The following is a 57,107-nucleotide window of genomic DNA, read 5'->3' on the forward strand; positions in this document are numbered from 1 at the left end:
GATCTCGCCGTACCGTCTCGACAAGATCGCGGACGCGGCCAAGAAGTACGCCGACTCCCGACGCGCGGCCGACGACGCCGCCGCGGCGGCTGACGAGCGCGGGGTGTACGTAGGCCGCGGTGACCAGCACGGGAACAAAACCATCTACATCAAAGCCCCCGCCGCCGCCGTCAACCGCCACGACACGGCCATCGCCGACATCGCCGAAGCCCTCAAAACCCTGGGCGACACCCGCCCGCTCCAGCACCGCCGAGCCGAAGCCGTAGGCATCCTCCCCGACCCCCGCTTCACCCAAGAACTCCTAACCCAAGCAGCCCAAACCCCCACCCACCCCACTCCCACCGACCCCGATCCCACCGACCCCGATCCCACCGAGCCCGCTCCCACCGACCCCGCTCTCACCGAGCCCGCTCCCACCGACCCCGCTCCCACCGACCCCGCTCCCACCGTGCCTGCTCAGGCCGTGCCTGCTCAGGCCGTGCCTGCTCAGGCCGGCCCGGCTCCGGCTCGCCCGGCTCCGGCTCGCCCGGCTCCGGCCGGGCCTGCTCCCGTCCGGCCCGCTTCGACCGGGTCTGCTGCCGTCGGGGCTGTTCTCGGGGGGCCTGTTTGCGGGCCGGGGTTGGAGGGCGGCTCTGCGAGCGCTTCCGGCACGGCTGACCTGCTGGGGCAATGGGAGCAGTGGGAGCAGTGGGAGCAGTGGGAGCAGTGGGAGCAGTGGGAGCCGCCGCATGATGCGTGGTTGGAGGCTGCGGGACCCGAGGACCCCGCCCCGGTCTCGGACCCGTTCGACGCCGACAGGCAACTAGCAGGCGCGGATCCAGACGGCCATTCCAGCGAGGGTTCGTCGATGGACCCTGCCGCGCTCCGAGCCCTCCACGCCCGGCTCGCGCAGATCAAGTACGACGCCTACACGAGCCCGAGTGGCCCCACCGTGCGCCCCGGCAAGACCGAGATCGTCGTACACCTCACCGACCACACCCTCGCCACCCACACCGGCGTACTACGCGCCGAACGCATCGGCCCCCTCCTCGCGACCCAACTCGCCGAACTCGTCGGCCACGGACCGTACGTCGTGAAACCGGTCATCGACCTCAACGACGCCGTCAGCGTCAACGCCTACGAAATCCCCACCCGGATCCGCGAACGCGTCAAGCTCATCCACCCGGTCGAACTCTTCCCGTACGGAACCCGGGAAACGACCAACACGATCGACCTGGACCACATCGAGCCCTACGACCCACTCGGCCCACCCGGACAAACCAGCACCACCAACCTCGCACCGCTCGGCCGCTTCGGCCACCGGGTAAAGACCCACGCCCGCGGCTGGACCGTCCGCCGCATCGACCACAGGACCCTCGAATGGACCACACCGCACGGCTTCAGCTTCCACGTCGACCCCACCGGTACGTGGCGGTGCCCACCCTCCCTTGATGTCAAGCCAGGTACGGGCGGCCGGCGGCGTCCCACTTGAGTACGCCGGTGTAGGCCTGGCGGGTGTTGGAGTCCTTGACGCCGTTGTGGTTGGCGTCGACGTACGCATGGAAGGCGATCCGGGTGGTGCTGCCGACGTTGATGACGGTGGCGCCGCCGGGGCCGCAGAGTTTGGTGGAGGCGGTGGTCATCAGGGTCTTCACGCGGGTGAAGCGGCCGCCCCAGAACGTGCTCGCGGACCAGACGTCGGTGTTGTACGAGCAGTTGATGTAGTCGCCGCGGGAGGTGAACAGCCAGACCTTGCCGCCGTGGGCGATCACCGACGGGCCCTCGATCTTGGACGAGCTGACGATCTTCGCGATGCTGCTGCCGACGACCCGGGTACCGGTCTGGGTGTCCATCTCGACGGCGCGGATCTGGAAGCCGGAGGCGTTCTTGTAGTCGCTCTTGTAGATCAGGTAGCGCTTGCCGTCCTTGGCGCGGTACGCCGCCGGGTCGATCGCCTCGTACCCGCGGGAGACCCACGGGGAGCAGACGACCGGCTTGGAGCCCGGGGTGTAGGTGCCGGCGGGGTTGCGGGAGGTGGCGACGCCGATGCAGTGCACGTGGCGGGAGGCCGACTCGCCGGTGAAGTACATGACGTAGAGCGCGCCGTGGCTGTCGGAGCTCTGGAACACCTCGGGCGCCCAGAGCAGCGGCTTGGCGTGGTCGACCCAGGCGGGGGTCGCGGTCATCGACTTGTGGATCGCGGACCAGCCGGTCGAGGTGGTCCAGCGGGTGCCGTAGCCGGCGCCGGTGCGGAAGAGGTAGTACTTCGAGCCGAAGTGCGCGAAGCCTGGGTCGGCGAAGTCCTCGGTGCCGACGCGGCGCACGCTGCTCGCGGCGGTCACCGCAGCATCTGCCGGTGGATGGACCGCGACGAGACCAGCAGCAGCCAGAACTGTCGAGAGAACAACACTGAGACGACGCACAGCAAACCTCCAGAAGATTGGGCGACGAGGCGCTGCAATCTAACTCCGAAGGCGGGCCACCTGAGGCTCCACCACCTCCACCTCACCGTCGGTCACGAACACCCCAACCCGGCCGGAGGACTCGGAGCGGAAGCTGAGGGACACCCGGTCGTCGACTACTGCCTGCGCGGTGGGGCCGTCGAGGAGGACCTGGAGGGTGTGGCGGCCGGGCGGGAGGGGGCAGGGGCGTTCGAGGTCTACGGCGTACGGGACGTCGCCGTGGATCTGCCATTGGGCGGGGCCGGTGCGGCCGCGTGGCCAGTGGTCGAGGACGAGACGGTTGTGGTGGGGTTCGAGGCGGAGGACGGTGGCCTGCTCGCCGTCGTCGGATGCGTGCAGCAGGAGGCCGAAGGAGTAGGTGTTGGGCGCAACGTCGACCGTCAGCGTGATCAGGCAGTGCGGTGGTACGACGTCGCCGATCCAGGCGGCGTACTGGTCGGTGGCTCCGCGGCCGGGGTCCGAGGACGCGCCGTCCAGCGGTGACAGCTTCACGTTTTCTGGTTCGCCGTACGCCGCGACGACCTCGGCCGGGAGTCCGAAGGCGAGCGTGCCGCCGGGCTCCTGGTGGGCTTCGAGTACGGCGAGGTCGCCGGCCCACTGCCACGCATCCCCTTGTTTCGTGGGGATCCAGCCGACGAAGAACCGGCGCCCTTCGAATTCGACCGTCTTCGCGGCGTAGAAGGCTCGCCCGTCGACCGTGTCCCGGGACGGCGCGAGCCACGGGCCGTCGGAGCCGCGGGCGATCCGGTACCGGGTCTGGAACGCGTCGCTGAACTCGGAGTACACGAGGTACCACCAGTCGCCCCACTGGAAGATGTCCGGGCACTCCTGGGTGATGTACCGGTGCGGCTCCCACAGCGGCGGCGCCAGCTCCCAGCGCTCGAGGTCCGTCGACGTCAGCCGCGCGACCACGCCCGCCCGGCGATCCGGTACGTCGGCGTACCGGGCGGCGAGGACCATCTGCCAGGGCTGGTCGGGGGCGGTGCGGTACACGAAGGGGTCCCGCCAGTCCTGCGGGACGAAACCGTTGGGTGCACCAAAGGTGTCGGCGGGCAGCTTGGTCCACTTCGTCGGATCGCCGTCGCTGACCGCGTGACACACGACCTGGTACGAGCCGTCCGCCGAGCCGCGGCGCGGGTTGTGCCCGGTGTAGAACAGGTGCAACCGCGAACCCTCCGCGACGACGCTGCCTGTGTAGCAGTCGAAGTCCACGGCATCGCGATCACCGGCCGGCAGCACGACACCGTGGTCCGTGTAATGCACGAAGTCGGTGGTCGACACCAACGCCCAGGGCATCCCACTCGCTCCCGCGGTCGCGTCCTCCGGCCGCTCGTCCAGCAGATAGAACAACCACACCCGCCCAGCATGAGCGAACGGAATCACATCCCCGACGAACCCAGCCGCCGGTCGCCAGTGCATCACTTCGAGTTCCTCCTCCGACGCCCGCCGGGTGGGGTGGAGGTGGGGCGGGCGGGTGATGGGGTGCCGACGGAGTCGCGTTCGATGAGGGTGCAGGGGACTATTTCGCGGGAGGGGGCGTCTTCGGGGGCGGTGAGGACCAGTTGGCCGGCTCGGCGGCCGAGCATGAGGTGTGGGAGGGCGGCGGTGGTGAGGCCGGGGCGGACCTGGTCGGCGACGTCGGGCTGGTCGTCGAAGCCGACGATGCTGACGTCGTCCGGGCAGTTCAGGCCCAGGGAGTGCAGGGCGAGCAGGGCACCGATCGCCATTCGGTCGTTGCCGCAGACCAGTGCGGTCGACCGGTGCTCGGTGACCACCTCGGTCGCGAGGTCGTACCCGTTCCCGATCTGGTAGTTGCCGTACCGGTGCACCAGGTCCGCCGGCCGCAGACCCGCCTCCCGGGCAGCGTCGTCGAACCCGCGCCGACGCTCCTGACACGCGAAGTCGTCCCGCATGCCACCGAGGAACGCGACGTCCCGGTGCCCGCGCTCGAACACGGACGCCGCCGCCGCGCGCCCGCCGGCGTACTCGTCCGCCAGCAGCACCGTGTCGGCGTGCCCCTCCTCCGGCCAGCAGTTCACGAAGATCGTCCGGATCCCGTCGAGCCGCGGGCTGCGGTGCAGCGGCTTCGGCGAGAGCGACGCGTACACGATCGCGGCGACGCCCTGGGCGACCAGGCTGGCCACCGCGTCGTCGCCCTGCCCCGGGTCGCCGGTGGTGTCGACGACCATGCATACGTATCCAGCCGGCTGGACGACCTGCTGCAACCCGAGCACGATCAGACCGGCGTACGGCTGGGAGACGATCCCGCTGGTCACGACGCCGATGGTGAAGGACCGGTTCGACCGGAGCAGCTGGGCGGCGCGGTTCGGCACGAAGTCGAGCTCGGCGGCGGCCTGGAGCACCCGCCGCCGGGTCTCCTCCGCGACCGCGACGTCCCGGCGGTCGTTCAGGACGAACGAAACCGTCGGCTGCGAGACCCCCGCGCGCCGCGCGACATCGGTCATCGTCACGCGCTTAGGCCCACCGGCTGCCTTCTTGGCCATCGGTTCCCCCTTAACGATCCGCGGCCTCGTCGCCGCCGCTAACTAACTATCACAGATCGGCCCAATACGTATTGACCCCACTCTAAGCCGCTGCTACGGTCCCGAGTCAATACGTATTGGGCGCAAGGAGGAAACCCATGACAGGCATTCAGCCGCCCGCGGGAACGCTCGGCCGCCGGACTCTCCTGAAGGCCGGTGCCGGCGGACTCAGCCTGGCGGCGCTGGCCGACCTGGCCGCCTGCGGCAACGGCAGCGGGGGCTCGTCGAAGTCGCTGAAGATGCTGTACTTCGGCGAGCAGGCGGCCGCCACCCAGCTGCAGAACCGGCTGCAGCCGCAGATCGCCAAGCTCGACTCAACGATCAAGTTCGAGATCTCCGCGATCAACGGCACCGACTGGAACGACTTCCTGGCCAAGGTGCTGACCCAGATCGCGGCCGGCACCCCGCCGGACATCATCAGCGTCGCGACCGAGGGCCTGCAGCTGATGGCGTCCAAGGAGCTCGCGATCCCGCTCGACGACTACGTCACCAAGGACCTGTCGGCGCTGAAGGAGTACTTCGCCGACATCCACCCGGCGCTGATCGAGTCGATGATGTACCAGGGCCACCTGTGGGAGCTCCCGGACAGCTTCAACGCCGGGAACATGTTCTACAGCACCGAGCTCTTCCAGCGCGCCGGCGTGGTCCCGCCGAGCGAGACCTGGACGCTCGACGACTTCGAGTCCGCGGCCACCAAGATCGCCAAGTTCAAGGGCATCAACGCGTTCGGCTGGGTGGTCCGGCTGTGGGGCAGCTGGACGTCGTTCATGTACGCGAACAACGCCAACCTGCTCGAGGAGGGCAAGTACGACGGCGGCGACTGGCTGTGGAGCAAGGCGTACGCCGGTGACGCTGCCGCCGCCGGGCGGAAGGGCGGCTGGAAGTGGGGCGCGCCGACGGCGAACTCGGACGCCACCGTCGAGGCGCTGGACTACATGATCCAGCTGACCAAGAAGGGCCTCTCGCCGTCGCCCGACGTCGGCGGTGGCGGCACCCTGCAGGGCCTGTTCGCGTCGAACCGGATCGGGATGTCGATCGGCGGCGGGTTCTGGGCCGGCGGCCTGGCCAACGCCGGGATGAAGAACGGCAGCTTCGACGTCACGATGTTCCCGAAGTGGAAGAGCCAGCGGCACCTGTTCGGCGCCGGCGGGTACGCGATCTTCAAGTCGTCGAAGAAGAAGGACCTGGCCTGGGAGGTCCTGAAGCTGCTGGTGAAGCCGGACACCTTCGACCTGGTCTTCCCGGGCAACGTGACCACACCCGGCCGCAAGTCCCTGGTGACGGCCGCGCGCTACGCGAAGACCGGGCCGAAGCACTGGTCGGTGTTCTACGACACGCTGACCAAGCACCCGGACACCGCGCCGATCCCGGCCCCGCCGTACTACAACGCGCTCGCGACCGCGCTGAACCAGCGGACCACCCAGGCGATCTCGTCGGGTAACGCGAAGGCGGCGCTGGACGGGCTGCAGGCGGATCTCGAGAAGGCAGCGGGGGCGAGCTGATGACCGCCGTCACCGCCGACGTACCGAAGGCGGTCGTGAAACGGCGAAGCCATCCGGCCGCACAGGGCGAGGCCCGGTTCGGCTTCGCGATGATCGGGTTGTCGGTACTGTTCGTCGCGGTCTTCACCGCGATCCCGATCCTCGCGTCGCTCGGTCTGTCGTTCTTCTCCTGGGACGTGATCTCGACCCCGGAGTACGTCGGCCTGAAGAACTACCAGCAGCTGTTCCAGGACGGTCCGGTGCTGAAGTCGTTCGGCGTCACGCTCGGGATGGCGCTCGCGATCGTCGTACTGCAGCTCACCATCGGGCTGGCGCTCGCGGTCCTGGTCAACCAGCGCAAGCTCGTCTGGGTACGGACGTTGTTCCGCACCGTGTTCTACCTGCCGCTGCTGGCGTCGACCGCGGCCGTGTCGATCTTCATGGGGTACCTGTTCGACTACAAGTTCGGGGTCGTCAACTACTACCTAGGGCTGCTCGGCGTACCGAACGTCCCGTGGCTGACCAGCGGGTTCGCGGCGGCGTCGACGATCGTGCTGATCGCGGTCTGGCAGCAGGTTGGGTTCACGTTCGTGCTGTTCGTCGCCTCATTGATGTCGGTGCCGACCGACGTCCTGGAGGCGGCCCAGATCGACGGCGCCGGGCCGCTGCGGACGTTGTTCCGGATCAAGATTCCGTTGATCAGCCCAACGATCCTGTTCGCCGCGGTGGTGGCCCTGATCAACGCGATGCAGCTGTTCGACCAGCCGTACATCATGACCAAGGGCGGCCCGGGATCGGCGACCACGACGGTGACGATCTCGATGTACCAGAAGGGCTTCCAGAACCTGCAGTTCGGGTACGGCTCGGCGATCGCGATCGTGCTGCTGGCGGCGATCCTGGTGATCACCGGGCTGCAGTTCCTCGCGGCACGAAAGCTGGTGTTCTACCAATGAGCCTCGCACGGATCGGCCGGATCACCGGCATCGCGGTGCTGGTCGTCGCGGCGATGGTTGCCCTCGGCCCGTTGCTGTGGACGGTCACCACCTCGCTCCGGACGCCCGCCGAGGCGTTCAGCAACCCGCCGCAGTGGCTGCCGCTGCACCCGGACTTCTCCAACTACAGCGCGGTCTTCGACCGGATCCCGATCGGCCGGTTCTTCGTGAACAGCGTACTGGTCACCGGGCTGATCGTGGCCGGCCAGACCGTCACCTGCACGCTGTCCGGGTACGCGTTCGCGATGGTCAGCTTCCCGGGGCGCTCGGTGATCTTCGGGATCTTCCTGGCCACGATGATGGTGCCGCTGCAGACGATCATCATCCCGGTGTTCGTGATCATCCGGTACCTCGGACTCTCGGACAGCCCGCTGTCGCTGGTGGTGTCCGCGCTCGGCAGCGCGTTCGGGACGTTCTTGATGCGGCAGTACTTCATGCAGATGCCTCGCGAACTCGGCGAGGCGGCCCGGATCGACGGCGCCGGGCACTTCCAGACGTTCCTGATGATCTACGCCAAGATGGCCGGTCCCGCGATCGCGACCCTCGCGATCCTGAACTTCTCCGGCTTCTGGGCGGAGTTCTACCGGCCGCTGATCTTCCTGCAGTCGCAGGACAACTTCACCCTGCCGCTCGGCCTGGTCGGTCTGCAGGGGAACCTCGGCACCGGGTCGATCTCGGTGGTGCTCGCCGGCGTCGTCCTGGCGATCCTGCCGAGCGTAGTGCTGTTCGTCTTCGCCCAGAGGTACTTCATCGCAGGCATCACGGCAGGAGCATCCCGTTGACCCAGGTCCAGGCCGCCACCCGTACGGCCAGCTACCTCCGCCCCGCGTTCCACGTCCGGCCGCCGCGCGGATACCTGAACGACCCGAACGGCCCGATCGAGGTGGGTGACGACGTCCACTTGTACTTCCAGTCGCGGTCCACGCTGGACATGCACGTCCCGGTCGAGTGGGGGCACGCGACGTCGACCGACTACGTGCGGTGGACGGTGCACCGCCCGGCGATGGCGCCGCAGCCGGGCGGGCCGGACACCGACGGCTGCTGGTCGGGCAACACGATCCTCGACGACGGGCGGATCCGTGCGTACTACTCCGGCCGGATCGACGAACGCCCGTACCAGTCCGTGCTGACCGCGGTCTCGGACGACGGCGGCGCGTCGTTCGGACCGGCGCGCCAGGTCGTCCCGGACCCGGTGGACGGCGCGCTGATGTTCCGCGATCCCTTTGTCTGGAAGGAGAACGGCAGCTGGTGGCTCGCGGTCGGCGCCGGGTACGGCGACCGCGGCGCGAGCATCACGCTCTACCGGTCGAGCGACCTGCAGGACTGGACGTACGTCGGCCCGCTCGCCGAACTGCCCCGTGGCGTCGCGGGCGGCGAGGACACCGGCGCCGCGTGGGAGTGCCCGCAACTGCTGACGCTCGACGGCCGCCGGATCGCGGTGGTCGCGTCCTGGTCGCCGGAGGCCGGTCCCGCGGAGGTGCTGTCGTTCGACGTCGACGGACCGGTGGCGCCGCGGCGGGTCGATCACGGAACGAACTTCTACGCGGCCTCGGCGATGCGCGACAGCCGGTTCGGGCCGCTGCTGTTCGGGTGGCTGACCGAAGGGCGCGACCGCGGCGGGTGGGACGACTGGGCGGGCGTCATCTCGCTGCCGCGGGTCGTCTGGCTCGGCGCCGACGCGTCGATCCGGAGCGCGCCGGTCCCGACGGTCGACTCGCTCCGCACCGGGTCCGGCGTACCGGCCGACGGCTGTACGACGGGCCCGCAGTGCGAGATCGCCGTACCGGAAGGATCGGGGCAGGTGGTGATCCGCTTCGGCGAGCACGAGCGGGTGGTGATCGAACTGGACGCGGACACGCTGACGATCGACCGTACCGAGGCCAGCCGCTCGCCGTACGCCCATCGCGACCGGATGCAGGTGACCGACGCGTTCGACCCGTCGTCCGGGCGTCCCGCGGCCCGGATCTTCCTCGACGGCTCCGTCCTCGAGGTCTTCACCAGCGCCGGCCGCGTGCTCAGCACCCGCGTCTACCCGACCACTCCGCCGACCTGGCACGTCGAAGCACCGCCCAACGCCCACTTCTGGACCCTCGACCGCTGACAGGAGTTCCCATGTTCCGTACGGCGCTGTCCCTTGTCCTGGCGACGAGCCTGGCCACCGGTGCCTATACCGAGCCCTACCGGCCGCAGTTCCACTTCAGCCTTCCGCACAGCTGGATGGGCGATCCGAACGGGTTGGTCTACGAGAACGGCCAGTACCACCTCTACAACTACGGCACCTGGGAAGGCGCCACGAGCAAGGATCTCGTGCACTGGGAGAACGTCCCGGTCACCGGACCGCAGCGCGACACCGGCAGCAACGCGTTCTTCTCCGGCAGCGCGGTCCTCGACACGCACAACACCAGTGGCTTCGGTACGGCGCAGAATCCGCCGATGGTCGCGATGTACACCAGCGTCCAGGAAGGCTCCGGGGTGCAGGCGCAATCCCTTGCCTACAGCACCGATCACGGCCGGAGCTGGACCCGGTACGACGGCAACCCGGTGCTCGATCTCGGATCGAAGGACTTCCGCGATCCGAAGGTGTTCTGGTACCAGGGCAGCTGGCGGATGGTGATCACGCTGTCCGATCAGCACAAGGTCTCGATCTACAGCTCGCCGGATCTCAAGCAGTGGACGCATCTCAGCGACTTCGGCCCGTTCGGGTCGGTGAGCGGGGTGTGGGAGATGCCGGACCTGTTCCCGCTGCGGGTCGACGGGAAGGCCACCAAGTGGGTGCTGTCGGTCAGCGTCGGGTCGACCGGCGTGCAGTACTTCGTCGGGACCTTCGACGGTACGACGTACACGCCGGGCGGGCCTGCGACGTACACGCCGCCGGCCGGCGTACCGCTGGAGAACTTCGAGTCCGGGAGCTACGGGGACTGGACGACGTCGGGCGATGCGTTCGGGGCCGCACCCGCGACCGGGACGTTGCCCGATCAGCAGGCGGTGTCCGGGTACGTCGGGTCGCGGCTCGTGAACAGCTTCAACGGCGGCGACCGGTCGACCGGAACGTTGAGTTCGCCGACGTTCACGATCACCAAGCCGCACCTGAACTTCGCGATCGGCGGCGGATCGCATCCGTACGTCGACGGCGCCGCGCCGTTCGGGACGCTGCCCGCCGGTGAGGTGTTCGCCGACTTCTCCGGGTCGACGTACGGCGACGGGTGGACCGCGACCGGGTCGTTCGTGGGGTCCGGTCCGTCGCCGTCGAGTCTGCCGAATCAGCTCGGTCCGAAGGTGCTCGACACGTTCACGCCGGACGGGGACGCCGGGACCGGGACGATCACGTCGCCGGTCTTCACGATCGATCGCCCGTACATCGATCTGCAGGTGGCGGGTGGGGAGCACCCGTGGGGGCAGGCGAATCCGACCGCGGTCAACCTGCTCGTCGACGGCAAAGTGGTCGCGAGCGCGAGCGGTCCGAACGCGCCGGACCTGACCTGGAACAACTGGGATGTCAGGCAGTACCAGGGCAAGCAGGCGCAGGTGCAGGTCGTGGACGACAACAGCGGGGCTTCGGGCTGGGGCCATCTGATGGTGGGCGACATCCTGTTCGCGGACAGTCCGGCGCAGCCGTGGGATGTGCAGACCGGGGTCAACCTTGTGGTCGACGGGAAGGTCGTACGGTCGGCGACCGGGGGCAACAGCGAGGCTCTGGACTGGACCTCGTGGGATCTGCAGGACCTGATCGGGAAGCAGGCGCACCTCGAGGTCGTCGATCACAACAGCGGCGGGTGGGGGCATGTGCTTGCCGACGACTTCCGGTTGAGTGATTCGCCGGCGCTGAGTACCAACGAGCGTGCGCAGTGGATGGACTACGGGAGCGACTTCTACGCCGAGAACACCTGGAACGGGATCGGTGGGAAGCGCGTGGGGGTCGCGTGGATGAGCAACTGGGCGTACGCGGGGCAGGTCCCGACGACGCCGTGGCAGGGCGCTACGACGTTCCCCCGTGAGCTCACGCTCCGCACCATCAACGGCAAGGTCCAACTGACCCAGCAACCCGTCGGAGCGATCGGCAGCCTCCGGGGACAGGCTGTCCAACTCACGACCTCAACCAACGGGACGAAGGCGCTCGCCGTGAACGGCGACACCCTGGAGATCCAGGCGACCCTCCGCGCCGGCACCGCCTCGCGCTTCGGGTTGAACGTTCGCACCGGCGGTTCGCAGTACACGCAGATCGGGTACGACACCCGGACCAAGAAGCTGTCCGTCGATCGCACGCACTCCGGGAAGGTGGACTTCAGCTCGTCGTTCGCGGACGTGAAGAGCGCGCCGCTGAACCTGGTGAACGGCGAGCTGAAGCTACGGATCCTGGTCGACCGCTCGTCGGTGGAGGTCTTCGCCGATCAGGGCCAGGTGACGCTCACGGACCAGATCTTCCCGGACCCGACCAACCGAGGCGTCACCCTCTTCGCCGAGAACGGCACGACCACCGCCGACGTCAAAGCCTGGCCCCTCAAGTCCAGCTGGAACTAGCCGGGAGGTCTACGACAGCCGCTCCCCGGGCGGTCGGTCCGATGTGGTTGAAGACCACCGACCGACCGTCCGGGGTGACGGACGGATGCGGGTGGTACGGGTGGTTCTCGTGGGTGGTGGTGGCGAGAACGGTGCGTTCTCCGGTGTGGGTGTCGATGGCAACGATCGAGCTCTGGTGGTCGGCGTTCTGCCAGCCGCGGCCGGGAGCGTCGGCGGGGCCGCTGGTGTCGACGACTGCCCAGCGGCCGTCGCGGCTGATGCCGCAATGCCAGTCGCGGTCGCCCGCGCTGACCAACCGGGTCGCCCCGTCGGGTAGGACCTCCCACAGACCGCGCGGGCCCACCGGGCTCTCGCCGTACGCGACCACCAGCGCGCCGGGCCGATGGAACATCCACCGTTCATGCCCAACCGCCACCGGCCGGCCAGGCTCGTCGGACATCGCGAACTGGTCGGCGACAGCGACGCCCTTCGGCGCATGCACCGGGTGGTACGCCCAGACCCGATCGGGGACGGTCGACGCGGAACCCTCGTGCGAGAAGGCGATCCACTGCTCGTCGGCAGGGCAGTAGTGGGCGTGGTTCGCCCACCACTCGAACCGCGCGAGCGACTCCGCCGTACCGGCCGCCAAGTCGATCTCGACCAGCGTCCGCTCCTCCCCCGCGGTCAGCACGGTGACGGCACGCCGCCCGTCCGCGGACACCCCCACCAACCCGTCCATCGTCGCCCCGTCCGGCGGGGTGTACGCGACCCGCGCGACGCCCGCGCCCCGCAGCTCCTTCACCACCAACCGGTTCTGCCACGGCACGATCAGCGTCTCCGACTCCACCGCGATGTCGATCCACGGCGGCGTACCGGCATCCTCGAGCTCCAGCAACACGACAGGGTCCGCCCCGTCGAGCCCCACCCCGACCACCTCGAACCCGCGGCCGCTCTCCCGCACCAACGCGACCCCACCGTGCCAATACCCGTTGTAATGCGGGTACGTCGCATACGCCCCTTCGACAAGGATGTTCATCCGACGACCTGCGCAGTCCTGAAGAGGCCCGGGTTCTTGGGCGCGCTGCCGACCCCGGCGCCCCACTCCAACCAGCCCTTGCGGGCGTCGCCGTTGACGCCGGAGTCGTCGTCGTTGGCGAGGAACGACAGCCCGAAGACCCCGGCCGGCGGTCCGCTGAAGCCGAGCGACGTCCACGGGATGATCATGTGGTACGTCGTCACTCCGGCGCCCCGCGTGATGTCCGCCGTCGCGCCCGGCGTCGGGCCGACCTGCTCCCCTGTCGGCGCCGTGAATGTGTAGACGGCCGGGCCGCTGTCGAGCAGGGCCGCGCCGATCTCCACCCGCTGACCACCGAGCACCGTCGGTAACCGGTCGTACGTGTCGAGCTGGATCGAGTCAGTCTGCCAGAGCAGGTCGTTGCTCCGGGCACCGTGATGGACGTCGTCTGTGATCCGGGCGTCGACCACCAGCGCGTCCGCGGTGTGCGTGAACCGTACGGTGCCGCCGAGGTCGGCCGGACCGGTCCGGGTCCCGCCGCGGATCGGGACGAACTTGCTCTGCGTGTCGAGGTTGATCGGCGCGAGCGTCTGCGCCGCGTTCGGCTCGATCGGTGAGTACGACACCGTGCCGCTGAGCGTCTTCGCGTCCACGATCACACGGTAGGCGACGTTGTCGTAGAGGCTCACCGAGCTGACCGGCAGCGTCACGGCCGCGCTGCCGTACGCCGGGATCTCCGGCGCCGCGGCCGATCCACCGGCGGCGCCCACGGCGTACCGGATCGCTGTCGGGGTGACGGGCCGGGAGCGGTTGTTGGTGAGAGTGACCTTCAGTCCGTACGAGTCGCCGATCACCGGCTCGGCGCTGAGCAGGAGCGGTTCGACGACGTTTGTCGTGGCGCGCAGGTCCGCGACCAGCTGCCGGTCTTTGGTGCTCACGGCAACGGCCACAGGCCGGTCACCGAGGACGGTCGTGGCCGGGAGCTGCAGCGTCACCGAGGTCTTCCGGCCGGGTGCGGTCACCAGTTCCGCACCTCCGACCATAAGTTTGGCGGGGAGGCCGGCCCCGGGCTTGGTCCGGTCCGCTGTGACCGTCACCGGTACGTCGTCACCCGCGACCGTCTTCGCACCGACCGAGACGCTCAGCGGCGACTGCGCCACCGCGACGTGCTGCACCGTACCGGTCACGAAGACCGGGCCGGCGTCGAGCGTCACCGTCACCTTGCCGTCGTGCGGCGTGATCGTCCGCGCCGCCCCGAACTCGTCGGTCAGTCGCAGCGGACGGTCTGCCGTCAGCTGCACCTGCTCGGAACCGGTCGACCACAGCACCCGGGTCGTCTCGCCGCCACCGACGTACGGATAGCTGTAGGCGGTCGTCGAGCCGAGGTCCTCGCGGGTCTGCTGCTGCTTTCCGGAGACCATCCGGATCAGCGTCGCGTTCGAGACCGCGCCGGGCTTCGGGGCCACCCCGAGTACGCCGTCGTTCGGGCGGCGGAACAGCCCGAAGCGGTGTTCGCGTTCGCCCGGGTCGTCGCCGTCGTCCATCGCGTCGTACCACAGGTACTTGGTCACGCCCGCGGCCTTCGCCAGCACCTGGGCACGGATCAGGTCGTCGGCCTGTTGTGGTTCGGTCGAGCCGGCGGTGTGCGTGGGCCAGCCGTTCTCGGTGATCCAGACCGGGAGGTTCCGCCCGCCGTCGAGGCTGTGGATCTGCTGCACGAGCGCGGGAAGTTCCTTGGTCAGCACGGTCTTCTCGGGGATCGTGTTCGGGCCGAGACTCGAGTAGCCGTACATGTTGGCCGCGAACGAGTCGACGTACTTCAGCCCGCCGAGCGCGAAGAACTGGTCGAGCCAGGTCTTGTCGATGCCCGCGGTCACCGGGCCGATCACGTTCGCGATCGGGTTGCCTTCGTGGATCGGCGCGTACACCGCCTTCAGCATGTCCAGGTAGCAGGGCGGCGTGATCCCACAGGCGCCGTTGTTGAACCCGGTCCCGTTGAACTCGTTGTAGATGCCGAAGTCGTTCGTCACCGGCGCGTAGAACTGCGCCGCCGCCTTGGCGTACCGGCCGAACGCGGCCAGTCCCGCCGGCGTACTCGGCGTCCGGCCGCCGTCGTAGAACTTGTTGTTGTAGGCAAGGTTCCCCATCGGCGCGATGCCCAGCGCCTTGGCCTGGCGGGCGCGGGCGTCGAACGGGTACGACGCGAAATTGTACGTCCCCGGCGCGGTCTCGACCGCCGACCAGCTGATGTCCGAACGCGTCTGCGCCCAGCCGACGTCGGCCATCGCCTGCGCCAGTCCGTCCTCGAAGCCGGTGTAGTGCCCGAAGTGCGTGTCGACGCCGAAGAACGGATCCCGGACCGTCGGCGCAGGTGTAACCACACCGAAGGACGTCGACCGAGTCAGCGTCTCACCGCCGACCGCACCCGAGAACGTCAGCGAGTAGTACCCCGGCCCCAGGTCGGTCGCCGCCACCGACGCGTGACCGGTCGCGTCGGGCGTCACCCGCCCGGACCGCAGCGGTACGCCGTTCTCGTCGCCGATCGTGTAGTCCACCGCGGACGCGAGCGTCGCGAACTGCAGGTTGGCGGCACCCTGGCGGAACACGAGATCCGGGTTCGTGACCGCCAACTGCGGAAGGTCCGTGAACGTCACGGCGATCCGGCCGATGCAGACGTCCGGCATCGAGCCCGCGGCGGACTTCACGTCCAGCCGGAAGTCGGCGCCGTTCGACCGGTTCGCGAACTTGATCTTGGACAGCTCGAACGTGTGCGACAGCCACGTCCGCGACCCCGTCAGCGGCTGGTTCGCCGAACCGGTCCACGGGTTGCTGACGCCGTCGTACTGCACATCCAGGTTCGTCGCGCCGGCGTCGTAGTAGTCGACGGTCACCAGCGCACGGTCCGCGCCGGCCGGAATCGCGGTGTCCGCGACGTCGACGTACAGGTAGCGGACGTACGGGTCGTTGGACAGCTGCCAGCACTGCCGGCCGTCCTTCTCCGTGCTGGCGTGCGCCGGGTCCTTGTCGGCGTCCCCCGGCCAGGCCCGGACGACTCCGGTGTACGACGGGGTGCTGCCGAGGACTGCGACCGCGTCGGGGCCGACGGCGGTCGCGGTGAGTGGGTGGAGGGACGCCGCCAGCAGTCCGGCGGCGACGATCGTGCCGGCCGAGCGGCGGCGGAACGGGCGTGGATTCATCGAAACTCCTGACCGATCGTGGGAGCGAGGGTTCCGGAAACCTGAGGACCCGGACGCTAGCCGATCCCGCGATTCTGGGCAAGCGCTTGCCCGCCGTAATTTCCGAGAGGCCTGATTAGCGCGGGGAATCCGCGCTCAAAGCACGCCGAAAAGCTGGGACAGCGCTGTCCCGCCGGTGCGGATATCATGTCCGCGTGCCGAACGAACCGAAGGTGACCACCCGACTGGCCGACGTCGCCCGGGAGGCCGGCGTGTCGCCGTCGACCGCGTCCCGGGTGCTGAACGGCAGCGCCCGGCAGGTCGCCGACGAGTACCGCGAGCGGGTGCTGGCCGCGGCCGAGCGGGTCGGCTACACCACCAACCTCGCCGCCCAGGCGACCGCCCGCGGCCGGTACCCGGCGATCGCGCTGGTGGTCGGCGACATCCGCGACCAGTTCTTCGCCCGGATCGCGTTCGGTGCGATCCGCGAGGCGGCCCGCCGCGGGTACGTGCTGAACCTGCTCTCCACCGAGGGCGACACCGATCGCGAGCGCAGTCTCGTGCACGACCTGCGCCGGCAGCGCCCGGAGGCGCTGATCCTGGTGCGGAAACGGGACACCACGCCGACGGCGGGTTCGAAGCTGCTGCAGGAGCTGATGGAGTTCGAGCGGGAGAGCGGCCGGGTGGTGATCGTCGGCGAGCCGTCCGAGCCGGTGCTCGCGATCCGACCGCCGGACTTCGACGGCGCGAAGGACCTCGCCACCGCGATGCTGGGGCTCGGGTACCGCGACTTCGCGGTGTTCAAGGCCGATCCTCAGGTGCCGTCGACGCAGGACCGGCTGGACGGTTTCCGGGCAGGGCTGTCCGCCGGCGGCGTGGCCTTGCCGGACAGCCGGGTCTACCCCGCCGAGCGGAGCTTTCCCGGCGGTGCCGCGGCGGCGGCGGCCTACCTCGCCGACGGCCGCGACACCGAGCTGATCTTCTGCACCGAGGACGAGGTCGCGCTGGGCGCGATCCAGCACCTCCGCTCCCAGGGGTACGCCGTTCCCGAGCAGCTCGCGTTCGCCGGGTACGGGCGGCGGCGAGTGAACCCGTTCGGCGACGAGGACTGGCTGACCACGGTGCGCTCGCCGTTCGAGGAGATGGGCGCGGCCGCCGTCGACGCCGCCCTCGGCCCCGCGATCACCGGCGTACCCCGCTCGGCCCCCGAAGTCCACCTCGGCGCCAGCACTCCCGGACGCACCGCGTCTGCCTGAGCCGGTCCCCCGGCTGGAAAGCGTGGGAATGCGTCCGGGAAAGTGTCCGGCCGGCGCCGGGTGCGAAACTGCCCGTGCGCTCGATTCTTAGCGCTACAACCCGTTTCCCGGTCTTGACACGGTTGGAGGCCGGACCGTAGCTTTCGGGAAAGCGCGTTCCCAGTGTCGTTTCCCGGGGCGCCCGATCTTCCAGCCACGGAGCACCTCGATGACGATGACCGTTCACCGGGCGGACCAGGGAACTCCGCCGTCCGCGTCCGCCGGTCCCCCGGCGCGGGCGGGCCGGCTGAGCCTGGCCGCCCGGATCCGGCGGGACCGGATGCTGCTGCTGTTCGCCGCGCCCGGAATGCTGCTGCTGGTGGTGTTCCACTACCTGCCGCTGCTCGGGAACGTGATCGCCTTCCAGGACTACCTGCCGTTCCTCGGGTTCCGCGGCAGCGAGTGGGCCGGGCTGCACAACTTCTCGGTGCTGGTCACCGGCGACAGCGATTTCCTGACCGCGCTGCGGAACACGCTGGTGCTGTCGCTGATCCAGACGGTGTTCGTGTTCCCGATCCCGATCCTGCTCGCCCTGGCGCTGAACAGCCTGCTCTCGGAGCGGGTGAAGAAGCTCGTCCAGTCGATCCTGTACCTGCCGCACTTCCTGTCCTGGGTGATCGTGGTCTCGCTGTTCCAGCAGATCCTCGGCGGCAGCGGGATGGTCAACCAGTTCCTCCGCCAGCAGGGCTGGGGCGCGCTGAACGTGATCGGCAATCCGGACGGGTTCTTCACGCTGCTGACCAGCCAGGTGGTCTGGAAGGACAGCGGCTGGGCGACGATCCTGTTCCTCGCCGCGCTGTCCCGGATCGACGTCGAGCAGTACGAGGCAGCGGCCGTCGACGGCGCGTCGCGGTGGCGGCAACTCTGGCACGTCACGCTGCCGGGTCTGCGCGGAATCATCGTGCTGCTGCTGATCCTGAAGCTCGGCGACTCGCTCACAGTCGGGTTCGAGCAGATCATCCTGCAGCAGCCGGCCGTCGGTCAGCAGGCCAGCGAGGTCCTCGACACGTACGTCTACAACAACGGAATCGTCAACGGGGACTGGGGTACGGCGGCCGCGGTCGGCCTGGTCAAGGGACTCGTCGGCGCCGCGCTGGTGTTCGGCGCGAACAAGATCGCGCATCTGTTCGGCGAGGCGGGGGTGTACCAGCGATGAGAAACGGACAACCTCTGCCCGGGCTGATGTCCCGTACGTTCCGCGGCGTCGCGCTGGCGGTCTGCTGCTTCCTCGTCCTGTTCCCGTTCGTCGGCGTCGTGACCACGAGCTTCGCCGGCCAGGACGATGTGAACCGGACGGGCGGCCTGGTGATGCTGCCGCGCCAGTGGACGTTCGAGGCGTACCACGCGATCTTCTCCGGCGGCGTGGTGACGCGCGCGCTGCTGGTCAGCGTGTTCGTGACCGCGGTCGGGACGCTGTGCTCGATGGCGGTCAGCACCCTGCTCGGCTACGCGTTGGCCTCGCGGGAGATGGTCGGCCGGAGCTGGATGCTGATGCTGGTGCTGCTCAGCCTGCTGTTCTCGCCCGGCCTGATCCCGAGCTACCTGATGGTCAAGCAGCTCGGACTGATCGACAGCCTCTGGGCGCTGATCGTGCCGACGATGCTCAGCGGGTTCAACGTGATCGTGGTCCGCGCGTTCTTCCTGGGCATCCCGGACGAGCTGCTGCAGAGCGCCCGGATCGACGGCGCCGGCGAGTGGGCGATCTTCCGGCTGATCGTGCTGCCGCTGTCGAAGGCGGTGCTCGCGGTGGTCGGCCTGTTCTACGCAGTCGGTTACTGGAACGCGTTCTTCAACGTGATGCTCTACATCAACGACCAGTCCAAGTGGACCTTGCAGTACGTACTCCGGACGTACGTCGTGAACAACACCCGGATCGGCAGCGATCAGGTCAACGTCGACGCGCTGCCGCCGCAACCCGCACTCCAGATGGCCGTCCTGGTGGTGTCCATCGTGCCGGTGCTGCTCGTCTACCCGTTCCTCCAGCGGCACTTCGCCAAGGGCGCCCTGACCGGCGCCGTCAAGGGCTGAACCGCCTTCATCACAAGGAGAAATCATGACTTCAGGTCTGTCCCGACGGGACCTGCTGAAGGTCGGCGCCGGCCTCGGCGCGATGGCGGCGCTGGGCGGCTGCGGCGGCGGTTCGTCGCCGCAGGCCAACTCGCCGCAGAGCAAGGCCGGCGCGTTGCCGAAGTACATCCGGTTCCCCGGCTTGCCGGCGCCGGATCTGCCCGGCAACGACCAGGGTCTGCTCGACGCGTTCACGAAGTACCCGACGACGCTCGTGGACGCCTGGAAGGGGCGGACGCCGGGTGACGGGAAGCCGGTCACCGGGCTCGCGCAGCTGAACGGCGCGGCACCGCCCGGGCTGCCGGGCAACGTGTTCTGGAAGGCCGTCAACGATCGGCTCGGGTCGCCGGTGCAGATGCAACTGGTGAACGCGGGCGACGACTTCAACACGAAGATCGCGACGATGAGCGCCGGCAACGACTTCCCGGACATCATGCAGATCAACAACTCGATCCCGTCCCTGGACCGGTTCCTGGCCGCGAAGATGCTGGACCTGACGCCGTACCTGTCCGGTGCGAACGTACAGAAGTATCCCGCGCTGGCGAACATCCCGACCCGGTACTGGGAGGCCTGTGTCTTCGACGGCAAGCTGTACGGCCTGCCGATCGCGCGCGGGCTGCTGTCCGCGTGGGGGCTGTACTACCGGACCGACCTGATCGAGGAGGCCGGCGGGCAGGCGAAGGTGGCAAGCTTCGACGACCTGTACCAGTTGGCCAAGGCAACGACCAACCCGAAGGCCGGCGTCTGGGCGTTCGCGAACAGCCCGCTGGACTACGTCCGGATGATGCTGGCGATCCCGGCGGGCTGGCAGGAGTCCGGCGGCTCGATGGTCCACTCGATCGAGCACGAGCACCAGCAGCAGGCGCTGGAGTCGACCCGGAAGATCGTCGCCGACGGCCTGGTGAACCCGGACATGGCGGCCGCTCCGCCGTCGCAGTGGCAGCAGTGGTTCGGCAGCAAGAAGGCCGCGCTGTTGGGCGGGACGTACAGCGCCTGGGTGAGCCTCACCCAGCAGGGCGTGCCGACGGACAAGATCGGGATGTTCCCGGTCGCCGGGTACGACGGCGGCAGCGCGCCGGGCTGGAAGGGCGGCCTGAACAACAACATCGCGGTGATCCCGGCCAAGAACAAGGACCGCGCCGAGACCTTGCTGAAGATCGCCGACTTCCTTGCGTCCCCGTTCGGTACGTCGGAGAACCGGCTGCTGAGCAGCGGCGTCGAGGGTCACAACTACACGCTCGACGGCACCAAGATCGTGCTGAACCAGGACCTCACGAACGAGCGCAGCCTGGGCCTGAACTACCTGGCCGCGCCGCCGCCCGTGGTCGCGTCCTCCACCGACCCGCGGTACGTCCAGCTTGAGTACGCCGCGCAGCAGAAGCTCGCCGCCGACGGCACCATGGACCTCGCGCAGACGCTGTTCTCGGACACCAACTCGCGCAAGGGCCCGCAGCTGGACAAGGAGCGGCAGAACATGGAGTTCGACATCATCCTCGGCCGCAAGCCGGTATCGGCCTGGAAGGAGTACGTCGACGAGTGGAAGAGCTCGGCGGGCGACAAGATCCGGGCCGAGCTGCAGAAGGCGTCCGAGGTCGCCGGCGGCTGAGCTCCCACCCACCAGGAGGAACAAGATCGTGCACTTCTCCACCGAGACGTTCGACGCCGAGCTGATCCGGCTGGCCCGGGTCGCCGGTGACCAGGCGTACGACGCGACGGCCGGGCTGATCGCGCAGGAAGCGAAGTACAATCCGATCCACACCCGGATCTGGACCGGCATCCGGCACCCGCACCGGGAGAGCGTGGCGTACGCGCTGGTGCTGCTCGAGTCCGGCGTGGCCGCGGACGTGCTGCTCGCCGAGGAGATCCTGCTGCGGGTGCTCGCGGAGCAGGACGTCGAGGACGCGTCCCCGACGTACGGGATCTGGAGCTACTACCACGAGGAACCGCTCGATCGGATGGTTCCGCCGGACTGGAACTGGGCGGACTTCATCGGGCGGGAGCTGGCGTTCGTGCTGTTCCGGCACGAGGCGCGGCTGTCCGACGCGACCCGGACGGCGGTGCGGGTCGGGCTCGGGCATGCGGCCCGGTCGATCATCCGGCGCAACGTCGCGATGAGCTACACCAACATCGCGGCGAAGGGCACGTTCGTGACGCTGGCCGCGGGTCAGCTGCTGAAGGACGCGGAGCTGACCGAGTACGCCGTACACCGGGTCGGCCGGCTGCGGGAGCAGATCGAGGCGGCCGGGAGCTTCGCGGAATACAACAGCGCCGGGTACTGGACGATCACGATGGAGGCGATCGCGGCGATCGTCCAGTACGTCGACGAGCCGGAGGCGGTGGCCGGGGCGCGCTGGATCGTCGAACGGCTGTGGGAACACCTGGCCGGGCGATGGCACGCGCGAACCGGGCAGCTGAGCGGTCCGATGGCCCGCGTGTACACGGACGAGCCGGCCCGGACGCCGGATCTGCTCGCGCTGCTGGCGAAGGCGACCGGGTTCGGCGGGATCTTCGCGGACCTGCCGGAGCTGACGCCGACGCTCGGGCTGGCCGGTCCGGCGCTGGTCGAGGTCGAGGCGCCCGCCGCGGTCGTCGAGCGGTTGTTGGACACGCCAACGGGTGTGGTCCGGGAACGGTTCAGCTACCTCGAGGGTCAGGTCCCGGTGGTCGGGACGACCTGGCACGGCGCGGACGCGACGCTGGGCAGTGTGAGTGCCGGCGAGTACTGGCTGCAGCGCCGGCCGTTGATGGGGTACTGGCGTGCGCCGGACGACCCGGCCTGGGGACCGTCGCGGTTCGTCAAGCTGCATCTGATGAAGGACGATCACGACTTCTCGTCGGCGGTGTTCGCGTCGGTGCAGTCCGGCAGCCAGGTGCTGTGGTCGGTGAGCTTCGTGTCGCCAGGCGGCGACGAGCACATCGGACTGCATCAGATCGAGGCGGGGCAGGCGTTCCCGGTCTCGTCACTGCGGTTGGTGCTGGAGATCGCGGGCGCCGACGGGGCGACGGTCTCGGAGATCGGTCGGCAGTTGCGGGTGAGTACGCCGGGCGTCGATCTCGTCGGCAGTGTGGACTCGATCAGCTTCGGCGATCACCGGCCGACGGTGCGGGTGGAGCGGGCGGACGACCGGATCCTTCTGGTCGTGGAGCTGCTGGAAGGGCCGACGTCGTTGACGATGCAGGACATCGCCCCGGTGGAGGTGACCGGCACGTTCTCGCTGTTCGAGGGCGCCGACCGGCCGGACGTAGCCGCACCGTCGATCACCGTGTACGACGGGGACGTGCAGGCGCACTGGGTCACGGCGGACGGCAAGCAGTTACGGCTGGTGGCGCCGGCCCGGGTGACCACCAAGACGGGGCATCCGCAGGCCGTCCGTACGTCGATCGACGGTCGCGCGTGACCGGGACGCTGCTGCTGACGTTCGACGATCGGCACGTCGCGGGCTGGGAGGAGGCGCTGCCGCTGTTCGAGGCGGCCGGGGCGCGGGTGACGTTCTTCGTCGTGGAGGCGGATCTGCTCGACGACGCAGAGCAAGCGGGGGTCCGGCGGCTGCTGGCCGCGGGGCATTCCGTCGGGTCGCACGGCGCCCGGCATCGCAACGCCGACGAGGCAATCCTGGAGTTGGGCGCCGCGGAGTACCTGCGGACCGAGATCACCGGCAGCGTGGCGGCGCTGCGGTCGCTGGGTGCGTCGGCGAGCAGCTTCGCGTACCCGAACAGCCGGCGGGACGAGACGACGGACGCGGTGTTGCTGGAGGTGTTCGATCACCTGCGGGGCGGGAGTCCGCGCACGACCGATCTCGGTGTAGCGCGGGCGTCGATCGTGCCCAGGGACGCGAAGGTGTTTCCCGGGCGCGGCATCGACACCGGGCGGGGCGGCGTACCGCAGCTGAACGACGCCGTCGCCCTCAGCGAGCTCTTGGGTGAGCTCGCCGAGGGCGACGGAACGCTGGTGCTGTACGCCCACGAGATCGCCCCGGTCGGCCGAGGCAACCACATCCACCCGGACCGCCTCCACGCCGTACTGATCGAGGCGCGGAGGTTAGGCCTCAGAATGGTCGGCTTCGACGACTACTCGCCGGCCAGCTGGTCGTAGTGCGTGGTGACCGCCGCGTGGCCGGCCACGTTGAAGACGGCCGGGATCTTGCCGTACGACGTGATCGCGGTCGCCGCGCCGTTCGCCTTGCTCAGCGCGAACTGGTAGCCGGACTGCGTGTCGTTGTCGATCGCGACGAGCAGCGAGCCGCCACGGGTGCCGCAGCTCTGGACGACGAGCGACTCGTAGGTCGACCAACCCGTCGAACGGATCTGCTTCATCACCGGCTTGGCCCCGGCCGCGACCGGGATGTGCGCGGTCCAGAGCGCACCGGCGTTCGTCGTCATCAGCAGCGTGTCGTACGTCGCCGTCTCGCTGATCACCGTCATCGTCTTGAAGCCCTTGAACCCGGCGATCGGGCCGAGGGACCGGAAGCCGGCACCGACGATCTGGTAGCGGTACAGGCTGCCGTTGGTGTTCAGGCCGTACAGGTACGCGTGCCGCGGCGCGGCGACGCTGAAGTTCGACGTGGCGATCGACTTGAAGCTGGTCCAGCCGGAACCGACCTTCTTGAAGGTGGGCGACCAGGTGTAGGTGTCGCCGTTGTCCCGCGCGTACGTCGTGTGCCGGTACAGGTTGCCGCCCTGCAGGAGCAGGCCGTAGTAGTAGATCTGCGTGCCGGCGGCGTTCACCGCGCCGTACCAGGTGGTGTTCGCACGGCTGCCGACGAACTTGAACGGCGTGTCCTGGAAGGCCTGGATGCGGCGCCCCGGCATCGCCAGGGTCTCCTGCGACGTGCCCGCGGCGGTCGGCGACATGACGTCGCTGACGCACGGGTCACCGGCCGCCTTGAGCGTGTTCGGGTTCACGTTCCGGGCGAACGGGTGCTTCGGGTCGGCCTGGCCGGTGGCCGCGGCCGGGACCGCGGCGGCGGTCGCCAGCAAGGCCACGCTGGCAAGCGCGAGCGCAAAACGCTGCAACTTCATTGGGTTCCCCTCTGGAAGATCTCATGCCCCCGAGATCGCGCCGACTATAGCCGACCCGTCGGACATGTGCGGACTGAGTTGCAGGTAGTTGCAGCTCAGCCGTAAGAAAGCAACCGAGGTTTGGGGGGAAGGCGAGCGAGCGGGACGACCACCTACTTGGCTGTCAGCTCCGGCGGCGGGTGAGGGCGATGGCGCCGATGCCGGCGGCGATGAGGGCCAGGGCTGCGAGTAGTACGGCGGGGCTCACGTCGCTGCCTGTGTTGGGGAGTTCTGGCTTCGGGCGGCCCGGCTGGGGTGGGGTTACCCGAACGGTGACGGTGCTGGTGTTGTTGTTCGGGTCCGGGTCTGCGGTGCTCGACTGCGCGGTGGCGGTGTTGGTCACCGAAGTGGCCGTCGTGTCGACGAGGACGTTCAGGGCGACCGTTGCTGTCATACCGGGGTCTACGCGGCCGACCGCGCACGTCACCTTCTGACCCGACGCCGTGCAGTGTTCGGGCGTGCTGGTGAGATGCAGACCGTTCGGCAGTACGTCGGTGACTGTGACAGCGGCTGCTGACGACGGCCCGGCGTTGTGTACGGCGACCGTGTAGACCAGCGAGTGCCCCGCGATCACGGTTGTCGCCGAGGCGGTCTTCTGGACGCTGAGGTTCGCGGACTGCGTCGTACGGCCGCTGACCTTCGCTTCGTTGTTGGCGATCACCGGGTCCGGTGTGGTCGAGCCGACGCGTGCCAGGTTCTCCAGCGTGCCTGTGAACCCGGGTACGACGGTTGCGGTGATCGTCACGGTGACGGTGCCCCCAACGGCGAGCTCCGGCGTACTGCAGCGGACCGTGCCCGCTTCAGGAGTGTCCGGCGCACCGGGTGCTTCCGGCGGGAGCAGGATGCAGCTGTTGCCGGTTGTGGTGACATTGCTGAGCCCACGCGGCAGTTCGTCGGTGATGGTGACCGTACGGGCGTGGGACGGGCCGTTGTTCTTCACGGTCAGCACGTACTTCACGGTCTGCCCGGCAACCGGTGCAGCCGGCGACATGGTCTTCGTGATCGCCAGGTCGGCCAGTGCGGTGACGGGAGACTCCGCAGTACCGGTGTTGTTGGACGGGTCCGGGTCGGTGGTGCGTGAGGTCGCTGTTGCGGTGTTGGTGAGGCGCGTGCCGTCGTAGCCGGCTGCCAGCCGCACGTGGAGTACGACGACCACCTGGCCGATCGGCAGGTCGCCCAGCTGACAAGTGACGGCACGGCCCTTCGCAGTGCACCCGTTCGACGCGGAGGTCACAGTGAGACCGGTAGGCACAGTGTCGGAGAGTGCTACTGCGCGTGCGGTCGACGGACCGGCGTTGTTGACGACGATCGTGTAGTCGAACGCACTGCCCGGCGTCACACCGGCAGGGTCGGACGTCTTCGTGACGGTCAGGTCCGCCCGCGTCTCGACCGGCGTGGTGATGGTCGAGCTGTTGTTGCTCTCGTCCGGATCGGTGACCGGCGAGGTGGCAGTGGCCGTGTTCGTCAGCGACGTCCCTTGGTACGACGGGTCGAGAGTTGCTGTGATGACCACAGTCACCGCTTTGCCCGCAGGGATGGTGCCGAGCGCACACCGGACCGTCTGACCGGTCGCTGTGCACTTGGGGTCGACGGTGATGATCTTGAGTGACGTCGGGAGGCTGTCGGTCGCGGTGACCGCGGTGGCGTCGGACGGGCCGTGGTTGACCACCGTCAGCCGGTAAGTCACTCCCCCGCCAGCTACTACGGTCGCGTCGTCGCTGGTCTTGATGACCTCGACGTCGGCGACCTGCTCAACGTCAGTCGTCACCTCGGTCTTGTTGTTGGACGGGTCGGGGTCGGTCGTCTTACTGCTCACCGAGGCAGCGTTGGTGACGGCGCCGGTCTGTGAGGCTGCGACGGCGACCCGGATGACGACGACCGCGTTCCTGTTGGCAGCAACAGCACCCAACGCACACGTCACCGTGGCGTTGGCAGTCGTACAGGTCCCGTCAGCACTCGTTGCGTCCAGCACCGACAGGCCTGCCGGTACTGCGTCGGTTACGGAGACCTGCTGTGCTGTGGAAGGTCCGGTGTTGTGCACGGTGAGCCTGTAGACGGCCTCGCCACCTGCCACGAGCGGCGACGGCTGCACGGTCTTGGTGATCGCCAGGTCCGCGGCAGTGGTCAGCTTGGTCTCTGCGGTGCTGCTGTTGTTGCTGTCGTTGGGGTCCGGCGTCTGCGAGCTCACCGTCGCCTTGTTGGTCAAGGTCCCGGCCGGCTGGTCCGGTGAGACCTTGACGACCACGGTGATCGTCGTACTGTCTCCAGGTGCCAGCCGCCCGACAGTGCAGCTGACCACGGAGTCTTCGTGCGTACAGCGGGCAGCGCTGACGAACGTCGTACCTGCAGGCAGCGGGTCCGTCACTACGGTTCCGACAGCGTCCGAGGGGCCTGCGTTGTGCACAGCCAGCGTGTAGGTCAGCTCGTCACCCGCAACGGCCGTCGCAGGCGCGGTCTTGACGACGGACAGGTCAGCCTCGGCCCGTACCGTCGGTGTGGTCGTCGAGGTGTTGTCCGACGTCGTCGGGTCTGTCGGAGTCTCAGAGGTGGCTGTCGCGGTGTTGGCGAGTTCCCCTGGCGCGGTCTTGGCGGCAACAGTCCCTGTCACCGTGACGACGAAGTTGTCGCCTGCCGCGAGTGTTGCGGCCATACAGCGCACCTGCCCGTTGACCGCAGTACACGTCGCTCCACCGTCGGCGGACGCTTGTACTCCGGTAACAGCGTCCGGTACGTCGTCAACGACCCGGACGACCTGTGCGTCCGACGGGCCGGTGTTGCGGACGGTCAGCTTGTAAGTGATCGCCTTACCAGCGACCACGGGGTCCGGTGAGGCGGTCTTGGTGATGGTGATGTTCGCCTGCGCGCCTGTGGTGATCGTGTAGGTCGCGGTGTTGTTGGTGTCGACAGGGTCCGGTGTCGGGGACGCTACGGTCGCCGTGTTCTTCAGGTCGTTCGGTGGCGTGCCGGACGGGACGTTGGCGACCACGGTCACCGTGACGGTGTCTCCTGGTGCCACCGTGCCGACAGCACACGTCGCGGTGCCGCTGGCCTCAGTACAGCTGCCAGCAGAGCTCTTCGCGGACACGTACTGCAGTGGAGCCGGTACGGGGTCAGTGACCTTCACAGACTGCGCCGCGGACGGGCCGTTGTTCGTTACGGTCAGCGTGTACGTAACCGGCTGGCCTGCGTGTACAGGGACCGGCTGGGCGGTCTTGGTGATCGCCAGGTCGGCGCTTGCGGTCACGGTGTCCGTCGTACGTCCGGTGTTGTTGCTGGTGTCCGGGTCGGGCGTCGCACTCTCGGCGCTCGCGGCGTTGGTGAGATCGCCGATCGCCTTGGGCGAAACGAGCCCGGTGACGGTCACGATCGCGGTCTCGCCAACCGGGAGGTCACCCAAGGGACAGGCGATCTGCCCGCTGCTGACGGTGCAGGTGCCGGCCGAGGTGTCCGCGGTCACGTCGGTGACTGCCGACGGTACGGCGTCGCTCAGGTGGACGGCCTTCGCGTCGGACGGGCCGGTGTTGTGCACCTTGATCTGGTAGGTGATCGGCCCACCCGCGACGACCGGCTTGGTCACGGTGGCCTTCGTGACCACCACGTCCGCCTTCGGCGCCGCCGGGGTGACTGTGACGGTGTCGGTGTTGTTCGAGTCGTCGGGATCCGGGGTGTCGCTGACGACCTTCGCGGTGTTCGTCAGCGCGCCGCCCTGGTAGCCGGAGTCGAGCGTCGCCGCGATCCGTACCGCGACACTCGCGCCGGAGGCGAGCTTCGGAACGGTGCAGTTCACGTCGCGCGCGGCCGACGTACAGGTCGCCGTGGACTGTACGCCGGTGATCGTGAAGCCGGCCGGGACCGCGTCGGCGATGCGGACCTGCTCCGCGTCGGACGGCCCGTTGTTCTTGACGGCGAGCGTGAAGACGACAGGCTCACCTGGCGCGGGTTGCGCCGGGTCGACGGATTTCGTCAGCGCGAGGTCCGCCGTACGGGTGACGTCGGTGGTGACCGAGGACGTGTTGTTGTCCGGGTTCGGGTCGGAGGTCGAGCTGGTCACCGTTGCGACGTTCGTGAGGCTGGTCGCGGTGCTCGATGACGAGACGCGTACTACCACCGTGATCGTTGCCGTTGACCCGGAACTGATGGTTCCCAGCGAGCAGGTCGTCGACGTACAGGATCCTTGGGTTGGCTTGGCGGAGACCAGCTCCACGCCGTCCGGGAGGGTGTCGGTGACCTTCACGTCCTCCGCGGGGCTCGGACCGTTGTTGCGGGCAACCAACGTGTAGGTGACCTCGCCGCCCGCGGCGACCGGGTCCGGCGTCGCGGTCTTGGTGATGGCCACGTCCGCCTCGGCCGCGACGGGCGTGTGCACCTCGTCGGTCCGGTACGTGTACTGCTTGTTGAGCGTCTCGGCCGTGTAGTCGAGCAGGCCGACGTTGTCGAGCGTCGTACCGGCGGCGGCCTTGTCGACGGTCACCCGGAAGCGGACCGTCGTACTCTGATCCTTCGCGAGCCGGCCGCCGGTGGTCGCGTTCGCGCCGGTGCCGACCCGGAAACGGACCGTGCGACCGCTGTAGTCGGCCTGGTCGTCGCCGGACCCGTCCGTCTTCGCGCCGGCGCCCGCACCGGAGACGATCGACAGCGAGCCCGGGACGTACGTCGTGTTCGCCGGCAGCTCGTCGCGGACCGCGGACCTCAGCGCGGCGTCGTCGCCGGTGTTGCTGAAGCTCATCGTGTATTCGAGGGTGTCACCAACCTTCGCGGGGGTGTTGCCCTCGAGGTCGCGTACCGTCTTGGTGCCGACGATGGTCGGCGCGTACAGGTCGATCTGGGTGGTCAGCGCGGCCGGGTAGTAGACGTCACCGGTGCTCGCGAAGGTCAGCTCGGCGCTGGTCGCGTTGTTCGGCAGGATGCCGGCGGCGTCGACCACCTTCGCGTCCACGCCCAGGTTGTTCACGCTCGCCGGGGTGCGGTCGGCGAGGTTCTCGCCGCCGTCGGTGATCCGGCTGCCGTAGAAGTTCGCCGACGGGTTCTGCGCGTCCGCGAGCCGGGTGCCGTTGACCGCGAAGTAGTCCCCGGTGATGCCCGCGTCGCCTTCGTACGTGACGCTACCGAAGCGCGCGTTGACGGCACCACTCGGCGGCGCGAGGAAGCCGGAGATGCTGGTGCGTACGGGCTCGCCGCTGGACACCTTGGCGTACCCGTTGAAGACGCTGAGGTCGCGGAGCGGCTCGTCGGCCTGCTGGTACGCGATCACCAGGCTCCACCCGGCGTACCGGTCGGCGCCGGTGCCGGTCGGGACGTCGGCGCCCCAGTACTCACCGTTGCCTCCGGCCCGTACCAGGTCGGTGACGTCCAGGTAGGACGAGTAGTCGTTCTTCGAGCCGGTGTTCAGGTAGTCGGTCCGGTCCGCGGTGACAGCCTGGTACGCCGACTTGCCCGGGAGGCGCAGGCGCATCGTCGTACCGTCCTCCTTGCTGGCCGTACCGCCGCTACCGGCGCCGCGGGCCGCACCCCAGAACAGGCCGGCGTACAGGACCTGCGCACCGGCCGGGAGCGCGACGGTCGCGCCGGAAGAGGAGTAGGTCGACGGGTCGTTGTCCAGGTCCAGGAGTTCCATGGGCCAGTCGTTGTTGTTCGCCTTGGTGCGGCCACCGTCCAGCGTGGCGCGACAGGCGGCGTTCGACCGGTCGCAGGTGAGAAGACTGTTGCCGGTGATCCGGACGGCGCCGTTCGTCTGGGCACCGAACACCTTCCCGAAGTCCCGGACCGTGTCTGCCCGGGCGGTTGCCGGTAGCACCAATCCGGCAGTGACCACGAGCACAAACCCAAGCAACATGCGCAACCCACGGCCACGAACGGCCATCCGAACTCCCCGTTCTGTTCAGCAGTCGCCAGACATACCACACAACGGACTTAATGTAGCCGATTGACTACACAGTGTGCGGGAACATGGACTCACAGCTGTCAGGTGATGAGCACGAAGGTGATCGCGCGGACAGGAGGCAGTGTCCCCGCCCACTCGCAGGTTCGGATCAGGGTTCGATGCCGGTCCAGCCTTTGGTGAGCGCGAGCTCTCCGGTTCGGCAGGCGCCGCGCTGTCGCATGACCCAGCGCATCAGGTCGTCGACGCATTGCGCGGTTGGCCGTCCTGTGGTGTCGAGCAGGTGCGTGTTCCACCTCGGGTCGTCCTTGGTCCAGTCGGACCATCGGTCCCAGGCCATCTCCGGCCAACTGCCGTCGATGATCACTTCGGGCCGGTAGCGAGGGTCTTCCGCGTGCCCGCGGTGCCAGGCACCCCACCTGACGAAGGAATCCAGGACTGCTGGTGGCCACCGGCCATCGTCTCGCCGATCGAGTCGTCGGCGCCGCTCCTGGTCGTCGACATCCACCAGGCACACCGCAATGCCGTCGAGTTGCGGCGCCGAAGGCGAGGCCAAGATTTCCCCGAGCGGCGATTGCCCGGTGAGGAGAACATCGATCCCACGATCTTGGTACTTCAAGGCTCGGCCGATCCACTGCTCAGTTGTCCGGTTTCGCCACTGCACGTCCGCATCCTCCGGAACGCCGATCTCGTCGTGGTCATGAATGGCGATGTCTGGCACCCGCTCACCCAACGCACGGGCCAGCGTCGTCTTACCCGCGCAACTCGAACCAGTCAGGATCAGCAGCATCTGACGAACCTGGCAGGTGACGTCGGTCCGAGCCACTGGTTTTCTGGTCGACCACACGTCCCGGTTGCCGGACGACGCGGTCTGCTCAGTTCTCGGGGCCGGATTTGAGCGTGAGCTCAACCTCGTTTCGCCGCAGGGTGAGCGCCCCGCCTGCGGCTTCGGCGCAGCGGCGGGCGATGTCGAGGCCGAGGCCGGTGGAGCCGCGGTCGCTGCGGCCGCGTTCGCCGGCGCCGAGGGGGATGCCGGGGCCTTTGTCGGCGACGACGATGTGGACGGTGCCGGCGGTGCGGGTGAGGGTGATGCGGGCGGGGGTTCCGTCGGGGGTGTGGGCGACGACGTTTTCGACGAGGGCGTCGAGGGCGGCGCCGAGGTCTTCGGCGGACGAGCGTACGGCGGCGGGCGCGTTCGGTAGGTCGAGGGCCAGTTCTCGGCCTTGGTCTTCGAAGAGGGGTTCCCAGAAGGCAGCGCGCTGCCGGGTGACTTCGACGGCGTCGGAGTGCGGTACGCGGCCTTCGCGTTGCGGGCGGCGGGCGGCGCTGATGACTGCGGTCAGGGTGCGTTCGAGGCTGGTGACCTGGGTGTTGAGTTCTTCGGCGCTGTCGCGGTCGGGCATCGCTTCGACTTGCAGGCGGAGTGCGGTGAGTGGGGTCCGGAGCCGGTGGGAGAGGTCGGCGACGGCTTCGCGTTCGACGGCGATGACTTCGTCGATGCGGTCGGCGAGGCCGTTGAGGGCGGAGCCGACTTTGGCGACTTCGGCGGGGCCGGTGGTGGGGGCGCGGGCGTCCATGTCGCCGCGGGCGAGGCGTTCGGCCGTACTCGCGGTTTCTTCGAGCGGCCGGGCGAGCCGGCGGGACACGAGTTCGGCGCCGGCGATGCTGAGCAGCAGGACGACGAGGCTGCCGCCGACGAGGATCAGCAGGCGCGGGGTGAGGCCGGCGTACAGCTCGTCCTCGGTCAGGTAGAGGCAGACGGAGGCGGTGCCGTTCGGCGTACTGACGCCGACGTCGACGGCGACGCCGCCGGGTAGGTCGCGGTAGTCCGCGTTTCCGACCTTCGGCGGGCCTTTGTGGCCATCGTCGCCGTCGCCGGCCGGCATCTCGTTGGGTGTCGGTACGCCGCCGGGCGGCGGGTCGCCGAGGGTCGTACCGTCGGCCATCCGCACGGAGATCTTCCCGGGCCCGGCAGGGAGGCCGTTGATGTACGCCGTGATGTCGTCGGCGGCGTGGTCCTTGTCGCCGACGTAGTACGCGACGGTCTCGGCCCGGTTGCGGGCCTTGTCCTTGGCTTCGCTGGCGGTGGTACTGCGGAGCAGCAGGATGAGCGGGATGGCGAACGCGAGCACGACCAGCGTGGTCATGCCGACGGAGAGCAGGAGGATCCGGCGGCGCATGTTCAGCCGTCCGCCGCGAGTTTGACGCCGACGCCGCGGACGCTGTGCAGGAACCGCGGCTCGGCGGCTGTTTCGCCGAGTTTCCGCCGCAGCCAGGACAGGTGGACGTCGACGGTCCGGTCGCCGCCGCCCCACGGCAGCCCCCAGACCTCGGCGAGCAGTTCGCGTTTGCTGACGACCGCGCCGGGCCGCCGCGACAGCGCGAGCAGCAGGTCGAACTCCTTGCGGGTCAGGTCGACCGATGCGCCGTCGACGGTCACTTCGCGGCTGCGCGGGTCGATCCGCAGGCCGCCGACCTCGACGGTCGTCTCGCCTTGCTGGTCGGTGCCGAGTCGCCGCAGTACGGCGCGGATCCGGGCGTCCATCTGGGCGGCGCTGAACGGCTTGATCACGTAGTCGTCCGCGCCGGCGTCGAGCAGCCGTACGACGCTGGCGTCGTCGTCCCGCGCGGTCGCGACGATCACCGGTACGTCGCTGACCGCGCGGACCATCGCGAGGACGTCGCGACCGTCCAGGTCCGGGAGGCCCAGGTCGAGCAGCAGCACCTCGGGCTTCTCGCGGGCGACGGCAGCGACCCCGTCGGCGCCGGCCGCGACCGCGGACACGACGTGCCCGGCCGCCGTCAGAGACTTCCCCAACGACGCCCGGATCGCGTCGTCGTCCTCGATCAGCAGCACCCGCGCCATGTACCCGAGGGTAGCCGCCGTCCCGTTATCGGAGGCTCAAGCGCCCGTTAAGTGCCGTTCTCCGGAACCTTTTCGTCACGGAGCGACGCTTTGTTTCCGGAGTGCGGCGGTTTCAGGCCGGTACTGCGGAGTTCGAGGGTCGCGAGTGCCGTGACCACGTCGCGGTCGCCGTCGCGCCAGGCGGTGACCGGGTCGTCGGAGATCTTCGCGAGCTTGTGCATCGGCTGGTTCGCCATCGCCCGCAAGGCGAACAGGTCGAGGTCGGCGGCGTTGTCGATGAACTTCTGCGCCGCGGTCGCCCGCCGGGAGAACCGGATCCGCCGCGGCACCCAGATCAGTACGGCGAACAGCACGGGCAGGCCGATCGTCACACCCGCGAGTACGTACGCGAGCTGGTCGACGGCGTGCACCTGGTCCCGTCCTGCCTGCGCGAGCTTGCCCGCGGCACCGGCGGCGCTGTCGATCGGCGCCCGCAGTTCGTCGCCGACCGCCGGGACCTTTCCGATCGGTGTGGACAGCTTTCGCAGGTCGCCGGCCAGCCCGTCGCCGGCCTCGGCGGCTTTGCGTCCCGGCGTACCGAGCGCCTCGACCATCCGGTGGACGAGCAGGCCGAGCTCCACACACAACCAGATCCAGGCGACCAGCAGCAGGTCGCCCAGGACCTGCCCGAACCGCTGCGCGCCGACGTCGGAGTAGAGCTTCACGAAGCCTCCTCGAGGGTCCCGGCGCAGCCTAGCGAACGAGGCCGCCCACCGTGGACGACCTCGCCCGCATCCCCCCGAAGCCCCCGAAGCATCGGCCCGCGGCGGTCAGCCCTTCCGCGGCCGGATCGTCCGTGAGTCGATCGAGCTGACCGGATGCCCGGCCGTGTGCGTCACGGTGACCTCCAGCGGATGGTCAGCGACGATGTCGAGTACGCCGAACAACAACTGCGAGCTCTTCGGCCCGATCGCCTCTTCCAGGCTGCAGCAGTCGTCCATGGTCGCCGTACCGGGCGCGAGCTCGAGCTTCGCGAACGGACGCGCCGGAACCGTCCGCGGCTCCCGGCCGACCGCGCGTCCGTCGAGCACGAGCGGTGCGAAGTACTTGACGATCGTGACCGTGCAGGTCGTCGGGTTGTAGATCGTGACCGCGGTCGCGTACCGCCCGTCGACCACGGTCTCGCACTTGTCGTCGCCTTTCGACGTACCGCAGATCATCTCGACCGAGTGGTGCCAGCGGCAGGCGGGCACCGTGACGGTGACGGGCTTCGTCGCGACCACGACCCCGTCGGCGACCACGTCGAGCGTGCCGGTGAACGTCTGCTCGTCCTCTTCGCAGTCGACGACCCCCGTCCAGGTGACGTCGAACGGCAACGTATGCGCGGTGTTCCCGGGCAGCGGTCCGTAGCTCGGCGGCGTGATCGAGGTGACGAACTGCGCGATCGACCCGGTCGGCTGCAGATGGACGTCGGCGATCGCATGGACGGCGGCGTTGATCAGCGAGACCAGCGTGCCGACGATCTGGCCGGCGTTCACGCCGATGGTGTGCGTACCGCCCGGCGTGGCCGCGGTCATCCTGGTGGCCTGCCCAGCGCTCCCGCCGACGGGGCACGGCGCATAGTCCGTCGACCCGAGCGTCGGGTCCCCGTCCAGCGCCCCCGCCGTACCGGTGTCGGTGCTCACCGCAACGAGCGTGATCCCGGCCGCGACGAGTGCCGCGGTCGCGGTCGCCTCGGTCACGTCCGGTACGCCGGACAACGCCGAGCAGATCGGATCGTGCCCGGGCGCGTCCCCGAACCAGACCACGATCCGCTTGCTGCCGGTGCGCCACCCGATGGCGGGATCGGTGGCGACCTGCTGCAACGCGTACAGCTGTCCCTCGGGAATGTCGGACCCGTCCGCCGCGGCCCAGGTGCCGACGGCGGCGGTGACCGCGGCGACCCCTGGCGTCGGCGCGAGCTGGTGCTGGAACGCGTACGGGTTGAGGCCGGTGCCGACCGGGAAGTCCTTGTAGTTCCCGGCGCCCCACGCGAGGTCGAACCCCGCGAACGCCGGATCGTTGACGATCGCGCCGATCCCGGCCTGGACGGCGCCGATGATCGAGACCATGCTCCCGGTCGTGTCGGCGAGCAGGTAGACGTCCGCCTTGGGTGGGATGCGCGACTCCGGGATCGTCACGGTGACGGTCTCGTCCTCGGTCACGCACTCCGGCAGCACCCACGTGTTCGTCGGCGGGTCCACCGTGACCGGGTCCGCGCCGAGCCCGGCGATCACGGTCGCGGGCGCCGCTAACGCCGGTACGAACAGCTCCCGCCCGGCCAGCGCCTCGAGCCGCCGTCGAGGCTGGACCCCGCCGGACTCGTCGACCGCGACCGAAGCGGTCCGGTTCGGCTCGCCGCGGACGGCGCCGTGGAACAGCCGGACGTGTCCGCCGTCCGGCATCCGCCCGGACTCACCGGCCCGTACGTCGATCTCGCCCGTACCGAGCACCTCGGCCAGCGCGGCGCGGACAGCGTCTGCCGGCTCCATCCCCTCACCGGGACGGCCCTCGTCTGAACTCATCTGAATCTCCCCCTCCGAAGATGTGCCCCTACAAGGGCGGACTCCGCAGAGTGGGTTTTGATACCGGCCGGTCTGAAAATCAGAGGTTCGAGCGAAGGTCCCAGAGCAGCGGGTAGTAGCGCAGGTCGAGGCGGCTGCGGAGGTAGTTCGCGCCGGACGAGCCGCCGGTGCCGGGCTTGGTGCCGATCATCCGCTCGACCATCACGACATGCCGGGCGCGCCAGGCGGCGGCGAGTTCGTCGTGCTGGAGGAGCGCCTCGGCGAGCTCCCAGATCGCGGCGTAGTGCGACCGGTCGCCGGCGACCTTGCGGAGCGCGTCCCGGATCGAGTCCTCGGAGTCGGTGTCGAACCCGCCCTTGCGCAGTACGTCGAGGTACGCGTCCCAGAGCGTCGGCTCCTCGAGGCGGCGGTGCAGGCGGTCCTTCTCGACCTCGGTGAGGCCGCGGAAACGGCGTACGAACGACGGGTCCTTGGCGCCGGAGAGGAACTCGATCTCGCGGAACTGCACCGACTGGAACCCCGACGCCGGCGACAGCCGGTGCCGGAACTCGCCGAAGTCCTGCGGAGTCATCGTCTCCAGGATGTCGACCTGCTGGGTGAGCACCCGCTCGATCGTGTGCACCCGGCGGAGCAGGTGCTCGGCCAGCCACAGCTCACCGGCCAGCATCGCGTCCCGGGAGGCGGTCAGTTCGTGCAGGTTCTGCTTGAACCAGAGCTCGTAGACCTGGTGGATCGTGATGAACAGCAGCTCGTCGTGGGCCGGCGGCTCGGACTCCAGCCGCTGCTGGTCGAGCAGCTCGGCCAGCCGAAGGTAGCTGCCGTACGTGAGCCGGCCGCCCTCCTCGCCGAAGTGCACGTCGACCCCGCCCCATTGCCCCGTCACCCCGTCGGCAGCGCTCATGTGACGGAGACTAGCCGACAGTCCGTGACGGGTCAGTGATTCGTTCGTTGGTACTTCGGAACGCCGAGTCGAGGAGTTGCATGTCCGCCACGGTCGAGACGCCGATCGTCCCAGGTCCGGTTCAGGGGCCTACGCGTGAGGAACCGCTGGTCGAGGCGTTGCTGCTCGACGACTACCGGTCGCTCGTCCACCTCGCCTACCTGATCCTCCCGCCTTCGATCAGCCGGGCGAGGCGGGTGGCGGCCGCGCACGCGGTGGTCCAGCGGGCACTCCCGCCGGGGCTGCCGCTGCCGACCGACCTGACGTTGCCGTCGAGCCTGATCGGGCCGCCGGACCTTCGGGTGCCGGCCACCCGGCACCGGGAGTTCATGCGCCGCCGGGTCGTCGACGAGGCCACCCGGCAGGCCGAGCAGTGGCCGGTGCTGGCCCGCCTCGGCAGCGTGCTCGCGCCGGCGGACGCGCTCGGCTTCGACCCGTGCAGCACCCGCCTGGACCGCACCGCGATCACCCGCCGCCGCGCCCGCGGCCGCCGCTTCACGATCGCCGCCACCCTGGTCGTGGCCACCGCGGTCCTCGCCGCGCTCCTCAGCTTCTGACCCCTTGACCCAACGGGGTCGCCCACCTACCGTCGGTGACACCGCTCTCTTCCTACCGCCCCAGGGAGATCCGTGATGTCCGTTGGAATCGTTTCCAGTCTTGCCCTCCTGATCGCTCCCCTCGGCGCACCGCTGCCCGCGCCGGCCGAGACCCCACCGGTGAACATGTCCACCCAGGCAACGATCTGCAACAAGTACTGCGACGCCCGCGACCCCGCTCTCGCCCCGAAGGACCGCACTCCGGTCTCCAGCACGCTCTTCGGCCGCACGATCACCCTGCACCTGGACGACGACGACGCGATGGGCTGGGCCTCGATCGAGAACGGCAACCCCGGCGACGAGGTCTGGCTGGACCGCTCGATGGACGGCGGCCGCACCTGGTCCGGCGGCAGCCGGCTCGGCAACACCGCGATCCCGTCCGGCCAGCGTGGCTGGCGGACGCAGATGTACAACGTCGACGACTGGAACAACCTCGGCGTCGGCGCGCTCCGCGCCTGCGGCAAGGCCGGCGACCGTGCGGACATCGCCTGTACGCCGTGGGCGCGGGTGACATGGAACGCCTGGGACCGTCGTACGGCGGCCGCGACCGCCTTGATGCAGGACTACAACCTGTCCAGCGGGCTGTTCGACACGACCGGCTGGTGGAACTCGGCGAACGCGCTGAACGCGCTGATCGACAACATCCGGGTCAGCGGGATGCCGAGCTACCAGTACGCGATCGGCAAGACGTACGACCTGAACCTGAACAAGTTCGAGGGCCAGTTCCGCAACGACTACATCGACGACACCGGGTGGTGGGGGCTGGCGTGGGTCGCGGCGTACGACCTGACCGGCGACGCGCGGTACCTGCAGACGGCCCGTGCCGACGCGGACCACATGGCGGCGTACTGGGACAGCACCTGCGGCGGTGGGGTGTGGTGGAGCGAGGCGAAGACGTACAAGAACGCGATCTCGAACTCGTTGTACATCCAGCTCAACGCGCAGCTGCACACCCGGGTCGCCGGTGACACGACGTACCTGCAACGCGCGCAGGCCGGGTGGACGTGGTTCCAGCAGACCGGGATGATCAACGGCTCGCACCTGGTGAACGACGGGATCGACCTGTCCACCTGCAAGAACAACGGGCAGACCGCGTGGACGTACAACCAGGGCGTGCTGATCGGTGCGCTCACCGAGTTGTCCAAGGCAACGAACAACTCGGCGTACCTGACGTCCGCGCGGCAGCTGGCCGATGCGTCGACGACAGCCTCGTCGCTGCACACCGCGGACGGGATCCTCCGCGAGCCGTGCGAGGACGGCGACTGCGGCGGCGACGGGCCGACGTTCAAGGGCGCGCACGTCCGCGGCCTCGGCAAGCTCAACGCCGCGCTGTCCGACCACCCGTACACGGCGTACCTGCAGAAGCAGGCCGATCGCGCGTACACCGCCGACCGAACGCCGATGGACCAGTACGGCCTCCACTGGTACGGCCCTGTCGACAAACTTGACGCGGCACGGCAACAGTCGGTGGTCGACCTGCTGAACACAGTCTGAAGTAATGCCATGATGACGGCATGGAGCTGAAGATGTCGGCGTCGTACGACGCCACCCCCGAGGAAGTGTTCGCGATCGTGACGGACACGGCCTTCCGCGAGCAGGCCTGCGAGAAGACCAAGGCGCTGTCGTACGACGTCAAGGTCAGCACGTCCGGCGGCGACACCGTGGTCCGGGTCAGCCGGAAGATGGAGGCTACGGACATCCCGGACATGGCCCGCAAGTTCGTCGGCGAGACGCTGACCGTGGTGCAGACCGAGACCTGGCACCCGGCCGCCGCGGACGGTTCGCGGACCGCGGACGTGGCCGGCGAGATCAGCAACACCCCGGTGACGCTGAAGGGTACGGCGCGGATCGCGGCGAACGGCGGGCAGGCCGTTCAGTCGATCGACCTCGACATCAAGGTCGCCGTACCGCTGATCGGCAAGAAGATGGAGCCGTTCGTGGTGGACGCGATCCAGAAGGGCCTGCAGAAGGAGCACGATCTCGGGCACGAGTGGAGCGGCAAGTAAAAGCTCGTGTCGTTGCGGTGACCGCGGCACCTCCGGTGGCAACCTGAGAGGAAGCGTTGCACCGGAGGTGACCCGTACTGATGCGAAGTTCCCTGCGCAAGAGGCGTGACCGCACGCCACCCGACGCGACCCAGTACTGCGCTTTCTGCGCGACGGTGATGCCGTTCGAGCGGATCGAGGCGTCGGACTACCTGGTCGACGAGCCCGACGAGTGGATCTGCACGAAATGCGGATCGGCGCTCCTGATCGACCCGCCGACGCAGGAACTGCACCACACCGCCTAACGCCGGGTGTCAGCGGCGGCCAGCGCGTTCCGCATCGCGGCGAGGGTCTCGCGGGGCCAGGCGCCGGTGTTCGTCATCGGGAGTTCGGTCATGAACCGGCGCTCGCTCTCCGGGATCGTGGCGGCCACGAGGTCCGGGTCGTCGAGGACGGTCGCGTAGAGCTTCGGGCCGTCCGCGCTGAACAGGTCCGCCGCGACGAGCCGGCCGTCCGCGGTGCGCATGATGTTGTCCGGGTTGTCGTCGACCTTCGGCCCGAACCACGGCAGTTCCCGCAGCCCGCGCTCGTGCACCCGCCGTACGACGTCCGCCAATTCCGCCACGTGATGCTCCCGCGCCGCGAGCGCCCGGTGGAACTCGGCTGCCTCGTCCGCGGCGACGGGCTCCAACCATTCGAGCAGCTGCAGATCACCACCGCCCGAGAGCCGACGATGCGAGAACAAGCGCGGCACCTGACCGGTGTGGGCTGCCTCTCGGTACAGGGCGGCGGTGTACGGCCCCGCCGGGTCGAACGGGCTGATCCGCGCCGCCGCAAGCCCATCCGGCGACCGCAAAGCAATCGCCCAGTCCCCCGCCCCACAACGCGACCACCCGCCGCGACAAGCACCTGCTCGACCTGGCGATGATCCGCCTCTGCCCCGAGCGGTAGCTCGAGGCATGGGGCCGGCGGCGCTGGGCTGTCGTCGGGCGTCACGCTGCCGAGCCTAGGCGGATCGGCAGCGCGGCGCCTGCGAATAATCAGCCCTGGTGCGGGTAGCGGTAGTCGGTCGGCGGGGTGAAGGTTTCCTTCATCGAGCGCGGGGAGGCCCAACGGATCAGGTTCCACATCGAGCCGGCCTTGTCGTTGGTGCCGGACGCCCGGGCGCCACCGAACGGCTGCTGGCCGACGACCGCGCCGGTCGGCTTGTCGTTGACGTAGAAGTTGCCGGCCGCGAACCGCAGGTACTCGGCCGCCTCCGCGATCGCGTGCCGGTCCTGCGCGATCACCGCGCCGGTCAGGCCGTACGGCGCGGAGTGCTCCATGCCCTTCATCACCGCGGCGTAGTCGGCGTCGTCGTACACGTGCACGCCGAGGATCGGGCCGAAGTACTCGGTGGTGAAGATCTCGTCGGCCGGGTCACCGGAGACGAGCAGCGTCGGGCGGACGAAGTACCCCTCGCTGTCGTCGTAGGTGCCACCGGCAACGACCTCGATCGAGTCGGTCGCCGCGGCCCGGTCCAGCGCCGCCTTGTGCTTGGCGAACGCGCGGTCGTCGATCACCGCGCCGATGAAGTTCGACAGGTCGGTGACGTCGCCCATGGTGAGCGCCTCGGTCTCGGCGACGATGTCGTCCTTGATCAGGTTCCACACCGAGCGCGGCACGTACGACCGGGACGCCGCCGAGCACTTCTGGCCCTGGTACTCGAAGGCGCCACGCACCATCGCGGTCTTCAGCACCGCCGGGTCCGCCGACGGGTGCGCGAGGATGAAGTCCTTGCCGCCGGTCTCGCCGACCAGTCGCGGGTACGTCTTGTACGACGCGATGTTCGTGCCGACCGTGGCCCACAGCGACTGGAACGTCTTCGTGGAGCCGGTGAAGTGGATCCCGGCCAGGTCCGGATGCGTCAGCGCCGCCTTCGACACCTCGATGCCGTCGCCGGTGACCAGGTTGATCACGCCGGCCGGCAGGCCCGCGGCCTCGAACAGCCGCATCGTCCAGTGCGCCGCGAACTGCTGCGTCGGCGACGGCTTCCAGACCACGGTGTTGCCCATCAGCGCGGGCGCGGTCGGCAGGTTGCCGGCGATCGCGGTGAAGTTGAACGGGGTGATCGCGTACACGAAGCCTTCGAGCGGCCGGTAGTCCACCCGGTTCCAGACGCCCGGCGACGAGATCGGCTGGTCGCTGACGATCTGCCGCGCGAACGCCACGTTGAACCGGAGGAAGTCGATCAGCTCGCACGCGGCGTCGATCTCGGCCTGCTGGACGGTCTTGGACTGGCCGAGCATGGTGGCCGCGTTCAGCGTGTCGCGCCACGGGCCGGCCAGCAGGTCGGCCGCCTTCAGGAAGATCGCCGCGCGGTCGTCGAAGGACAGCGAGCGCCACGCCGGAGCGGCCGCCAGCGCCGCGTCCACGGCCGCCCGCCCGTCCGCCTCGGTCGCGTTGCCGAGCGTGCCGAGCACGTGCGCGTGCTTGTGCGGCTGTACGACGTCGACCGGCGCGCCGCCGCCCAGCTTCTGCTCGCCGCCGATCGTGCAGGTCAGGTCGATGGCCCCGGCCGCGGTGAAGTCCTTGAGCTTCGCCTCCAGGCTCGCGCGCTCGGCCGATCCGGGCGCATAGCCCTTCACAGGCTCGTTGGCGGGCGTCGGTACGGCGGTCACGGCATCCATGCTGCGGCACTCCTCGATCAAGTGGTGGATCGTACTGGGGACGCCGGGTACGGGTGGTCCGGCGTGACACCTGCATGGTGCCACGCCAGGACCGTCGAGGACGAACGCAGCTGAATTACTTTCGCCACGGCATATGTTGGAGGGCCCACGTGTTGCCGTCCGGGTCCGCGAACCAGGCGTAGAAGACGCCGCCGAGATCCTCGGTCTCGCTGACCTCGACGCCGCGGCCGATCAGCTCCGCGCGGGCCGCCTCGAGGTCCTTCACGACCAGGTGCAGCGACCGCTGCGAGCCCACCGGCATCTGCATCTGCGGCAGCCCGGTCGAGAGCGAGATCGAGCAGTACGAACCCGGCGGCGTGAGCTGCACGATCCGGACGCCCTCGGCGGGTGTCACGTCCACGTCGCAGACGAACCCGGCCTGGTCGGTGTAGAACGCCTTCGCCCGGTCGACGTCGGCGACCGGCATCGGGATCAGCTCCAGCAGATACGCCCCCGGCTGCACCACCGGATGCGCCGGGTCCACCGGGATGTCGTCGATGCCGGCCGGAATCTCAGTACGTTCGCTCATGCCCCCACCTCACGCCGATTTCTTCTTCGCGGCTTTCTTCGCCGGTGCTTTCTTGGCAACGGCCTTCTTCGCCGGGGCCTTCGTCGCCGCGGCGGCCTTCTTGGCCGGTGCCTTCTTCGCCGGCGCGGCCTCGGACCCGCCACCGGCCCGCCGGGCCTTCGCGGCCTCGACGGAGGCGCGCAGCGCGGCCACCAGGTCGACGACCTCGGCGCCCTCCGTCTCTTCCTCCTCGGACTCCGGCAGCGGCACGCCCTCGGCCTTCGCCTCGACGACCTTCTCCAGCGCCTGGCGGTACTCGTCGTGGTACTGGTCCGGGTCGAACTCGCCGCGCAGCGTGTCGATGTACGACGACGCCATCGCCTTCTCCTGGGACCGGATCTCGACGTCCTCCGGCGGCGCCGCGAACGCCTTGTCGCGGATCTCGTCCGGCCACAGCATCACCTGCAGCACGAGCACGTCGTCGACGGTCCGGAGCAGCCCGAGGCTCTCCCGGGACCGCAGCGCGACCTTGACCAGGGCGTACAGCTCGGAGCCCTCCAGGGCGTCCCGGAGCAGCACGTACGGCTTGGCGCCGGGCCCGCCGTCGGCGGCCAGGTAGTACGACTTGCCGAGGTACAGCGGGTCGACCTGGTCGGCCGGCACGAACTCCAGCACGTCGATGACCTTCTTGCTGGACAGCGGCAGGTCGGCGAAGTCGTCCGAGTCCAGCACCACCATCCGGCCGTCGGGCATCTCGTACCCCTTGCCGATGTCGGAGTACGGCACCTCCTCGCCGTCGATCGAGCAGATCCGCTTGTACTTGATCCGCCCCCCGTCGGCGACGTGCACCTGGCGGAACGAGATGTCCTTCTCCTCGGTCGCGGAGAACACCTTGATCGGGATCGTCACCATCCCGAACGAGATGGCCCCCTTCCAGATCGCCTGCATCGCCATCAGCTCCTATATACGCTGTCCGCCGCGCGGCCCCTCCGCCGCGAGCAGATCCGGGATCTCCTGTGTCGCGTACCACATCAGGTCTTCACCTTCGCACGAATCGAGGGCGAACACCGCGTCGTCGTCACCGTCCTGTGCGGCATCCCAGAGGTCCGCGGCCTTGCCGATCACCGTGGTCGCCTGGGCGGCGTCCAGGTGCACGGACGCCACCGAGCGCCACGGGATCACCACGTGCAGCTCCAGCCGGGCGTCGCCGAGCTCCACGGACCCGTCCGCGGGCGGTACGGCGCTGACCTCGGCGGCGATCACCACCCGTCTCCGGCTGGTCCCCGGGTCCGCGGCCAGCAGGCCCACCGAGGCGCGGGCGGCCTGCGCCATCGCGGCGTACTCCAGCTCCTCGTCGCCGCCCTCGGCGTACCACTCCCGGAGCGCGGGCGTCACGGCGTACACCGTGAGCGGCGCCGGGCCGACCTCGCCGGCGTTGCACGCCGCGCTCAGCAGCCGGAGTGTCGACGGTACGTAGACCCTCATGAACCCGCCTTCTTGTTGGTACTGCGGGGTTTCTTCCGGCCCCGGGAGGCCCGGTTCCGGCTGCCCCTGGTGGTGTCCAGCAACTCGTCCAGCGCATCGGTCACGCATTGCGCGAAGACGGCGAGGTCCGGCATGGCGGTGCGGTCCGCGTTCAGACCGTAGTACACCTTCCCGTCGTACGACGTGACGCCGACGGACAGGCCCTGCCCGGGCATCAGCGGCACGACCGGGTACGACGCGAGCATCGGGGCGCCCTGCGCGTACAGCGGGAACTGCGGGCCGGGGACGTTCGTGATCACCACGTCGTCGATCGGCCGCACCGTGGTGGTCGCGACCCGGGCCGCGAGCGCGTGCAGCGTGGTCGGCGCGAACCCGGCGATGCCGACCAGCGAGCGGGCGCTGACCGCGCGGCCGGTGTCCTTGTGCACCTTGGTCTGGTACGAGATCTGGTGCAGCCGCATGACCGGTGAGTTCTCCCCGACCGGCAGGTTCACCGCGGAGGCGATCACCCGGGAGCCGAGCGAGGTCGGCTCCTCGTCCTCGTCGTCGCGGATACTGACCGGGACCACCGCCCGCACGCTCCGGGTCGGGCCGACGCCCTCACCGCGGGTCATCATCCAGGACCGGAACGCGCCCGCGACCACCGCCAGGACCACGTCGTTGACCGTGCCGCCGTGCGCCGCGCGGATGGACCGGTAGTCCTCCAGGTCGGTCTGCACGGTGGTGAACCGGCGCTGACCGGACGTCTTCACGTGCAGCGAGCTCTCCTGGGCGTGCCGCTGCGCGACCAGCGAGCCGACCACGCCGCCGAGCACCTCGCGGACCGAGGTGGAGCCGGTCAGGCCGGCCAGCTCGGCCCGGGCCAGCTCCAGCACGGCGGTCGGGTTCCGGGTGGCGTCCGCGAACACGCCCGCGAGCAGCTCCAGCGCGGACGGCGGGTGCTCGGGCTGCCAGGTGTCGGTCGGTGTGTCCTTCGGGTGGGCGGTGGCGTCCAGCACCACCTGGCCGATGTCGACCGTGCTGTTGCCGTCCACAAGCGCCTGATGGGACTTCGCGATGATCGCGAACCGGTCCCCCTGCAGGCCCTCGACCAGGTACATCTCCCACAGCGGGCGGGCCCGGTCGAGGCGCCGGGACATGATCCGGGCGACCAGCTCCAGCAGCTGCGCGTGCGTCCCCGGACGGGGCAGCGCGGACCGCCGTACGTGAAACGTGATGTCGAACTCTTCGTCGTCCACCCAGACCGGCCCGGCGAACCGGCCGGGGATCTGCTGGACCCGCTGCCGGTACCGCGGCACGAACGCGATCCGGTCCCGGATCAGCGCCACCAGGCTCTCGTAGTCGAACCCCTCGTCCCCGTGCACCGGCGGCTCGAAGATGTCGACCGTCCCGACGTGCATCGGGGTGGCCGGCGACTCGGCCTTGAGAAAGGTGAGATCGAGCGACGTCAGCCGGTCCGGCATACCGGTCACCTTCCTCTCGTCGACAGGTTTCTCACCCTAGTGGGTGGGTCCGACAGTGTGCTGCAACACTTCCTGTACGGGAACACTGAGCTATCCGTGTTCGTCAGGCAAGAGGGTGTGCCTCGCACCCGGTGATGTCATACGACCCATTGAAAGGCCTCTGGACCGATGCGTTCGACGCTTACCCGCGGTGCCACCACCGCTCTCCTGCCCACTCTCGGCATGCTGGTCCTGGCCGGCTGTGGTGGCGGCGACAGCAGTGGCAGCGGTACCCCCTCGCCGAGCGCCCCGGCCAGTACGCCGACGTCGACCCTGCCGACCAACACGCCCACCCCGGGCGCGCCGAACACCGGCTCCCCGTCGAACACCGCGGACCCGTCCGGCGAGACCGCCGACGTGACGATCACCGTCACCGTTGCCAACGGCAAGGTGAACCCGAGCGGCGCGACGATCAAGGTGAAGGCCGGCCAGACCGTCCTGGTCACCGCGACCAGCGACGCCGCCGAGGAGTTGCACATCCACGGGTACGACAAGGAGCTCGAGCTCACCCCGGGCAAGGCCGCGTCGGTGAAGTTCACCGCGAACATGAAGGGCACCTTCGAGGTCGAGACCCACAAGAGCGGCAAGCTGGTGGCCAAGCTCGTCGTCTCATGATGTTGCCCCTGCACGGGATCGGGGGGCGTCAGGATCTGCCGGTTCCGTTCGGGCTGGCGGTCGGGGGCGCGGCGGTCGCGGTGGCGGTGTCGTTCGTCGTGCTCGGCCTGGCCTGGCGGAGTCCGAAGTACCGCGGGAACGCGTCCGGCAAGCCGTTGCCCGCCGCAATCACCCGGACCGTGGACGCCGGCTGGTTCCGCTGGATCGTCCGGGTCGTCGGGCTGGCGACCTTCCTGTACGCGATGGTGTCGCTGATGTTCGGCGTGGACCGGCTGACGAACCCGATCTTCGGCTTCATCTACATCCTGGTCTGGGTCGGTCTGGTACCGATCTCGATCGTGCTCGGCCCGGTCTGGCGGACGCTGAACCCGCTCCGCACCATCCACCTGCTGCTCTCGAAGCTGCTCCGCCAACCGCCGTCGAAGGGCCTCCTGGAGCTGCCGCGCTGGGCGGGACTCTGGCCGGCCACGCTCGGCATCTTCGCGTTCACCTGGCTCGAGCTGGTCGCCCCGGACCGCGCGACCATCCCGGTCCTGCAGGCCTGGATCGCGCTGTACGTCGTGATCACGCTGTTCGGCGCGATCCTGTTCGGGGACCGGTGGTTCGCGCAGGGCGACCCGTTCGAGGTGTACGCCTCGTTGATGGCGCGGCTGTCCCCGTGGGGCCGCCGTACCGACGGTGCGCTGGTGGTGCGGCGCCCGCTGGAGAACCTCGACGGGCTGAAGGCTCAGCCCGGACTCGTCGGGATGGTCTCCGCGCTGCTCGGCTCCACGGCGTACGACGGGTTCTCGAACTCGTCCGCCTGGATCGGCTGGGCGCAGAACCAGGACATCTCGATGACCTGGCTCGGCACCGGCGCGCTGATCGTCTTCATCCTGTTCGTGCTCGGCACGTACTCGGGCGCGACGGTCCTCGCGGGCCGGTTGTCGGACAGCTCCCGTACGGCGCTGCCGGGCCTGTTCGCGCACTCCGTCGTACCGATCGCCTTCGGGTACGTCGTGGCGCACTACCTGACGCTGTTCATCCTCGAGGGCCAGCGGACGCTGATCTACCTGAGCGACCCGCTGAGCAACGGCGCGAACGTGTTCGGCACCGGTCTGCTCGCGGTGAACACCGGCATCACCAACCACAGCACGATGATCGCCGTCATCCAGGTGCTCGCGGTCGTCTGCGGCCACCTCCTGGGCGTCACCTCGGCCCACGACCGCGCCGTCGCCCTCTTCCCCCGCTCCAAGGCCCTGGCCGGCCAGCTCCCCCTGCTGGTGGTGATGGTCGGCTACACGTGCGGCGGGTTGTTCCTACTCTTCTCGTCCTGAGCTCTTCGTGAGACCGCGGCTCGTGACGACGAGGAGGATGAACGCGATCATGCCGACGATCAGGTGCGAGTTGCCCGGGATCGACTGCCAGAACGTCCAGCTCAGCTCGCGGTCGTCGCGGTACGGGACCCACCAGATCGAGCGCAGCACGAACAGGCCGTAGAAGAGCACCCCGGTGACGACCGCCGGGTTCAGGCCCCAGACCCGGTTCACGCCGCGGATCAGGCTGACGCCGAGCGGGATGATCCACACCCAGTGGTGGCTCCACGAGATCGGCGACGCGTACAGGACCGCGAGCGCCATCACGGAGATCGCGGTCACCCGCTCGTCCGCGAGCCAGTACTTCCGGGCCAGCCAGAGCACGGCCAGCCCGAACACCGCCGACAGCACGAACCAGGTCGGCTGCACCCAGCCCGCCTGGTTGCCGATCCGGTGCAGGAAGCCGTTGAACGACTGGTTGCCGGTGTACGCGATCCCGCCGACCCGGTTCGCGTCCAGGATCACCTTGGTCCAGTAGTGCCAGGACTGGTGCGGCACGATCGCGAACCCGATCGCCATCGTCGCGAGCAGCCCGAACACCGCGTTCCGCAGCGCCCGCCACTGCTTCGTGACCACGAGCAGCGCGAGGAACGGCAGCGGGGTGAGCTTGACGCCGATCGTGACGCCGACCCAGAACCCGCGCAGCCTGGTGTCGTTCGGGCGCACCAGGTCCAGCAGGATCATTGCGGTCAGCAACAGGTTGATCTGGCCGAACTGGATCGTCTGCCAGACCGGCTCGAGCAGCAGCGACAGGACCGTCAGCGCGACCAGCACCGCGGTCCGCTTCCGCTGCGTCACGAACGACCAGAACGTCTTGGTCAGGCTGGTCCGCCACAGCGCGGTGATGCACAGCACCGAGATCGTCGTCCAGGCGACCAGCGCCGGCGCCCACGGTACGGCGGCCAGCGGGACCATCGCGATCGCCGCGAACGGCGGGTACGTGAACGGCAGCCCCGAACCGCCGGGCAGCTTCGCGTCGTACAGCGACCCGCCGTGCAGCAGCACCGAGCCGCCCATCCGGTACACGCGCAGGTCGATCATGCCGCCGAACAGGCTGCCGATCCAGGCGCCGAGCGCGACCAGCACGGCACACGCCAGGATCGCGATCAACGTACGCCGGCGGCCGGCCGGCCGGACTGGAGAAGAAGGAGGGGTGGTCACGGTCACGTCAGGTCGGCTCCGAACAGGTCTTCCAGCGCTCGCCGGGTCTCGTCGTACTCGGTGTGGAGAATCGCGGTCATCCCGACCGCGCGGGCGCCGTCGACGTTCAGCTGCAGGTCGTCGACGAAGACACATTCGGCCGGTTCCAGCCCGAGCCGGCCGGCCGCCAGCCGGAAGATCTCCGGTTCGGGCTTGCGCAGCCCGACCTCGCCGGAGATCACCACGTCGTCGAACATCCCGTCCCAGGTGTCCCGCGGGTACGTGTTGCCCCAGGAGTTCGACAGCAGCGCGGTCCGGATCCCGCGCTGGTTGACTCGGCGGACCAGCGCGGCCATCGCGGGCTGGTGCTCGAAGTGCGCGAACATCCGCTCGATCAGCCCCTCGGCGGGCACCGGCGTACCGTCGCGGCGGACCAGCAGCGAGGCGAGCTTGCGCTCGAAGTCGGGCACCGCGATCTGGCCGCGCTCCAGCGCGTGCACCGGGTTCAGCTCCGCGGTGACGTTCTCGGACGGCAGCCATTTCAGCACCGCCTCGAGGTACGAGTCGAAGTCGAAGTCGTCCAGCTCGGCCCAGCGGCGCAGCGCGGGCTCCAGCCCGGAGGTGAGTACGCCGCCCCAGTCCACCAGCAGACCACGCACCTCGACCATGGCGGCCAGCCTACTCAGGCCGTGGGTGCGCTCACCCTCCCGACCCTGGATCTCACGCAGCGTGGTCAGCGCGTGTAGTCGATGCTGACATCGCCCGACGAGGTCCGCGCGGTGATCGTCCGGGCCGCGTTCGGGTCGCTCTTCACGTTCGCCGACCGGTCACCGGAGGACGTCTCGGTGTCGAGCTTGTACGTCGTGTCGCCGGGCGGCAGCTCGATCGACACGTTGCCCGAACTCGCCTTCGCCTCGACCGACTGCGGTACGGCGGTGAAGTCCAACGTCATGTTGCCCGAACTGCTGTGCGCCGCCACCGCCGTCGACGTCAGGCCGTCGGCGTCCACGTTGCCGGAGCTGGACCGCAGGTCGAGCGGGCCGCTGACGTCGTGCACCTCGATGGTGCCCGAGCTGGTCTTCAGGTCTGCGCCGGCCTCGAGCCCGGACACCGTGACGTGTCCGCTGCTGCCCTCCAGCGTCAGCTTCACGTTCCGCGGGACGGTCAGCACGTAGCTGGTCTTGCAGCCGAACGACAGGAACCCGCAGCCGCCGGTGTCCAGCTCGAGCCGGCCGTCGTTGTAGCTGTCCTTCGGGTCCGAGCCGAACACGCTCCGCTCGAACTGCCGTTCCACCTTCACCTCGGTGCCGTCGCCGGGCCGCACCTCGATCTTCGCGGACGCGGCCTTCACCGTCAGCTCGGTGCCCTGCACGGGATAGCTGCCCTGACCGGTCTTCGTACCGTCGGTGAGTCCGGTGAGTGCCCAGTACGCGCCGCCGAGGATCAGGGCGACCGAGATCGCGATCCCGTACCGCCGCTGGTTGCTCATCGTGCCCTGCGGGCGGCTCTGGACGTCAGACATGCCTCAACCTTCTCAGCTCGACGCCCCGCTGTCGGTCGGGATCTCCCCCGGATTGACCCTGAGCTTCACGCCGGCACTGTGTGGAATGCCTCCGCGACTTCAGCGGCCAGTTGCTGGAAGGCCTTGCGGAGCTTGCTCGACTTCGCGGCCTCCGCCAGGCTGCGCCCGTGCGCCATCGCGGTGTCGGTGGCGTTCAGGTCGTACGGCAAGAGCGTTACGCGGTCGATCCCGGCGTACTGCCGCAGGGCGTCCGCCGCCGCCTCGCCCGGTGAGCCGCCGAGAGACCCGGACCGGAGCCGGTTCACGACCACCCGGAGACCGACCGACGGTACGACGGCGCGCACCTCGTGGACCGCCCGGATCAGCCGGGTCAGGCCGACCGGGTCCGCCGTACCGACGACGACCACCTCGTCGGCCTCCTCGAGCGTCGACACCGTCGCGCCGTTGCGGCGCGGGGCGAGCGAGTCGAACGAGATCTCCTCGTCGGTCTCGATACAGAAGCCGGCGTCGACGACGGTCAGCGGCGCGAGCGTCCGCGCCGTCGCCCAGATCGACTCGACCGCGGCGGGCCGCAGCTCGGTCCAGCGGTCGGCGCGGCTGAGGCCGGACAGCACCAGGAGGTGCGGGTTCACCTCGCGGGTGTGCCGGGCCAGCATCACGGTGTCGAGGGACCCGTTCGACGCGGAGCGTGCCGCGGCGGCCAGGCCGGAGGTCTCGTCGAGCAGGCCGAGCAGCTGCGCGACGGTCCCGCCGTACACGTCCGCGTCGGCGAGCAGCGTCGGGACCTTGCGCAGCGACAGCTCGGTCGCCAGGTTGACGGCCACCGTCGACCGGCCGGGGGCGCCGGTCGGGCCCCAGACCGCGATCACCCGGCCGGTGCCCTGCGGGAACGCCGGCGGCCGCGGGTTCGCCGCCTCCTCCGGGGTCAGCGGCACGAACCCGCCCGCGAAGTGCGAGCTGGCGACCGGTGGGCCGGACTCGACCGCGTCGGCGACCGCGCGGCCGAGGTCCGCCGGGCTGACGTCGGCGGGCAGGATCCGCTCGATCCCCATCCGGGCCAGCCGGTCCTCGGCACCGAACGGCGCACCGGTCTCCAGCGGGTCGACCAGCGCCAGTACGACGATGCCGCGCGAGTGCAGGGCGGCGACCGCATCCGAGGACAGCCGGGCCATCGCGTCCGCGACCAGCACCGCACGGGCCTGCCCGCTGGCGGCCGCGGCCATCACGTCGGCGAAGTCCACGCAGCGCCGGACGACCCGGATCCCCGGGGCGTGCTCGGCCCGCCGTACGACATCGGCCTCCCACGGGGCACCCGTGACGGCCAGCAGCACCGGGATCGACATCAGCCGGCCTTCCGGACCAGGGTCGGCTCGCCGGCGTTGATCGCGGCCAGCGAGGACCCCATCCGGCTCTGGTCGGCCGACGAGAGGTCGATCGTCACCTGCCGGCGCGCGGAACCACCGGCAACACCCTTCACCGAGTCGACCTGCAGCACGCGGACGCCGGTCCACAGCTGGGACGCGGGATGGCCTTCTTCTTTGGGCACGACCCAGACGTCGACGACGTCGCCGACCGCGATGTCCGGCGGCAGGTGGCCGGTGGCGACCGACAGCGGCATCTCGGTGCGGTCCTTGTCGGACTTGGGGACCGCGGCGTCCTTCGGGACGAACTCGCCCTGCCCGACCGCGCGGCCGACCACCAGACCCTTCACGTCCGCGTCGGCGGACAGGTACTTCCCGGAGTCGTTGCTGCTGGTGAAACGCACCCGCACCGTGGTCAGGTCGTCGTCGGTCAGCGGGCTGCCGACCCGGAGCTCGTGCTTGGCCGCCCAGACCGTGGTCGTGTCGTCGGCCGACGAGAGCAGCTTCGCGCCGGCCAACGCGGTCACCGCGACCAGCAGGACGCCGAGCACCAGCCTGCCGTCCTTCCAGCGCGCCTTGCGGTTGCGTTGCGCCGGGGCCGCCGCAGCCCCGAACCCGCTTCGCACCTGTGTGTCGACCACGTCGTCTCCCCAGTCGATCGATCGTCTGTCGGCGGACATTCTGCCTGGTCCGCGAGCTGGCCGTGAACGGTCATCCACAGGCTGTCATGACCTGGGGACAAACTCGGTCATCCACTCGCCAACCGTGGCAAACTGAAGGAACCAGCCACTATGTGAAGGAGTAGGACGATGCCGGGTCCCCGTTTCCTCCAGCTCGCCGACGTCGCCGAGGTCCTGAACATCTCCGCGAACCAGGTCTACGCGCTGGTCCGCCGCGGCGACATCCCCGCCGTGAAGATCGGCGGCCGCGGCCAGTGGCGGGTCGAGTCCACGGAGCTGGAGAAGTACATCGAGCGCCTCTACACGGAGACGAAAACGTTCATCGACAGCCACCCGTTCGGCGAAGAGGCCGAAGCTTCGGAGGATGCCCACCTGTAGACCACCACTCGCCCGGCGGGCTGGCGCGGGGCGAGGCACGCACAGGAATCGAGGCTGTGAACAGGAAACGGGGACGGCGCACAGGCAATACCGGCTCTTGTGACGTCCAGTCCTGGGATTCGGCGGGAGACACGCCGTAGATGGTGACCTTGATCCACGACTCGCGGTTGCGGGTACCAGCCAGATGCCACGATTCGGCGTGGTGGTCTGGGTGAAGCGGTCCATCCTGCGGGCGTGCGGGTCTCGCCCGAGAGTTGGTCAGCGCCGGCGGAGTGCCCTGAGTGCCTGGGTGGGGACCAGGCGGACGTTGTAGACCTCGGTACGGCGGCGTGGCGCGTCCAGGGGGTGCTCGGCGATCTCGACGAAGTCGGCGCCGACGCGGTCGATCGTGCCGGTGACCGGGCCGCCGCCGCTGCAGAACAGCGTCACCGGTGACCGGTCGCGGGCGATCCCGCGGAGCAGATGCGCCAGGCCGAGCTTGCCCTCGACGGCGCCGACGGCCGGCTCGGCCCACGGCCCCAGCCGATGTACGGCGACCAGCGCCTCGGCCGGGATCAGCCACTCCTCGTAGCGCTCGGTCTCGATCAGCAGGCAGTCCTTTCCGACCCGGCTGAGCAGCCCGCGCACGGGGTCCGCGTCGTTCACCTCCACGCGGACGACCGTGTTCACCGCGCCGCGGAGCCGGTCCAGCACGGTGATCTTCCCGACCTCGGCGCGGATCCGGTCCGCCACCTCGCCATACAGATCTCCCTCCTGGAGCGCCTCGAACTGCGACTCCAGGTCCGCGAACAACGCATCCCACCGCATGACCGTGAACCTACCGGTCCCGGGTGCCGCCGTTCACCCTCCGCAGCGGAAACCGACGCAGCGTGCGTTAAGGACTTGCAAAGGCGGCCTAGTACCGGTCTATAGTGATCAAGCCAAAGCAAACTAACGCAAACTCAAAGGTCGGGAGCGAAGCGGGATGAATGCGATGATCCGGGCACTCAAAGGCATCCTCGCGGTGTTCGCACTGGCCGGCTTGGGCTGGCTGCTGCGGTGGATGACCGCCGGCTCGGTCAGCGGCCTGCGGACGTACGACCTCGACTCGCTGACCGTGCTCGCGGTCGGCACGGTCGCCTGGATCGCGTACATCTGGCTGGCGCTGGCCGTCGTACTGACGGTCCTGGAACAGGTCCCCGGCGTCGTCGGCGCGCTGGCGGGCGCGGTCGCGGGCCGCATCACCACCAAAACCGCCCGAGCGCTCCTCCGCTCCGGCCTAGGCGTCGCCGCCGTCACCCCCCTCACCGTCGGCGTTGCCCACGCCACCCCCACCGACTCGGCCCACATCCGCCACATCACCTCCGCCGAGGCCGCCTCCAGCCTGGAGATCGGCAACACCCCGCCCCAGCAGGGCACCTACCGCACCACCGAACAGGCCTCCCACCTGCAGATCGGCAACACCCAAGAAGCCGGCTACCGCACCACAGAGCAGGCCTCCCACCTAGAGATCAGCGGCACCCGACAGAGCGACTACCGAGCCACAGAGGCCGCCTCCAGCCTCGAGATCACCAGTACCACCGACGAGCGCGGCACTACCCGCCCCAACACCTACCGCTCGACCGAGCCCACCTCCAACCTCCACATCGGCCCCACCCAACGCACAGACACCACCCCAAGCCAGCGCACAGGCTCGACCACCAACCACCCCACGGACTCCAACACCGGCCAGCCGACCGGCGCAGACACCCCCACTCCCAACCAGCACCCGGGCACCCCGTCCCACCCCACCACCCAGCCCCCGGGCACGGGCACCCGCACGCCCCACCAGCCCACCGGCACCCCTCACCAGCCCACCAGCCCGGGCCACCCAACCCCCAGCAAGCCCACGGGCGGTACCGGTCAGCCGGGTGGGAGTGGGCGAGTTGGGGTGCCGGATCGGCCTACTGACGGCGCGCCCACCCGGTACACCGAGCTGCGGCCGGCCGTCCCCGTGAGTGTCGTCGTACGCGAAGGCGACTCCCTCTGGAGCATCGCCGCCCGCGAGCTCGGCCCGTCCGCCACCAACGAAGCGATCGCAGCCCGCTGGCACGACTGGTACTCCGCGAACCGTCACGTGATCGGGAACGACCCCGACCTCATCCTCCCCGGGCAGGTCCTCCGCACCCCGCCCGCACCTCACGGCGACCGCCTCCCGCCTCATCAACAGGAGCAGTGACATGAGCCAGCACAGCCTCCAGCCGGACGACCTCCAGCCCACAGCTCCCCTCACCGCCGTACCCACAGGCACCGAGGACCCCGCTGGTACGACGCGCACCCCCGCCGCCCCCGTCCTTCACCCCGCTCCCACCCCCGCAACAACCCCGGAGGCCCCCATGCCCACCAACCCCCTCCCCAAGCTCCCCGAACAAACCCCCACCACCCCAGACCTCACCTTGGTCCCCAACCCAACCGACACCACGGACACCACCCTGTCCGGCACACCTCAGATCCCGGCAGACACTTCCACGAACGCCCCGTCAACTGGCACCTCCACCAATTCCACAGCTGCTCCTACACACGAGCCGGACGCAACCATCACGGCTTCCTCGGCAGCTGGTATCCAGGCTGTTGAGCGCACGGCTGCCAAGCCCTCACCCGTCACGATCTCGCTGGTCGACAACGCCCCCGTCAGCAGCCCGACGGTTCAGGCGGGCGGCGGGTCGGAGTCGGAGATGTTCGAGGCGGTGACTCGGCCTCGGTTGCGGTCGGTGGGTGGGGACGGTGAGCACTTCGTGCCGGCGACCACGCGGTACGCCGGGCAGCTGACCGAAGGTGCTCTCGCGGTCCGTCTGCAGGCGATCACCCGGCTGGGCGTCTCCGCTCTCCCGCCCGCACCCGCAGGCGCGGTGCCTGGACGCCCTGACGGAGCCCAGGCACCGCTCAAGTCCGTCCCTAACCCCGACGACACCACCACTTCCACTCCCGACGCGGCCCACGCCGGCACACCCGTAGAAGCCGACGGCGGTACTGCGGCCGTCGGCGCTGCGGGCACGGGTGCTACGGCGGCGGATGCGGCTGGTGTGCCTGCCGGGCGGGCCGCTGTGGTTGCTGGGCGGCGGGGTGTGGTGCGGGAGGACGCGCCAGGGTTGCCTGATGCTCGGCTGTGGGGTGGGCGGTTGGCGCAGGCGGTGAGCGAGGTGCTCGTGGGGGATCGGCCGATCTCGCAGCTGGTGCGGTTCACCAACGATCGGGTGTTCACTGATCTGAACCGGCGGGTGCGGTTGCTGGGAATGAACACGACGGCCGTCGTTCGTGGCGCGGAGGAGAAGAGCACCGTACGGTCGGTGCGGGTGTTCATGCCGGAGCGAGACATCGCCGAGGTGGCCGCGCATGTACAGCACGGTGAGCGGTCGCGGGCCGTCGCCCTTCGGCTGGAAGTACGCCGGAACCGCTGGGTCTGCACCGCCCTTGAACTCGGCTGACACCGGCGCCAACTCTTTTCCGGTGTGGTGCGTCTCAGATTGCGCAATTTGATTGTGCTGCTGTTGTCACGCGGTCGGGGGCGCGGCGGCGTACGGTGACCGGATCGGATGTCGGGGAAACGGGTGGGTCTGTGAGCACAACTGTCACACCGCTGGATGAAGGTACGCCGAAGTCGTGGCGGATCGCGGCGGATGAGCTGAGTGACGCCGAGCGGGCGCGGGTGATGCCGGCGGTACGGCGGAAGCGGTGGAGTGAGCGGATCCGTCTGCTGTACCCGCTGGCCGTGCGCTACCACCGGGCCGTGAAGCGCGTCGAGTGGATGCGGTCGAACACGCCGTACGCCGGGACCCACGACGGCACCGAGCTGCCGGTGCGGATCAAGCGCCACAAGTCGTTGCTGCTGCGCCAGCTCGGGGAGACCGAGATGTGGATGCAGCACAACAAGGTCACGAACCTGAAGCTCGCGTGTGCGCAGGTGGACGGGCTGCTGATCCGGCCGGGTGAGACGTTCTCGTTCAACAAGGTGGTCGGCAACGCGACCCGCCGCAAGGGGTACCAGAAGGGCATGCGGCTCTCGAACGGGCAGGCGAAACCGGGGATCGGCGGCGGCATCTGCCAGCTCGCGAACCTGCTGCACTGGATGGTGCTGCATTCGCCGTTGACCGTGACGCAGCGGTCCACGCACAGCTTCGACCCGTTCCCGGACAACGGCCGCGTGCTGCCGTGGGGTGTCGGGTGCAGCATCGTCTACAACTACGTGGACCTGCAGTTCCGCAACGACACCGATCAGACGTTCCAGCTGCGCGTCGGCGTCGGCGACCGGTATCTGGAGGGCGAGATCCTCGCCGACGTGCCGGCCGCGTCGTCGTACCGGGTGTTCTCGAAGGACGAGCGCTTCCTCCGGGCCGGCGGCGACTACTTCCGGCGGAACGAGATCTGGCGCACCGTGATCGACCGCCGCACCGGCGCCGCACTCCGCGACGAGCTGATCCGCGAGAACGTTGCCCTGGTCAAGTACCTCCCGGTCGACGTCCCG

At 69.3% G+C, this 57,107-nt stretch carries 47 protein-coding genes (2 of these 47 only partly in view); 22 read left to right on the forward strand and 25 right to left on the reverse strand.

Going from position 1 to position 57,107, the window contains the following annotated elements:
• A protein-coding gene (locus ACFV9C_RS08370; protein WP_380191701.1) for a DUF222 domain-containing protein crosses the window boundary here: on the forward strand, window positions 1-1,471 show its 3' portion. The gene continues 452 nt to the left of window position 1, outside the view; the window shows 1,471 of its 1,923 coding nt (coding positions 453-1,923); its start codon lies off the left edge, out of view; the stop codon is at window positions 1,469-1,471.
• Here the strand turns inward: ACFV9C_RS08370 and ACFV9C_RS08375 are convergent.
• The 3 genes from ACFV9C_RS08375 to ACFV9C_RS08385 all read right to left on the reverse strand — a co-directional run bounded on the left by ACFV9C_RS08375 (window position 1,434) and on the right by ACFV9C_RS08385 (window position 4,945).
• A complete protein-coding gene (locus ACFV9C_RS08375) occupies window positions 1,434-2,321 on the reverse strand; it encodes a family 43 glycosylhydrolase (protein ID WP_380191703.1) in 888 nt (295 codons plus the stop codon). The genes ACFV9C_RS08370 and ACFV9C_RS08375 overlap by 38 nt on opposite strands.
• Window positions 2,322-2,441: 120 nt before the next feature.
• On the reverse strand, window positions 2,442-3,860 hold the full coding sequence (locus ACFV9C_RS08380; protein WP_380191705.1) for a glycoside hydrolase: 1,419 nt from the start codon (window positions 3,858-3,860) through the stop codon (window positions 2,442-2,444).
• Window positions 3,860-4,945 carry a LacI family DNA-binding transcriptional regulator gene (locus ACFV9C_RS08385; RefSeq protein WP_380191707.1) on the reverse strand — a complete coding sequence of 362 codons (1,086 nt, stop codon included), beginning with the start codon at window positions 4,943-4,945 and terminating at the stop codon, window positions 3,860-3,862. The genes ACFV9C_RS08380 and ACFV9C_RS08385 overlap by 1 nt, the downstream gene beginning before the upstream one ends.
• Window positions 4,946-5,082: 137 nt before the next feature.
• On the opposite strand from ACFV9C_RS08385, the gene ACFV9C_RS08390 reads away from it, so the two are divergent.
• From ACFV9C_RS08390 to ACFV9C_RS08410, 5 genes are read left to right on the forward strand one after another with little or no spacing between them, the layout of a single operon-like run.
• Window positions 5,083-6,486 carry an ABC transporter substrate-binding protein gene (locus ACFV9C_RS08390; protein ID WP_380191708.1) on the forward strand — a complete coding sequence of 468 codons (1,404 nt, stop codon included), beginning with the start codon at window positions 5,083-5,085 and terminating at the stop codon, window positions 6,484-6,486.
• The gene (locus ACFV9C_RS08395; RefSeq protein WP_380191710.1) at window positions 6,486-7,418 is read left to right on the forward strand and encodes a carbohydrate ABC transporter permease; all 933 of its coding nucleotides are present in this window, start codon (window positions 6,486-6,488) and stop codon (window positions 7,416-7,418) included. The genes ACFV9C_RS08390 and ACFV9C_RS08395 overlap by 1 nt, the downstream gene beginning before the upstream one ends.
• Entirely contained in the window at window positions 7,415-8,239 is an 825-nt protein-coding gene (locus ACFV9C_RS08400; protein ID WP_380191712.1) for a carbohydrate ABC transporter permease, read from the forward strand. Before ACFV9C_RS08395 ends, ACFV9C_RS08400 begins: the two co-directional genes overlap by 4 nt.
• Window positions 8,236-9,558: a glycoside hydrolase family 32 protein gene (locus tag ACFV9C_RS08405; protein ID WP_380191713.1), complete on the forward strand. Its 1,323-nt coding sequence runs from the start codon at window positions 8,236-8,238 to the stop codon at window positions 9,556-9,558. The genes ACFV9C_RS08400 and ACFV9C_RS08405 overlap by 4 nt, the downstream gene beginning before the upstream one ends.
• Window positions 9,559-9,569: 11 nt before the next feature.
• Window positions 9,570-11,975 carry a GH32 C-terminal domain-containing protein gene (locus ACFV9C_RS08410; protein WP_380191715.1) on the forward strand — a complete coding sequence of 802 codons (2,406 nt, stop codon included), beginning with the start codon at window positions 9,570-9,572 and terminating at the stop codon, window positions 11,973-11,975.
• Here the strand turns inward: ACFV9C_RS08410 and ACFV9C_RS08415 are convergent.
• Both ACFV9C_RS08415 and ACFV9C_RS08420 read right to left on the reverse strand, forming a co-directional pair.
• On the reverse strand, window positions 11,956-12,990 hold the full coding sequence (locus ACFV9C_RS08415) for a hypothetical protein (protein WP_380191717.1): 1,035 nt from the start codon (window positions 12,988-12,990) through the stop codon (window positions 11,956-11,958). The genes ACFV9C_RS08410 and ACFV9C_RS08415 overlap by 20 nt on opposite strands.
• On the reverse strand, window positions 12,987-16,166 hold the full coding sequence (locus tag ACFV9C_RS08420) for a hypothetical protein (protein WP_380191719.1): 3,180 nt from the start codon (window positions 16,164-16,166) through the stop codon (window positions 12,987-12,989). The genes ACFV9C_RS08415 and ACFV9C_RS08420 overlap by 4 nt, the downstream gene beginning before the upstream one ends.
• 194 nt (window positions 16,167-16,360) lie before the next feature.
• Here ACFV9C_RS08420 and ACFV9C_RS08425 point away from each other — a divergent pair, with 194 nt between their 5' ends.
• The 6 genes from ACFV9C_RS08425 (at window position 16,361) to ACFV9C_RS08450 (ending at window position 23,600) form a co-directional block, all read left to right on the forward strand.
• Window positions 16,361-17,401 (forward strand): LacI family DNA-binding transcriptional regulator, encoded by a 1,041-nt coding sequence (locus ACFV9C_RS08425; RefSeq protein WP_380191721.1) that lies wholly within the window; start codon window positions 16,361-16,363, stop codon window positions 17,399-17,401.
• 208 nt (window positions 17,402-17,609) lie between these two features.
• Window positions 17,610-18,596, forward strand: coding sequence for an ABC transporter permease (locus ACFV9C_RS08430; RefSeq protein ID WP_380191723.1), 987 nt, complete (start codon window positions 17,610-17,612; stop codon window positions 18,594-18,596).
• A complete protein-coding gene (locus tag ACFV9C_RS08435) occupies window positions 18,593-19,468 on the forward strand; it encodes a carbohydrate ABC transporter permease (protein ID WP_380191725.1) in 876 nt (291 codons plus the stop codon). Before ACFV9C_RS08430 ends, ACFV9C_RS08435 begins: the two co-directional genes overlap by 4 nt.
• 25 nt (window positions 19,469-19,493) lie before the next feature.
• Complete coding sequence (locus ACFV9C_RS08440) at window positions 19,494-21,113, forward strand: substrate-binding domain-containing protein (RefSeq protein WP_380191727.1); 1,620 nt, start codon at window positions 19,494-19,496, stop codon at window positions 21,111-21,113.
• Window positions 21,114-21,141: 28 nt separating this feature from the next.
• Window positions 21,142-22,905 carry a hypothetical protein gene (locus tag ACFV9C_RS08445; RefSeq protein WP_380191728.1) on the forward strand — a complete coding sequence of 588 codons (1,764 nt, stop codon included), beginning with the start codon at window positions 21,142-21,144 and terminating at the stop codon, window positions 22,903-22,905.
• On the forward strand, window positions 22,902-23,600 hold the full coding sequence (locus ACFV9C_RS08450) for a polysaccharide deacetylase family protein (protein WP_380191730.1): 699 nt from the start codon (window positions 22,902-22,904) through the stop codon (window positions 23,598-23,600). Before ACFV9C_RS08445 ends, ACFV9C_RS08450 begins: the two co-directional genes overlap by 4 nt.
• On the opposite strand, the gene ACFV9C_RS08455 is transcribed toward ACFV9C_RS08450, so the two are convergent.
• The 8 genes from ACFV9C_RS08455 to ACFV9C_RS08490 all read right to left on the reverse strand — a co-directional run bounded on the left by ACFV9C_RS08455 (window position 23,576) and on the right by ACFV9C_RS08490 (window position 36,753).
• The gene (locus ACFV9C_RS08455) at window positions 23,576-24,526 is read right to left on the reverse strand and encodes a hypothetical protein (protein ID WP_380191732.1); all 951 of its coding nucleotides are present in this window, start codon (window positions 24,524-24,526) and stop codon (window positions 23,576-23,578) included. The genes ACFV9C_RS08450 and ACFV9C_RS08455 overlap by 25 nt on opposite strands.
• A gap of 163 nt (window positions 24,527-24,689) precedes the next feature.
• Window positions 24,690-30,383, reverse strand: coding sequence for an LPXTG cell wall anchor domain-containing protein (locus tag ACFV9C_RS08460; RefSeq protein WP_380191733.1), 5,694 nt, complete (start codon window positions 30,381-30,383; stop codon window positions 24,690-24,692).
• Between the two features lie 211 nt (window positions 30,384-30,594).
• Window positions 30,595-31,233 carry a hypothetical protein gene (locus ACFV9C_RS08465; protein ID WP_380191735.1) on the reverse strand — a complete coding sequence of 213 codons (639 nt, stop codon included), beginning with the start codon at window positions 31,231-31,233 and terminating at the stop codon, window positions 30,595-30,597.
• An 85-nt stretch (window positions 31,234-31,318) separates the two neighbouring features.
• Window positions 31,319-32,623 carry a sensor histidine kinase gene (locus tag ACFV9C_RS08470; protein ID WP_380191737.1) on the reverse strand — a complete coding sequence of 435 codons (1,305 nt, stop codon included), beginning with the start codon at window positions 32,621-32,623 and terminating at the stop codon, window positions 31,319-31,321.
• 2 nt (window positions 32,624-32,625) lie between these two features.
• Window positions 32,626-33,309, reverse strand: a complete 684-nt coding sequence (locus ACFV9C_RS08475; protein WP_380191739.1) for a response regulator transcription factor — start codon at window positions 33,307-33,309, stop codon at window positions 32,626-32,628.
• A gap of 47 nt (window positions 33,310-33,356) precedes the next feature.
• Entirely contained in the window at window positions 33,357-34,013 is a 657-nt protein-coding gene (locus tag ACFV9C_RS08480) for a hypothetical protein (RefSeq protein ID WP_380191741.1), read from the reverse strand.
• Between the two features lie 105 nt (window positions 34,014-34,118).
• Window positions 34,119-35,852, reverse strand: a complete 1,734-nt coding sequence (locus ACFV9C_RS08485) for a hypothetical protein (protein ID WP_380191743.1) — start codon at window positions 35,850-35,852, stop codon at window positions 34,119-34,121.
• Between the two features lie 79 nt (window positions 35,853-35,931).
• The gene (locus ACFV9C_RS08490) at window positions 35,932-36,753 is read right to left on the reverse strand and encodes a tryptophan 2,3-dioxygenase (protein WP_380191745.1); all 822 of its coding nucleotides are present in this window, start codon (window positions 36,751-36,753) and stop codon (window positions 35,932-35,934) included.
• Window positions 36,754-36,833: 80 nt separating this feature from the next.
• Here ACFV9C_RS08490 and ACFV9C_RS08495 point away from each other — a divergent pair, with 80 nt between their 5' ends.
• From ACFV9C_RS08495 to ACFV9C_RS08510, 4 genes are all read left to right on the forward strand, one after another.
• The gene (locus ACFV9C_RS08495) at window positions 36,834-37,349 is read left to right on the forward strand and encodes a hypothetical protein (RefSeq protein ID WP_380191746.1); all 516 of its coding nucleotides are present in this window, start codon (window positions 36,834-36,836) and stop codon (window positions 37,347-37,349) included.
• 75 nt (window positions 37,350-37,424) lie between these two features.
• Window positions 37,425-38,882 (forward strand): glycoside hydrolase family 76 protein, encoded by a 1,458-nt coding sequence (locus ACFV9C_RS08500; protein WP_380191748.1) that lies wholly within the window; start codon window positions 37,425-37,427, stop codon window positions 38,880-38,882.
• A gap of 20 nt (window positions 38,883-38,902) precedes the next feature.
• Window positions 38,903-39,394, forward strand: coding sequence for a DUF2505 domain-containing protein (locus ACFV9C_RS08505; RefSeq protein WP_380191749.1), 492 nt, complete (start codon window positions 38,903-38,905; stop codon window positions 39,392-39,394).
• A gap of 80 nt (window positions 39,395-39,474) precedes the next feature.
• Window positions 39,475-39,678 carry a hypothetical protein gene (locus ACFV9C_RS08510; RefSeq protein WP_380191751.1) on the forward strand — a complete coding sequence of 68 codons (204 nt, stop codon included), beginning with the start codon at window positions 39,475-39,477 and terminating at the stop codon, window positions 39,676-39,678.
• Here the strand turns inward: ACFV9C_RS08510 and ACFV9C_RS08515 are convergent.
• The 6 genes from ACFV9C_RS08515 to ACFV9C_RS08540 all read right to left on the reverse strand — a co-directional run bounded on the left by ACFV9C_RS08515 (window position 39,675) and on the right by ACFV9C_RS08540 (window position 45,537).
• A complete protein-coding gene (locus tag ACFV9C_RS08515; protein WP_380191753.1) occupies window positions 39,675-40,229 on the reverse strand; it encodes a hypothetical protein in 555 nt (184 codons plus the stop codon). The genes ACFV9C_RS08510 and ACFV9C_RS08515 overlap by 4 nt on opposite strands.
• A gap of 184 nt (window positions 40,230-40,413) precedes the next feature.
• The gene (pruA, locus tag ACFV9C_RS08520) at window positions 40,414-42,042 is read right to left on the reverse strand and encodes an L-glutamate gamma-semialdehyde dehydrogenase (RefSeq protein ID WP_380191755.1); all 1,629 of its coding nucleotides are present in this window, start codon (window positions 42,040-42,042) and stop codon (window positions 40,414-40,416) included.
• 115 nt (window positions 42,043-42,157) lie between these two features.
• Entirely contained in the window at window positions 42,158-42,610 is a 453-nt protein-coding gene (locus ACFV9C_RS08525) for a VOC family protein (RefSeq protein WP_380191757.1), read from the reverse strand.
• A gap of 9 nt (window positions 42,611-42,619) precedes the next feature.
• Window positions 42,620-43,543, reverse strand: coding sequence for a Ku protein (locus tag ACFV9C_RS08530; RefSeq protein ID WP_380191759.1), 924 nt, complete (start codon window positions 43,541-43,543; stop codon window positions 42,620-42,622).
• A gap of 6 nt (window positions 43,544-43,549) precedes the next feature.
• Window positions 43,550-44,074 (reverse strand): DUF6912 family protein, encoded by a 525-nt coding sequence (locus ACFV9C_RS08535; protein ID WP_380191760.1) that lies wholly within the window; start codon window positions 44,072-44,074, stop codon window positions 43,550-43,552.
• Window positions 44,071-45,537 (reverse strand): wax ester/triacylglycerol synthase family O-acyltransferase, encoded by a 1,467-nt coding sequence (locus ACFV9C_RS08540; protein WP_380191762.1) that lies wholly within the window; start codon window positions 45,535-45,537, stop codon window positions 44,071-44,073. The genes ACFV9C_RS08535 and ACFV9C_RS08540 overlap by 4 nt, the downstream gene beginning before the upstream one ends.
• A gap of 168 nt (window positions 45,538-45,705) precedes the next feature.
• Here ACFV9C_RS08540 and ACFV9C_RS08545 point away from each other — a divergent pair, with 168 nt between their 5' ends.
• Together ACFV9C_RS08545 and ACFV9C_RS08550 are read left to right on the forward strand one after the other, a co-directional pair.
• Window positions 45,706-46,191, forward strand: a complete 486-nt coding sequence (locus tag ACFV9C_RS08545; protein ID WP_380191764.1) for a cupredoxin domain-containing protein — start codon at window positions 45,706-45,708, stop codon at window positions 46,189-46,191.
• A complete protein-coding gene (locus tag ACFV9C_RS08550; RefSeq protein WP_380191766.1) occupies window positions 46,188-47,507 on the forward strand; it encodes a hypothetical protein in 1,320 nt (439 codons plus the stop codon). The genes ACFV9C_RS08545 and ACFV9C_RS08550 overlap by 4 nt, the downstream gene beginning before the upstream one ends.
• On the opposite strand, the gene ACFV9C_RS08555 is transcribed toward ACFV9C_RS08550, so the two are convergent.
• The 5 genes from ACFV9C_RS08555 to ACFV9C_RS08575 form a co-directional block, all read right to left on the reverse strand.
• Window positions 47,490-48,713: a glycosyltransferase 87 family protein gene (locus tag ACFV9C_RS08555; protein ID WP_380191767.1), complete on the reverse strand. Its 1,224-nt coding sequence runs from the start codon at window positions 48,711-48,713 to the stop codon at window positions 47,490-47,492. The genes ACFV9C_RS08550 and ACFV9C_RS08555 overlap by 18 nt on opposite strands.
• On the reverse strand, window positions 48,710-49,354 hold the full coding sequence (locus ACFV9C_RS08560) for an HAD family hydrolase (protein WP_380191769.1): 645 nt from the start codon (window positions 49,352-49,354) through the stop codon (window positions 48,710-48,712). The genes ACFV9C_RS08555 and ACFV9C_RS08560 overlap by 4 nt, the downstream gene beginning before the upstream one ends.
• 65 nt (window positions 49,355-49,419) lie before the next feature.
• Window positions 49,420-50,208 carry a DUF4097 domain-containing protein gene (locus ACFV9C_RS08565; RefSeq protein WP_380191771.1) on the reverse strand — a complete coding sequence of 263 codons (789 nt, stop codon included), beginning with the start codon at window positions 50,206-50,208 and terminating at the stop codon, window positions 49,420-49,422.
• Window positions 50,209-50,273: 65 nt separating this feature from the next.
• Window positions 50,274-51,551 carry a CpaE family protein gene (locus tag ACFV9C_RS08570; RefSeq protein ID WP_380191772.1) on the reverse strand — a complete coding sequence of 426 codons (1,278 nt, stop codon included), beginning with the start codon at window positions 51,549-51,551 and terminating at the stop codon, window positions 50,274-50,276.
• Window positions 51,551-52,210 carry an SAF domain-containing protein gene (locus tag ACFV9C_RS08575; protein WP_380191774.1) on the reverse strand — a complete coding sequence of 220 codons (660 nt, stop codon included), beginning with the start codon at window positions 52,208-52,210 and terminating at the stop codon, window positions 51,551-51,553. The genes ACFV9C_RS08570 and ACFV9C_RS08575 overlap by 1 nt, the downstream gene beginning before the upstream one ends.
• A 168-nt stretch (window positions 52,211-52,378) precedes the next feature.
• On the opposite strand from ACFV9C_RS08575, the gene ACFV9C_RS08580 reads away from it, so the two are divergent.
• Window positions 52,379-52,627, forward strand: coding sequence for a helix-turn-helix domain-containing protein (locus tag ACFV9C_RS08580; protein WP_380191775.1), 249 nt, complete (start codon window positions 52,379-52,381; stop codon window positions 52,625-52,627).
• 258 nt (window positions 52,628-52,885) lie between these two features.
• Here the strand turns inward: ACFV9C_RS08580 and ACFV9C_RS08585 are convergent, their stop codons facing one another.
• A complete protein-coding gene (locus ACFV9C_RS08585) occupies window positions 52,886-53,434 on the reverse strand; it encodes a hypothetical protein (RefSeq protein ID WP_380191776.1) in 549 nt (182 codons plus the stop codon).
• Window positions 53,435-53,600: 166 nt separating this feature from the next.
• Between ACFV9C_RS08585 and ACFV9C_RS08590 the strand changes: the two genes are divergently transcribed.
• The 3 genes from ACFV9C_RS08590 to ACFV9C_RS08600 form a co-directional block, all read left to right on the forward strand.
• The gene (locus tag ACFV9C_RS08590) at window positions 53,601-54,824 is read left to right on the forward strand and encodes a LysM peptidoglycan-binding domain-containing protein (RefSeq protein ID WP_380191778.1); all 1,224 of its coding nucleotides are present in this window, start codon (window positions 53,601-53,603) and stop codon (window positions 54,822-54,824) included.
• Window position 54,825: 1 nt separating this feature from the next.
• Complete coding sequence (locus ACFV9C_RS08595; RefSeq protein ID WP_380191780.1) at window positions 54,826-56,070, forward strand: Rv3235 family protein; 1,245 nt, start codon at window positions 54,826-54,828, stop codon at window positions 56,068-56,070.
• Between the two features lie 131 nt (window positions 56,071-56,201).
• Window positions 56,202-57,107, forward strand: partial view of a VanW family protein gene (locus ACFV9C_RS08600; RefSeq protein ID WP_380191782.1) — the 5' portion only. Its footprint extends 24 nt past the window's final position; the window shows 906 of its 930 coding nt (coding positions 1-906); the start codon lies at window positions 56,202-56,204; its stop codon lies off the right edge, out of view.

Origin of the sequence: Kribbella sp. NPDC059898 (assembly GCF_042730855.1) — a bacterium.
Taxonomy (GTDB): Bacteria; Actinomycetota; Actinomycetes; order Propionibacteriales; family Kribbellaceae; genus Kribbella.

What these genes read in the sequence shown, in the direction of transcription:
- ACFV9C_RS08380 (WP_380191705.1), bottom strand. Translation starts at nt 3,860, where the DNA reads ATGCACTGGCGACCGGCGGCTGGGTTCGTCGGGGATGTGATTCCGTTC.
- ACFV9C_RS08385 (WP_380191707.1), bottom strand. Translation starts at nt 4,945, where the DNA reads ATGGCCAAGAAGGCAGCCGGTGGGCCTAAGCGCGTGACGATGACCGAT.
- ACFV9C_RS08390 (WP_380191708.1), top strand. Translation starts at nt 5,083, where the DNA reads ATGACAGGCATTCAGCCGCCCGCGGGAACGCTCGGCCGCCGGACTCTC.
- ACFV9C_RS08395 (WP_380191710.1), top strand. Translation starts at nt 6,486, where the DNA reads ATGACCGCCGTCACCGCCGACGTACCGAAGGCGGTCGTGAAACGGCGA.
- ACFV9C_RS08400 (WP_380191712.1), top strand. Translation starts at nt 7,415, where the DNA reads ATGAGCCTCGCACGGATCGGCCGGATCACCGGCATCGCGGTGCTGGTC.
- ACFV9C_RS08410 (WP_380191715.1), top strand. Translation starts at nt 9,570, where the DNA reads ATGTTCCGTACGGCGCTGTCCCTTGTCCTGGCGACGAGCCTGGCCACC.
- ACFV9C_RS08415 (WP_380191717.1), bottom strand. Translation starts at nt 12,990, where the DNA reads ATGAACATCCTTGTCGAAGGGGCGTATGCGACGTACCCGCATTACAAC.
- ACFV9C_RS08420 (WP_380191719.1), bottom strand. Translation starts at nt 16,166, where the DNA reads ATGAATCCACGCCCGTTCCGCCGCCGCTCGGCCGGCACGATCGTCGCC.
- ACFV9C_RS08430 (WP_380191723.1), top strand. Translation starts at nt 17,610, where the DNA reads ATGACGATGACCGTTCACCGGGCGGACCAGGGAACTCCGCCGTCCGCG.
- ACFV9C_RS08435 (WP_380191725.1), top strand. Translation starts at nt 18,593, where the DNA reads ATGAGAAACGGACAACCTCTGCCCGGGCTGATGTCCCGTACGTTCCGC.
- ACFV9C_RS08440 (WP_380191727.1), top strand. Translation starts at nt 19,494, where the DNA reads ATGACTTCAGGTCTGTCCCGACGGGACCTGCTGAAGGTCGGCGCCGGC.
- ACFV9C_RS08455 (WP_380191732.1), bottom strand. Translation starts at nt 24,526, where the DNA reads ATGAAGTTGCAGCGTTTTGCGCTCGCGCTTGCCAGCGTGGCCTTGCTG.
- ACFV9C_RS08465 (WP_380191735.1), bottom strand. Translation starts at nt 31,233, where the DNA reads ATGCTGCTGATCCTGACTGGTTCGAGTTGCGCGGGTAAGACGACGCTG.
- ACFV9C_RS08470 (WP_380191737.1), bottom strand. Translation starts at nt 32,623, where the DNA reads ATGCGCCGCCGGATCCTCCTGCTCTCCGTCGGCATGACCACGCTGGTC.
- ACFV9C_RS08475 (WP_380191739.1), bottom strand. Translation starts at nt 33,309, where the DNA reads ATGGCGCGGGTGCTGCTGATCGAGGACGACGACGCGATCCGGGCGTCG.
- ACFV9C_RS08485 (WP_380191743.1), bottom strand. Translation starts at nt 35,852, where the DNA reads ATGAGTTCAGACGAGGGCCGTCCCGGTGAGGGGATGGAGCCGGCAGAC.
- ACFV9C_RS08490 (WP_380191745.1), bottom strand. Translation starts at nt 36,753, where the DNA reads ATGAGCGCTGCCGACGGGGTGACGGGGCAATGGGGCGGGGTCGACGTG.
- ACFV9C_RS08495 (WP_380191746.1), top strand. Translation starts at nt 36,834, where the DNA reads ATGTCCGCCACGGTCGAGACGCCGATCGTCCCAGGTCCGGTTCAGGGG.
- ACFV9C_RS08500 (WP_380191748.1), top strand. Translation starts at nt 37,425, where the DNA reads ATGTCCGTTGGAATCGTTTCCAGTCTTGCCCTCCTGATCGCTCCCCTC.
- ACFV9C_RS08505 (WP_380191749.1), top strand. Translation starts at nt 38,903, where the DNA reads ATGGAGCTGAAGATGTCGGCGTCGTACGACGCCACCCCCGAGGAAGTG.
- ACFV9C_RS08510 (WP_380191751.1), top strand. Translation starts at nt 39,475, where the DNA reads ATGCGAAGTTCCCTGCGCAAGAGGCGTGACCGCACGCCACCCGACGCG.
- pruA (WP_380191755.1), bottom strand. Translation starts at nt 42,042, where the DNA reads ATGGATGCCGTGACCGCCGTACCGACGCCCGCCAACGAGCCTGTGAAG.
- ACFV9C_RS08525 (WP_380191757.1), bottom strand. Translation starts at nt 42,610, where the DNA reads ATGAGCGAACGTACTGAGATTCCGGCCGGCATCGACGACATCCCGGTG.
- ACFV9C_RS08530 (WP_380191759.1), bottom strand. Translation starts at nt 43,543, where the DNA reads ATGGCGATGCAGGCGATCTGGAAGGGGGCCATCTCGTTCGGGATGGTG.
- ACFV9C_RS08535 (WP_380191760.1), bottom strand. Translation starts at nt 44,074, where the DNA reads ATGAGGGTCTACGTACCGTCGACACTCCGGCTGCTGAGCGCGGCGTGC.
- ACFV9C_RS08540 (WP_380191762.1), bottom strand. Translation starts at nt 45,537, where the DNA reads ATGCCGGACCGGCTGACGTCGCTCGATCTCACCTTTCTCAAGGCCGAG.
- ACFV9C_RS08545 (WP_380191764.1), top strand. Translation starts at nt 45,706, where the DNA reads ATGCGTTCGACGCTTACCCGCGGTGCCACCACCGCTCTCCTGCCCACT.
- ACFV9C_RS08550 (WP_380191766.1), top strand. Translation starts at nt 46,188, where the DNA reads ATGATGTTGCCCCTGCACGGGATCGGGGGGCGTCAGGATCTGCCGGTT.
- ACFV9C_RS08560 (WP_380191769.1), bottom strand. Translation starts at nt 49,354, where the DNA reads ATGGTCGAGGTGCGTGGTCTGCTGGTGGACTGGGGCGGCGTACTCACC.
- ACFV9C_RS08565 (WP_380191771.1), bottom strand. Translation starts at nt 50,208, where the DNA reads ATGTCTGACGTCCAGAGCCGCCCGCAGGGCACGATGAGCAACCAGCGG.
- ACFV9C_RS08570 (WP_380191772.1), bottom strand. Translation starts at nt 51,551, where the DNA reads ATGTCGATCCCGGTGCTGCTGGCCGTCACGGGTGCCCCGTGGGAGGCC.
- ACFV9C_RS08580 (WP_380191775.1), top strand. Translation starts at nt 52,379, where the DNA reads ATGCCGGGTCCCCGTTTCCTCCAGCTCGCCGACGTCGCCGAGGTCCTG.
- ACFV9C_RS08585 (WP_380191776.1), bottom strand. Translation starts at nt 53,434, where the DNA reads ATGCGGTGGGATGCGTTGTTCGCGGACCTGGAGTCGCAGTTCGAGGCG.
- ACFV9C_RS08590 (WP_380191778.1), top strand. Translation starts at nt 53,601, where the DNA reads ATGATCCGGGCACTCAAAGGCATCCTCGCGGTGTTCGCACTGGCCGGC.
- ACFV9C_RS08595 (WP_380191780.1), top strand. Translation starts at nt 54,826, where the DNA reads ATGAGCCAGCACAGCCTCCAGCCGGACGACCTCCAGCCCACAGCTCCC.